Annotated in this window: 61 protein-coding genes and 1 pseudogene (2 of these 62 only partly in view); 39 read left to right on the forward strand and 23 right to left on the reverse strand. The window is 67.5% G+C overall.

Going from position 1 to position 54,823, the window contains the following annotated elements; all coding sequences use genetic code 11:
* Positions 1-1,656 carry the 5' portion of an ABC transporter ATP-binding protein gene (locus R9X44_RS02660; RefSeq protein WP_319812308.1) on the reverse strand. 24 nt of this gene lie to the left of the window's left edge, so only the first 1,656 of its 1,680 coding nucleotides appear in the window; it begins with the start codon at positions 1,654-1,656; the stop codon falls past the left edge of the window.
* A 171-nt stretch (positions 1,657-1,827) separates the two neighbouring features.
* Between R9X44_RS02660 and mshB the strand changes: the two genes are divergently transcribed.
* Genes mshB through R9X44_RS02675 form a run of 3 tightly spaced genes read left to right on the forward strand, consistent with a single transcriptional unit; the run spans position 1,828 to position 3,586 of the window.
* Positions 1,828-2,679 carry an N-acetyl-1-D-myo-inositol-2-amino-2-deoxy-alpha-D-glucopyranoside deacetylase gene (mshB, locus tag R9X44_RS02665; RefSeq protein ID WP_319812309.1) on the forward strand — a complete coding sequence of 284 codons (852 nt, stop codon included), beginning with the start codon at positions 1,828-1,830 and terminating at the stop codon, positions 2,677-2,679.
* 6 nt (positions 2,680-2,685) lie between these two features.
* Complete coding sequence (locus R9X44_RS02670) at positions 2,686-3,111, forward strand: DUF6113 family protein (RefSeq protein WP_319812310.1); 426 nt, start codon at positions 2,686-2,688, stop codon at positions 3,109-3,111.
* Positions 3,086-3,586: a flavin reductase family protein gene (locus tag R9X44_RS02675; RefSeq protein ID WP_319812311.1), complete on the forward strand. Its 501-nt coding sequence runs from the start codon at positions 3,086-3,088 to the stop codon at positions 3,584-3,586. The genes R9X44_RS02670 and R9X44_RS02675 overlap by 26 nt, the downstream gene beginning before the upstream one ends.
* 1 nt (position 3,587) lies before the next feature.
* Here the strand turns inward: R9X44_RS02675 and R9X44_RS02680 are convergent, their stop codons facing one another.
* On the reverse strand, positions 3,588-4,025 hold the full coding sequence (locus R9X44_RS02680) for an Lrp/AsnC family transcriptional regulator (RefSeq protein WP_319812312.1): 438 nt from the start codon (positions 4,023-4,025) through the stop codon (positions 3,588-3,590).
* A gap of 67 nt (positions 4,026-4,092) precedes the next feature.
* On the opposite strand from R9X44_RS02680, the gene rocD reads away from it, so the two are divergent.
* A complete protein-coding gene (gene rocD, locus R9X44_RS02685; protein WP_319812313.1) occupies positions 4,093-5,283 on the forward strand; it encodes an ornithine--oxo-acid transaminase in 1,191 nt (396 codons plus the stop codon).
* A gap of 52 nt (positions 5,284-5,335) precedes the next feature.
* A complete protein-coding gene (rraA, locus tag R9X44_RS02690; protein WP_319812314.1) occupies positions 5,336-5,821 on the forward strand; it encodes a ribonuclease E activity regulator RraA in 486 nt (161 codons plus the stop codon).
* A 20-nt stretch (positions 5,822-5,841) separates the two neighbouring features.
* Here rraA and R9X44_RS02695 read toward each other — a convergent pair whose 3' ends face one another.
* Positions 5,842-6,069: an EF-hand domain-containing protein gene (locus R9X44_RS02695; protein WP_319812315.1), complete on the reverse strand. Its 228-nt coding sequence runs from the start codon at positions 6,067-6,069 to the stop codon at positions 5,842-5,844.
* Positions 6,070-6,146: 77 nt separating this feature from the next.
* Here R9X44_RS02695 and R9X44_RS02700 point away from each other — a divergent pair, with 77 nt between their 5' ends.
* From R9X44_RS02700 to R9X44_RS02715, 4 genes are all read left to right on the forward strand, one after another.
* Positions 6,147-6,848 carry a Uma2 family endonuclease gene (locus tag R9X44_RS02700; RefSeq protein ID WP_319812316.1) on the forward strand — a complete coding sequence of 234 codons (702 nt, stop codon included), beginning with the start codon at positions 6,147-6,149 and terminating at the stop codon, positions 6,846-6,848.
* Between the two features lie 37 nt (positions 6,849-6,885).
* Positions 6,886-7,203: a hypothetical protein gene (locus R9X44_RS02705; protein ID WP_319812317.1), complete on the forward strand. Its 318-nt coding sequence runs from the start codon at positions 6,886-6,888 to the stop codon at positions 7,201-7,203.
* 83 nt (positions 7,204-7,286) lie between these two features.
* Entirely contained in the window at positions 7,287-7,502 is a 216-nt protein-coding gene (locus R9X44_RS02710) for a helix-turn-helix domain-containing protein (RefSeq protein WP_319812318.1), read from the forward strand.
* Positions 7,503-7,554: 52 nt separating this feature from the next.
* A complete protein-coding gene (locus tag R9X44_RS02715; RefSeq protein WP_319812319.1) occupies positions 7,555-8,598 on the forward strand; it encodes an AI-2E family transporter in 1,044 nt (347 codons plus the stop codon).
* On the opposite strand, the gene R9X44_RS02720 is transcribed toward R9X44_RS02715, so the two are convergent.
* The 3 genes from R9X44_RS02720 to R9X44_RS02730 all read right to left on the reverse strand — a co-directional run bounded on the left by R9X44_RS02720 (position 8,595) and on the right by R9X44_RS02730 (position 10,670).
* Positions 8,595-9,158 (reverse strand): hypothetical protein, encoded by a 564-nt coding sequence (locus R9X44_RS02720; protein ID WP_319812320.1) that lies wholly within the window; start codon positions 9,156-9,158, stop codon positions 8,595-8,597. The genes R9X44_RS02715 and R9X44_RS02720 overlap by 4 nt on opposite strands.
* Positions 9,159-9,333: 175 nt before the next feature.
* A complete protein-coding gene (locus tag R9X44_RS02725; protein WP_319812321.1) occupies positions 9,334-10,065 on the reverse strand; it encodes a hypothetical protein in 732 nt (243 codons plus the stop codon).
* Positions 10,066-10,100: 35 nt separating this feature from the next.
* Complete coding sequence (locus R9X44_RS02730) at positions 10,101-10,670, reverse strand: hypothetical protein (RefSeq protein WP_319812322.1); 570 nt, start codon at positions 10,668-10,670, stop codon at positions 10,101-10,103.
* A gap of 187 nt (positions 10,671-10,857) precedes the next feature.
* Here R9X44_RS02730 and R9X44_RS02735 point away from each other — a divergent pair, with 187 nt between their 5' ends.
* The 3 genes from R9X44_RS02735 to R9X44_RS02745 are packed head-to-tail and all read left to right on the forward strand — an operon-like array spanning position 10,858 to position 12,192.
* Positions 10,858-11,478, forward strand: a complete 621-nt coding sequence (locus tag R9X44_RS02735; RefSeq protein ID WP_319812323.1) for a hypothetical protein — start codon at positions 10,858-10,860, stop codon at positions 11,476-11,478.
* A complete protein-coding gene (locus tag R9X44_RS02740) occupies positions 11,475-11,804 on the forward strand; it encodes an STAS domain-containing protein (RefSeq protein WP_319812324.1) in 330 nt (109 codons plus the stop codon). The genes R9X44_RS02735 and R9X44_RS02740 overlap by 4 nt, the downstream gene beginning before the upstream one ends.
* Before the next feature lie 58 nt (positions 11,805-11,862).
* Complete coding sequence (locus tag R9X44_RS02745; RefSeq protein WP_319812325.1) at positions 11,863-12,192, forward strand: hypothetical protein; 330 nt, start codon at positions 11,863-11,865, stop codon at positions 12,190-12,192.
* A gap of 65 nt (positions 12,193-12,257) precedes the next feature.
* Here R9X44_RS02745 and R9X44_RS02750 read toward each other — a convergent pair whose 3' ends face one another.
* On the reverse strand, positions 12,258-13,214 hold the full coding sequence (locus tag R9X44_RS02750; protein WP_319812326.1) for a D-isomer specific 2-hydroxyacid dehydrogenase family protein: 957 nt from the start codon (positions 13,212-13,214) through the stop codon (positions 12,258-12,260).
* Positions 13,215-13,334: 120 nt separating this feature from the next.
* Between R9X44_RS02750 and R9X44_RS02755 the strand changes: the two genes are divergently transcribed.
* The gene (locus R9X44_RS02755; RefSeq protein WP_319812327.1) at positions 13,335-13,565 is read left to right on the forward strand and encodes a helix-turn-helix domain-containing protein; all 231 of its coding nucleotides are present in this window, start codon (positions 13,335-13,337) and stop codon (positions 13,563-13,565) included.
* A 122-nt stretch (positions 13,566-13,687) separates the two neighbouring features.
* Here the strand turns inward: R9X44_RS02755 and R9X44_RS02760 are convergent, their stop codons facing one another.
* The 4 genes from R9X44_RS02760 to R9X44_RS02775 all read right to left on the reverse strand — a co-directional run bounded on the left by R9X44_RS02760 (position 13,688) and on the right by R9X44_RS02775 (position 16,402).
* Entirely contained in the window at positions 13,688-14,038 is a 351-nt protein-coding gene (locus R9X44_RS02760) for an STAS domain-containing protein (RefSeq protein ID WP_319812328.1), read from the reverse strand.
* A 102-nt stretch (positions 14,039-14,140) separates the two neighbouring features.
* Positions 14,141-14,803 (reverse strand): hypothetical protein, encoded by a 663-nt coding sequence (locus tag R9X44_RS02765; protein ID WP_319812329.1) that lies wholly within the window; start codon positions 14,801-14,803, stop codon positions 14,141-14,143.
* Positions 14,797-15,285 carry a hypothetical protein gene (locus R9X44_RS02770; RefSeq protein ID WP_319812330.1) on the reverse strand — a complete coding sequence of 163 codons (489 nt, stop codon included), beginning with the start codon at positions 15,283-15,285 and terminating at the stop codon, positions 14,797-14,799. Before R9X44_RS02770 ends, R9X44_RS02765 begins: the two co-directional genes overlap by 7 nt.
* A 97-nt stretch (positions 15,286-15,382) precedes the next feature.
* The gene (locus R9X44_RS02775; protein WP_319812331.1) at positions 15,383-16,402 is read right to left on the reverse strand and encodes a hypothetical protein; all 1,020 of its coding nucleotides are present in this window, start codon (positions 16,400-16,402) and stop codon (positions 15,383-15,385) included.
* 181 nt (positions 16,403-16,583) lie between these two features.
* On the opposite strand from R9X44_RS02775, the gene R9X44_RS02780 reads away from it, so the two are divergent.
* Positions 16,584-17,222 (forward strand): hypothetical protein, encoded by a 639-nt coding sequence (locus tag R9X44_RS02780; RefSeq protein WP_319812798.1) that lies wholly within the window; start codon positions 16,584-16,586, stop codon positions 17,220-17,222.
* Between the two features lie 7 nt (positions 17,223-17,229).
* On the opposite strand, the gene R9X44_RS02785 is transcribed toward R9X44_RS02780, so the two are convergent.
* The gene (locus tag R9X44_RS02785) at positions 17,230-18,033 is read right to left on the reverse strand and encodes a class I SAM-dependent methyltransferase (protein ID WP_319812332.1); all 804 of its coding nucleotides are present in this window, start codon (positions 18,031-18,033) and stop codon (positions 17,230-17,232) included.
* Positions 18,034-18,138: 105 nt separating this feature from the next.
* Between R9X44_RS02785 and R9X44_RS02790 the strand changes: the two genes are divergently transcribed.
* Positions 18,139-19,020, forward strand: coding sequence for a crotonase/enoyl-CoA hydratase family protein (locus tag R9X44_RS02790; protein ID WP_319812333.1), 882 nt, complete (start codon positions 18,139-18,141; stop codon positions 19,018-19,020).
* Here the strand turns inward: R9X44_RS02790 and R9X44_RS02795 are convergent.
* Positions 19,017-19,259, reverse strand: a complete 243-nt coding sequence (locus tag R9X44_RS02795) for a hypothetical protein (RefSeq protein ID WP_319812334.1) — start codon at positions 19,257-19,259, stop codon at positions 19,017-19,019. The two genes, R9X44_RS02790 and R9X44_RS02795, sit on opposite strands and share 4 nt — an antisense overlap.
* 113 nt (positions 19,260-19,372) lie before the next feature.
* On the opposite strand from R9X44_RS02795, the gene fdxA reads away from it, so the two are divergent.
* From fdxA to R9X44_RS02850, 11 genes are all read left to right on the forward strand, one after another.
* Positions 19,373-19,693 (forward strand): ferredoxin, encoded by a 321-nt coding sequence (fdxA, locus tag R9X44_RS02800; protein ID WP_319812335.1) that lies wholly within the window; start codon positions 19,373-19,375, stop codon positions 19,691-19,693.
* A 76-nt stretch (positions 19,694-19,769) separates the two neighbouring features.
* Entirely contained in the window at positions 19,770-20,849 is a 1,080-nt protein-coding gene (dapC, locus tag R9X44_RS02805) for a succinyldiaminopimelate transaminase (RefSeq protein WP_319812336.1), read from the forward strand.
* 75 nt (positions 20,850-20,924) lie between these two features.
* Positions 20,925-21,446, forward strand: a complete 522-nt coding sequence (locus tag R9X44_RS02810) for a DUF2617 family protein (RefSeq protein ID WP_319812337.1) — start codon at positions 20,925-20,927, stop codon at positions 21,444-21,446.
* Positions 21,443-21,844, forward strand: a complete 402-nt coding sequence (locus R9X44_RS02815; protein WP_319812338.1) for a DUF4247 domain-containing protein — start codon at positions 21,443-21,445, stop codon at positions 21,842-21,844. The genes R9X44_RS02810 and R9X44_RS02815 overlap by 4 nt, the downstream gene beginning before the upstream one ends.
* Positions 21,841-22,572: a hypothetical protein gene (locus tag R9X44_RS02820; RefSeq protein ID WP_319812339.1), complete on the forward strand. Its 732-nt coding sequence runs from the start codon at positions 21,841-21,843 to the stop codon at positions 22,570-22,572. Before R9X44_RS02815 ends, R9X44_RS02820 begins: the two co-directional genes overlap by 4 nt.
* The gene (locus R9X44_RS02825; protein WP_319812340.1) at positions 22,565-22,996 is read left to right on the forward strand and encodes a DUF350 domain-containing protein; all 432 of its coding nucleotides are present in this window, start codon (positions 22,565-22,567) and stop codon (positions 22,994-22,996) included. The genes R9X44_RS02820 and R9X44_RS02825 overlap by 8 nt, the downstream gene beginning before the upstream one ends.
* Before the next feature lie 11 nt (positions 22,997-23,007).
* Positions 23,008-24,552, forward strand: a complete 1,545-nt coding sequence (locus R9X44_RS02830; protein WP_319812341.1) for a polyamine aminopropyltransferase — start codon at positions 23,008-23,010, stop codon at positions 24,550-24,552.
* Positions 24,553-24,576: 24 nt separating this feature from the next.
* Positions 24,577-25,026 carry a T3SS (YopN, CesT) and YbjN peptide-binding chaperone 1 gene (locus R9X44_RS02835; RefSeq protein WP_319812342.1) on the forward strand — a complete coding sequence of 150 codons (450 nt, stop codon included), beginning with the start codon at positions 24,577-24,579 and terminating at the stop codon, positions 25,024-25,026.
* On the forward strand, positions 25,023-25,916 hold the full coding sequence (locus tag R9X44_RS02840; RefSeq protein ID WP_319812343.1) for a S1C family serine protease: 894 nt from the start codon (positions 25,023-25,025) through the stop codon (positions 25,914-25,916). Before R9X44_RS02835 ends, R9X44_RS02840 begins: the two co-directional genes overlap by 4 nt.
* Before the next feature lie 30 nt (positions 25,917-25,946).
* On the forward strand, positions 25,947-26,459 hold the full coding sequence (locus R9X44_RS02845) for a DUF2617 family protein (RefSeq protein WP_319812344.1): 513 nt from the start codon (positions 25,947-25,949) through the stop codon (positions 26,457-26,459).
* A gap of 55 nt (positions 26,460-26,514) precedes the next feature.
* Entirely contained in the window at positions 26,515-27,657 is a 1,143-nt protein-coding gene (locus R9X44_RS02850) for an acyl-CoA dehydrogenase family protein (RefSeq protein ID WP_319812345.1), read from the forward strand.
* 163 nt (positions 27,658-27,820) lie between these two features.
* On the opposite strand, the gene R9X44_RS02855 is transcribed toward R9X44_RS02850, so the two are convergent.
* Positions 27,821-28,204, reverse strand: a complete 384-nt coding sequence (locus R9X44_RS02855) for an ATP-binding protein (RefSeq protein WP_319812346.1) — start codon at positions 28,202-28,204, stop codon at positions 27,821-27,823.
* A 658-nt stretch (positions 28,205-28,862) separates the two neighbouring features.
* Here R9X44_RS02855 and R9X44_RS02860 point away from each other — a divergent pair.
* Positions 28,863-29,912, forward strand: coding sequence for a helix-turn-helix domain-containing protein (locus R9X44_RS02860; RefSeq protein WP_319812347.1), 1,050 nt, complete (start codon positions 28,863-28,865; stop codon positions 29,910-29,912).
* A 159-nt stretch (positions 29,913-30,071) separates the two neighbouring features.
* Positions 30,072-30,599 (forward strand): NUDIX hydrolase, encoded by a 528-nt coding sequence (locus R9X44_RS02865; RefSeq protein ID WP_319812348.1) that lies wholly within the window; start codon positions 30,072-30,074, stop codon positions 30,597-30,599.
* Between the two features lie 676 nt (positions 30,600-31,275).
* On the opposite strand, the gene R9X44_RS02870 is transcribed toward R9X44_RS02865, so the two are convergent.
* The 4 genes from R9X44_RS02870 to R9X44_RS02885 all read right to left on the reverse strand — a co-directional run bounded on the left by R9X44_RS02870 (position 31,276) and on the right by R9X44_RS02885 (position 34,172).
* On the reverse strand, positions 31,276-31,485 hold the full coding sequence (locus R9X44_RS02870; RefSeq protein ID WP_319812349.1) for a helix-turn-helix domain-containing protein: 210 nt from the start codon (positions 31,483-31,485) through the stop codon (positions 31,276-31,278).
* Entirely contained in the window at positions 31,482-32,000 is a 519-nt protein-coding gene (locus R9X44_RS02875; protein ID WP_319812350.1) for a hypothetical protein, read from the reverse strand. Before R9X44_RS02875 ends, R9X44_RS02870 begins: the two co-directional genes overlap by 4 nt.
* A gap of 226 nt (positions 32,001-32,226) precedes the next feature.
* On the reverse strand, positions 32,227-33,717 hold the full coding sequence (locus R9X44_RS02880) for a relaxase/mobilization nuclease domain-containing protein (RefSeq protein ID WP_319812351.1): 1,491 nt from the start codon (positions 33,715-33,717) through the stop codon (positions 32,227-32,229).
* A complete protein-coding gene (locus tag R9X44_RS02885; RefSeq protein WP_413774895.1) occupies positions 33,714-34,172 on the reverse strand; it encodes a plasmid mobilization protein in 459 nt (152 codons plus the stop codon). The genes R9X44_RS02880 and R9X44_RS02885 overlap by 4 nt, the downstream gene beginning before the upstream one ends.
* Before the next feature lie 454 nt (positions 34,173-34,626).
* Here R9X44_RS02885 and R9X44_RS02890 point away from each other — a divergent pair, with 454 nt between their 5' ends.
* The 9 genes and pseudogenes from R9X44_RS02890 to R9X44_RS35670 all read left to right on the forward strand — a co-directional run bounded on the left by R9X44_RS02890 (position 34,627) and on the right by R9X44_RS35670 (position 48,687).
* The gene (locus R9X44_RS02890) at positions 34,627-37,029 is read left to right on the forward strand and encodes an ATP-binding protein (protein WP_319812353.1); all 2,403 of its coding nucleotides are present in this window, start codon (positions 34,627-34,629) and stop codon (positions 37,027-37,029) included.
* Entirely contained in the window at positions 37,026-37,748 is a 723-nt protein-coding gene (locus R9X44_RS02895) for a hypothetical protein (RefSeq protein WP_319812354.1), read from the forward strand. Before R9X44_RS02890 ends, R9X44_RS02895 begins: the two co-directional genes overlap by 4 nt.
* Before the next feature lie 432 nt (positions 37,749-38,180).
* Positions 38,181-38,645 (forward strand): annotated as a pseudogene (locus R9X44_RS02900) (aminoglycoside phosphotransferase family protein); the annotation flags it as partial.
* A 173-nt stretch (positions 38,646-38,818) separates the two neighbouring features.
* A complete protein-coding gene (locus tag R9X44_RS02905; RefSeq protein WP_319812355.1) occupies positions 38,819-42,367 on the forward strand; it encodes a DEAD/DEAH box helicase family protein in 3,549 nt (1,182 codons plus the stop codon).
* The gene (locus tag R9X44_RS02910; RefSeq protein WP_319812356.1) at positions 42,364-43,821 is read left to right on the forward strand and encodes a restriction endonuclease subunit S; all 1,458 of its coding nucleotides are present in this window, start codon (positions 42,364-42,366) and stop codon (positions 43,819-43,821) included. The genes R9X44_RS02905 and R9X44_RS02910 overlap by 4 nt, the downstream gene beginning before the upstream one ends.
* Before the next feature lie 8 nt (positions 43,822-43,829).
* Positions 43,830-45,308: a class I SAM-dependent DNA methyltransferase gene (locus R9X44_RS02915; RefSeq protein ID WP_319812357.1), complete on the forward strand. Its 1,479-nt coding sequence runs from the start codon at positions 43,830-43,832 to the stop codon at positions 45,306-45,308.
* 54 nt (positions 45,309-45,362) lie between these two features.
* Positions 45,363-46,829, forward strand: coding sequence for an N-6 DNA methylase (locus tag R9X44_RS02920; RefSeq protein WP_319812358.1), 1,467 nt, complete (start codon positions 45,363-45,365; stop codon positions 46,827-46,829).
* On the forward strand, positions 46,826-47,479 hold the full coding sequence (locus R9X44_RS02925; RefSeq protein WP_319812359.1) for a hypothetical protein: 654 nt from the start codon (positions 46,826-46,828) through the stop codon (positions 47,477-47,479). Before R9X44_RS02920 ends, R9X44_RS02925 begins: the two co-directional genes overlap by 4 nt.
* A 692-nt stretch (positions 47,480-48,171) precedes the next feature.
* Positions 48,172-48,687: an HNH endonuclease gene (locus tag R9X44_RS35670; RefSeq protein WP_413774905.1), complete on the forward strand. Its 516-nt coding sequence runs from the start codon at positions 48,172-48,174 to the stop codon at positions 48,685-48,687.
* Between the two features lie 462 nt (positions 48,688-49,149).
* On the opposite strand, the gene R9X44_RS35675 is transcribed toward R9X44_RS35670, so the two are convergent.
* The 4 genes from R9X44_RS35675 to R9X44_RS02945 form a co-directional block, all read right to left on the reverse strand.
* A complete protein-coding gene (locus tag R9X44_RS35675; RefSeq protein ID WP_413774896.1) occupies positions 49,150-49,506 on the reverse strand; it encodes a tyrosine-type recombinase/integrase in 357 nt (118 codons plus the stop codon).
* A 286-nt stretch (positions 49,507-49,792) separates the two neighbouring features.
* A complete protein-coding gene (locus tag R9X44_RS02935) occupies positions 49,793-50,485 on the reverse strand; it encodes a hypothetical protein (protein WP_319812361.1) in 693 nt (230 codons plus the stop codon).
* A 410-nt stretch (positions 50,486-50,895) separates the two neighbouring features.
* Positions 50,896-51,555, reverse strand: a complete 660-nt coding sequence (locus tag R9X44_RS02940) for a response regulator transcription factor (RefSeq protein WP_319812362.1) — start codon at positions 51,553-51,555, stop codon at positions 50,896-50,898.
* A 10-nt stretch (positions 51,556-51,565) separates the two neighbouring features.
* Positions 51,566-52,981: a sensor histidine kinase gene (locus R9X44_RS02945; protein WP_319812363.1), complete on the reverse strand. Its 1,416-nt coding sequence runs from the start codon at positions 52,979-52,981 to the stop codon at positions 51,566-51,568.
* Positions 52,982-53,091: 110 nt separating this feature from the next.
* On the opposite strand from R9X44_RS02945, the gene R9X44_RS02950 reads away from it, so the two are divergent.
* Both R9X44_RS02950 and R9X44_RS02955 read left to right on the forward strand, forming a co-directional pair.
* Complete coding sequence (locus tag R9X44_RS02950; protein WP_319812364.1) at positions 53,092-53,997, forward strand: ABC transporter ATP-binding protein; 906 nt, start codon at positions 53,092-53,094, stop codon at positions 53,995-53,997.
* A complete protein-coding gene (locus R9X44_RS02955) occupies positions 53,994-54,725 on the forward strand; it encodes an ABC transporter permease (RefSeq protein WP_319812365.1) in 732 nt (243 codons plus the stop codon). The genes R9X44_RS02950 and R9X44_RS02955 overlap by 4 nt, the downstream gene beginning before the upstream one ends.
* Positions 54,726-54,745: 20 nt before the next feature.
* Here the strand turns inward: R9X44_RS02955 and R9X44_RS02960 are convergent, their stop codons facing one another.
* A protein-coding gene (locus R9X44_RS02960; RefSeq protein WP_319812366.1) for a D-alanyl-D-alanine carboxypeptidase family protein crosses the window boundary here: on the reverse strand, positions 54,746-54,823 show its 3' end. It continues 831 nt past the right edge of the window; the window shows 78 of its 909 coding nt (coding positions 832-909); the start codon falls outside the window, past its right edge; its stop codon occupies positions 54,746-54,748.

The raw sequence follows: 54,823 nt of genomic DNA on the forward strand, positions 1-54,823 counted from the left end.
GGCGCGGTAGCCGGGGGCCCCGGCCATCAGCTCGGCGTGCCGCCCCTCGGCGACGACCTTGCCCCGCTGGACGTGCACCACATGGTCGGCCGCCGCGAGCACCAGCGGGCTCTCGGTGAACACCACAGTCGTGCGGCCCGCCCGGTGCGCCCCGAGCCGCGCGGCGATCGCCGCCTCGGTGTGCGCGTCCACCGCGCTGGTCGGCTCGACCAGGACGAGCACCTCGGGGTCGGCCGCCAGCGCGCGGGCGAGCCGCAGCCTTTGCCGCTGCCCACCGGAGAACTCGCGTCCGGCTTCGGCCACCCTGCCCCCTTGCAACCCGCCCGCCTCGGCCACCACGTCCTCGGCGCACGCCGCAAGGACGGCCCGGGCGCGTACGTCGTCCGAGCCCTCGGGGAGCAGTTCCGCGCCGAGCGGACCGGTGAACAGCACGTCCTCGTTCGCCGCGTACAGGACGCGTCGGCGCAGCCCCTTCACCTCGGCCAACGGCACACCGCCGTACGTGACGCCGGAATCGTCGGTGTAGCCGGTCAGCCTTTCCGCGAGCGCGCCCGCGTCGCGGCCCGCCACCACGGCGGTGAGCGAGCCGGGCCTGACCCGCAGCCCTGAGACGTCGTCGCGCAGCTCGCCCCCGGACGGCTCGCGCACGCCGTCGCCCGGGTGCTCGGGCGTCATCCGCAGAATCCGCACCACCCGCGCGGCGGCCACATGGCCCTTGGCGAGCTGCCCCGCGGCCTCCCCGAGCACCCACAGCGGCGTCACGAGGAACGCCGCGTACCCGTAGCAGGCCACCAGCTGCCCGACGGTGATCTCGCCCGCCGCCGCGTACCGCGCGCCGAGCCAGGTGACCAGGGTGAGCAGCAGCCCGGGGAACAGCACGGCCGCCGCGTTCAGCCATGACTCGGCCCGGCCCGCGCGTGCGCCGGCCGCGCGCACCCGCTGCGACTCGGCCCTGAACCGCCGCTCGAACAGCGCCTCGCCGCCGATCCCGCGCAGCACCCGCAGTCCCGCGACGATGTCCGACGCCGTCGCCGTCATCGTGCCGGTCAGCTCGCGCCGCTCGCCCTGGCGGCGGTGGATCGGCCCGAGCAGCGGACCGCTCAGCGCCAGCACCGCGGGCACCCCGAGCAGCAGCACGAGCCCGAGCCTGACGTCGATGCCGAGCAGCACGACGGTCACCACGACGATCGACAGCGCCGCCCCGACCGCGCGTCCGCAGACCTCGACGACGGTGCCGAGCTTCGCCACGTCGCCGGTGCCGACCGCGATCACCTCGCCCGAGCTGATCCGGCGCGCGAGGGTGTCGCCGAGCCTTCCGGCCTGCCGGGAGACAAGCTGGACAGTCCGGTAGGCGGCCGACAGCCACACCAGGACCGACGCCTTGTGCTCGCGGGTGCGGGTGAACGCCAGCAGCAGGCCGAGACCGCACAGCACCGCGGCCCAGACGCCGAGCGCGCCCGCGTCGCGGCCGGTGATCCCCTCATCGATCGCCCTGCCGAGCACCGCGGGCATCAGCGCCTGCGCCGTCATCCCGCCGAGGCTCCACCCGGCCACCGCGGCGAGCACCGACGCGTCGGTACCGGCGAGCCAACCGAGGAACCGCCACGGCCCGGAGACGGACGGCGCGCCGGGGTCACCGGCCGGAAGGTCGCGCATCCCCCGACGTTAAGTAACCGGACGGCGACGGCGCCAATGGTTTTCCGCGGAACGGTTTTTCGCGTGTTGCGGCCTCCTCACGGCGGCCCCACGAGATCGTCACCGGGATGTGAGGGTCGGCACGGGCCCTGGTGGGGCTTGGAGGGCACGGGGATGGTTACCCTGCTTGGCATGAGCGACCGTCGCATCCTGTTCGTGCACGCCCATCCCGATGACGAGTCGATCGGTACGGGCGCGACCATGGCCCGGTATGCGGCGGAAGGAGCCAAGGTCACCCTCGTCACGTGCACGCTCGGTGAGGAGGGCGAGATCATCCCGCCCGAGCTCGCGGAGCTCGCCGCCGACCAGCGCGACGAACTCGGCGTCTACCGGATCGGGGAACTCGGCGCGGCCCTCGAGGCCCTGGGCGTCACCGACCACCGCTATCTGGGCGGCGCGGGCCGCTGGCGCGACTCGGGCATGGCGGGGGTTCCGTCGAACGAGCGGACCGAGGCGTTCTGGCAGGCCGACCTTGACGAGGCAGCCGGCCAGCTCGAAGAGGTGATCAAGGACGTGCGGCCGCAGGTCATGGTCACCTATGACGACAACGGCTACTACGGCCACCCCGACCACATCCAGGCACACCGGGTCGCCTGGCGCGCGTTCGAGCGCGCCAAGGGCACCGACTGGGAGGTCGCCAAGTTCTACGCGACGGCCATGCCCCGCTCGGTCATCGCCCGTTCCGTCGCCGTACTCCAGGCCGGAGGGCCCTTCCGCGGCCCGGCCTCGGTAGAGGAGGTCGCCTACGGCGTCCCCGACGACCAGGTGACCACCGCCATAGACGCCCGCGCGTACCTCCCGCGCAAGCTCGACGCGCTCGCCGCGCACCGCACCCAGATCACCGTCGCGGGCTCGCACTTCGCTCTCTCCGACAACGTCGGCCAGCAGGCGTTCGGCACCGAGTACTACACGCTGATCGCCGGTCCCAAGGGGCCGGTGGGGCCGGACGGGCGCGAGCACGACCTCTTCGGCGGGATAGCCTGAGCGTCCGTGGGAGGTCAGCGGGTGAACGCGCGCGGCGGTGACGCCGTCGCCCAGGGAGCGCTCTACGGGCTGCTCGCCCTCGGCGGCGCGCTCGTCGGGCTGATCGGCGCGTTCCAGTACGGCGCGAACCGGGCGTGGCCGATCGTGTCGTGCCTGCTCGTCCTCGCCGGCACGTTCGTCGCGGTCCGCGCGGCGGGCTGGGCCGCGGGCGCGCGCACCGGCGCGCTGGTCCCCGCGATCACCTGGATTCTCACCACCGGCGCGCTGTCGACCGCGCGCCCGGAAGGCGACGTGGTCGTCACGGGCGGTGCGGCGGGCCTGCTGTTCCTCTTCGGCGGCGCGGCCTCGGTGCTGCTCGCCGTGCTGCTCACCCCCGCGAACCGCTCGTTCCTCACAGGACTGCCCCATGACGCCCCCTCCCGATCCCGCTGAGTTCCGCCGGGTCATCGGCGCTTTCCCCACCGGCATCACCGTGGTGACGACCGTCGCCGCCGACGGCGTCGCGCACGCGATGACGATGAGCGCGTTCTCGTCGGTCTCTCTTGAGCCGCTGCTCGTGCTGTTCTGCGCGGAGAAGAAGGCGCGCTTCCACGACACGGTGCTCGCGCGCGAGACCTGGGCGGTGTCGATCCTCGGCGAGCACTCCGAGGCCGCCTCGTCGTGGTTCGCGACACGTGGGCGTCCGCTGGAAGGGCAGCTCGACGGGTGGGCGACCCATCCCGGGGCCGTCACCGGTAACCCGATCCTCGACGAGGCCATCGGCGCGTTGGAGTGCCGCACGTACGCCGTCCATGACGGGGGAGACCACAGCATCGTCGTCGGCGAGGTGCTCTCGGCGAGCACCCCTTCGGACGGCGGGCCGCTGCTGTACCACCGGGGTGCTTACCGCGCGCTCAAGCCCGAGTGACTCACAGCGCGTCGATCAGCCGCGAAAGCACGATCGACGTCTTGGTCTGCACGATCATCCGGTCGGTCCGCAGCCGTTCCAGGGTCTCCTCGAGATGGGCGATGTCCCTGGCCCGCAGGTGGACGAGCGCGTCGGGCTCCCCGCTGACGGTGTAACAGGCCACCGCCTCGGGATGGCGGCCCACGCTCGCCTTGATCTGCGCGGCCGAGGTGCCGCCCGCGCAGAAGATCTCCACGAACGCCTCGGTCGTCCAGCCGAGCGCGTCCGGGCTGACCAGCGCGCGGTACCCGGTGATCGCGCCGACCGCGCGCAGCCGGTCCACCCTGCGCTTGACGGCTGGGGCCGACAGGCCGACCTCGCCGCCGATCCGGGAATATGAGGTGCGGGCGTCGGCGATGAGCGACGCAAGGATGCGCCGGTCGATATCGTCAATTTGCAATGAATTGCCGTTCTAGCTGCTCTTTCCGCATTGGAGTGCTCTCCTCCGCGAGCCTAACCTGAGACGCATGACCGTTTCCTCAGAGCTGCGGACACTGTCCGACGAGCACGCCGCGCACACCTACCACCCGCTGCCCGTCGTGATCGCGACCGCCGAGGGCGTCTGGGTCACCGACGCCGACGGCCACCGCTACCTCGACATGCTCGCGGCCTACTCGGCGGTCAACTTCGGGCACCGCAACCCCCGCCTCACCGCCAAGGCCAAGGAGCAGCTCGACCGCGTCACCCTGGTCAGCCGGGCGTTCGAGCACGACAAGTTCGGCCCGTTCGTCACCGACCTCGCCGCCCTGTGCGGCAAGGACATGGTGCTGCCGATGAACTCGGGCGCTGAGGGCGTGGAGACGGCGATCAAGACCGCGCGCAAGTGGGGGTACGAGGTCAAGGGCGTGCCCGCCGACCAGGCGAACATCATCGTCTTCTCCGGCAACTTCCACGGCAGGACCACGACGATCATCTCCTTCTCCGACGACCCCGAGGCGCACGAGCACTACGGGCCCTACACGCCGGGCTTCCGGACCGTGCCCTACGGGGACATCGACGCCGTCCGTGCCGCGATCGACGGCTCGACCGTCGGCGTCCTCGTGGAGCCGATCCAGGGGGAGGCGGGCGTCAACGTGCCCCCGGACGGCTTCCTGCGGGCCCTGCGCGCGCTGTGCACCGAGGCGAACGTGCTGATGATCGACGACGAGATCCAGGCGGGGCTCGGCCGCGCGGGGGACACCTTCGCGGCGCAGCACGAGGACGTCGTCCCGGACATCTACATCCTCGGCAAGGCGCTCGGCGGAGGGATCATGCCAGTCTCCGCCGTCGTGGCGGACCGTGACGTCCTGGGCGTCTTCCAGCCTGGGCAGCACGGGTCGACGTTCGGCGGGAACCCGCTGGCGTGCGCGATCGGGCGCGAGGTCGTCGCGATCCTCAAGGAGGGCACGTACCAGCGGCACTCCAAGGAGCTCGGCGCGTACATGCACGAGCGGCTCGCGACGTTCACCGGCGTCGCGTCGGTCTCCGGGCGCGGCCTTTGGGCGGGGCTGCACCTCGACCGCAAGGCGCGGCCGGTGTCCGAGCGGCTCATGGAACTCGGCGTGCTGGCCAAGGAGACCCACGAGACGACGATCCGGCTCGCGCCGCCGCTCAGCATCACCCGCGAGGAGCTCGACTGGGCGCTCGACCAGGTCGAGACCGCGCTCGCCGACCACTGACGCGGGGTACCCGCCGGTAACCCCCGGCTGCGCCATTGCCTACGATGCCGCCATGACCTTCGCGACCGCCGACCTCATCGACGACTTCGACGCCGAGCTCGCCAGCTGCGAGACCCAGTTCCGCCAGTACGGCGGCAGAACCGAGTTCTCCGGACAGATCACCACGATCCGCTGCTTCCGCGACAACGGGCTCGTCAAGCGGACCCTGAACACACCGGGCGAGGGGCGCGTCCTCGTGGTGGACGGGGGCGCGTCCCTCGCGTCCGCGCTGTGCGGCGACCTCATCGCCAAGGCCGCCGTGGACAACGGCTGGTCCGGCGTCGTCATCAACGGCGCGGTCCGCGACGCCGTCACCCTCGCGACCCTGCCGATCGGGCTCAAGGCGCTCGGGTCCAACCCGCGCAAGAGCGCCAAGGACGCCGCAGGCGAGGTCGACGTGCCCGTCGAGTTCGGCGGCGTCGAGTTCAGGCCCGGCGCGTGGCTGTACAGCGACGCCGACGGCATCGTCGTCGCCGACCGGGACGTGCTTGCGGGCTAGCCGGTTCTGGAGGTCCGGTTCTAGAGGTTCGCCTTCTGCAGGAAGGCGGCGAACTCGCCGAGCGTCATCTTCCCGTCCTGGCTGAGGTCGGCCGCCACCATCACCTCCACGACCCTTGACGTGCTCGCCTCCTTGCCGAGCGCCCGCATGAGGTTGCCGAGTTCGCCGACGTCGATGAAGCCGTCGCCGTCGGCGTCGATGAGGTCGAAGGTTGCCTTGTACTCGTGTGCGTTGATCTCGTTCGTCACCCGCCGCACGGTATCGAATCCCCCATGGGACCGAGAAGAGCACCTTTTGTCATCGCGTCGCGACGTAAGGTGACCGCATGGTGTTGCACTCGCTACTGCGGCGCGAACCCCGGGGCCTGCTGCGCCGCCCGCCCTCCGCCGCGACCGCCGAGGCGGTCCGCCGCGAGCTTCGCCTGCCCAAGGGCCGCACCGTCCGGAGCGCGGGAGGCAGGGTCAGGATCGACGGCGGCTGGAACGCCCGCTGGCTCGCCGCGCGGCTCATCGCCGAACTCCCCTCGACCCTGCGCGTCGAGCAGTACGGCGAGGAGATCGTCATCGCGGGGGCGCCGTCGCGCGCGCACGACAGGATGGTCGAGGCCGTCGCCGATCGGATCACGCCGGCGGCCAAAGAGCGTGAGTGGGCAGTCCGGTGCGACGCGACGGTCCTCATGCCCGCCGGCGGCGCGTACGTCAGGCCCGACCTCGTGTGCGTGCGACCGGGATCGGCCTGGCAGGGGGACGTCGTGCTGGGGTCGGACCTCGCGTTGGTCGTCGAGGTGGCCGCCGCGCCGGACGCGGCCGACGACCGTGAGCTCAAGCGGCGCTTCTACGCGACGGCCGGAGTGTCCTGTTACGTCCTGCTCGACCTGGAGCGCGGGGACGCCGTCCTGTACGACATCCCCTGCGAGGGCGACTACCACCACCAGAGCGACGCGCCCCTCGGCGCGGCCCTGACGCTGCCGTTCGACGCGGTGCTCGACACCTCGGTGCCCGACGGGCCATACCGGCACGGCATGTGAGCTGCGGGACCTACCGTGCTGATCGCACCATGTGAGCATGATGCGACATCTGGTGACAGGGGTGCTGGCGGTCGCCGCGCTCACCGCGTGCGGCGGCGCGCGGGACGTCCCGCCGCCCAGCGCGCCGACGGGGCCATCCGGGCCGTCGGGGCCGTCGGGGGTTGTTGTGCCGGGGACCGCGCCGGTTGAGGCTGTGCCGTCGGGGGAGACGAAGACGCCGAAGCCACGGCGTTCTGACGCGCCCGCGACGCCCGTCGTCAACCCGACGGGGAGCGCCGTTCCGGCCACCCCGCCGCCGCTTCCGCCCGTCCCGGCGTGGACCGCGCCCGTCCTGCAGCCCGGTGACGTCCCGTGAGCGCTGTAATGCGTCGATCTTGTGGCCTGGACGTGATCAACCGCTGGTTATCGTGCCGTCACCGGAGAGAGGAAACACAGACGATGACCGAGCAGGGAACGTCAAAGGGCCGCCGGATCTCCGGCGACCAGAGAGAGGAACTCGCCCGCATCGCCGTCGAGCAGTACGCGGCGGGGCGCAGTATCCGGGCATTGGCCGCAGAGCTGGGGCGCTCTTACGGCTTCATCCACAAGCTGCTCGTCGAGTCCGGCGTGGCGCTTCGTGGACGAGGGGGCAATAACCGGGCCAAGAAGGACTGAAGCCCGGCAAGCACAATTGACACGGTCCTGCGGGAGGGAAAACCTCGCCCGTATGGACCGTGTCCGCCCGCTCGCGCCGGGGCTGCTGGTACTCCTCGGGCTGGCAGCCTCGGCCATCGTCCTCACCTTCCTCCAGACGGCCTCCGGCTGGGTCGGCCCCGCCGTCCTCGCCCTCCTGCTCACCATCGCCGTCCAACCCCTGCGCGGATGGCTCGGCCGCCTCGGCGCACCCGACTGGGTCCGCTTCCTCGTCCCCCTCCTCACCGTCCTCGTCTTCCTCGTCTGCATGGGCGTCGCCATCGCCCTGGCCATCACCCAGCTCATCTCGCTGCTCCCGGCCCACTCCGACAAGTTCACCCAGATGGCCGACAAGACCATCGCCTGGCTCTCCAGCCTCGGCATCGACACCTCGGACCTCTGGTCCCGCGCCAGCCGCCTGGACCCCGCAAACCTCGTCCCCTACCTACAAACCGCCCTGAACGGCCTACTCAACGTAGGCTCCGCCGGCGTCCTCCTAGTAACCCTCCTGGTAGCCATGTCCCTAGACGCAGGCTCCCTCTCAACCGAACTAACCCGCCTAGAACCCGCCAAACCCGAACTCGTCCGCGCCCTACGCGGCGTCGTCCGAGACACCTACAGCTACCTCAAAGTCTCCACAATCTTCGGCGCCCTAATGGCCGTCCTGGACATAATCGTCCTCTACCTCCTCTCCGTCCCCCTCCCCTGGCTCTGGGGCCTCCTGGCCTTCATAGCCAACTACATCCCCACCCTAGGCTTCCTCCTAGCCCTAATCCCCCCGGCACTACTCACCCTGGTAATAGCAGGCCCCGCAAAAGCCGCCCTAGTAGTAATCGCCTACATAGCCATAAATTTCATCACCCAGTCCCTACTACTCCCCAAATTCCTCTCCGGCGCAGTGGGCCTCTCCGTAACCCTAACAATGCTCTCCCTAATAGTCTGGACCTCAACCCTAGGCCCCCTAGGCGCCCTCCTAGCCGTCCCCCTAACCCTCATGGTCCGCGCCCTCCTCCTAGACATAGACCCCGCCAAGCGCTGGGCCGGCCGCCTCCTAACCGGCTCCACCCCCCGCCCCTAACCAAACCTCCCCAACTGCCCCTCCAACAACTCCACAGCCTTCTCCTCCAGTTCCTTCGAAGACTTATTTGGCCTAAGCCTCTGCACGTACATAGAACTAAAGACGACGTTTCCGCGCTGCGCGAAGTCAATTATAAGATGTCGGACATTGACGATGCTTACCCAGGTTGGATATGTGACAGTCTCGACAGCTCTAATATGATTCCAGCCATCGAGTGTTTCCTCGGATGATGACCACTTGTCAAGGTGTGAAACTGTGACCTTGCCATTCGGTAGTTTTTTGGAAGGAAACTCCTTCTCCTCAGGGCATCCGGCGACCTTCTTTCTGATGGTGGTCATGGCGCTTAGAGCATCCGTTGATGTGTCGTAGACTGCGACCAGTCGTGCGTAGTTCGCTCCGGTTGTCTGAAACTTTGGTTCGCCAAATTTATCAGCGATGACGGGCGGCTCTTTTGGAATCTTGATCTTGGCACCGGAGCATGAGCGTAGTTCCCCCTCGCTGAAAGCTTCAGGAAGTGGTCCTTTGCTCCACTTTTTACCCAAGTCGTGCTGTGTGATCACTGAATTTCGGACATGTTCGACAGAATAAAAAGGTTCTAGAATTGTTTGTGACGCTTTAGGTGCTTCGGGGGATTTGTCTTTTTCTTTGCTGCATGACGAAGTAGCAGCAATCGCAATAGCTATGGCGGCAGCGTAAATCCGGCTGAGTCGACTGGTCGAATATGAAGAAATAATTTCAGTCATCGTTGGCTTCGGCCTGTATTTCGTCGACCACAAAATCAATTTCGGCAGGTGCAGACTCGTATGCCAAGTCGATGTCGCCACCGGGCGTGGGGCAGTTCTCTATGCACTGCCAGGTGACCTTCCATACCGGTGTCGCCGTGATCGCAAATGCTTCCACACCGTGGTATGCCGATGATGTCTTGAAATAGTAGTCGCATACTGCCCCGGGTCCGACACCGTTGGGACGTCCAAGGCCATCGCATATCAACTCGTCTTCGACCAGGTTCCATACGACCTGGACAAGCTCAGCCTGTGCTGCGACAGCTTGCGGTTGTACTCCTTCGGCTGCTCCGACGGCAGCTTCGACGTTGATGATCTCAGGTGTTCCAGGGTCAAGCCAGAATGATGTCTTGATCCTGACGTAAGACTCGGGGTCGGGTGCTGTTCCGATGACGGGAATGGGAAACTCTATCTCGTTGAATGCCATTGCTATGGCGTCTTCGATATCTGGCTGTGGTGCAGGCTGCTCGGGATCAACATCTGGCAGCTCGAAGTCTTCATCGTCTTCGAGACCCTCGCCAGGACCGTTTCCGCCACCACCGCCACCGCCACCGCCACCGCCACCTCCCCCTCCGGGGTTCCCTCCTTCTGCTCCGCAACCAAGAGTTCCGTTCAGTTCACACGGGCCACCGAACGCGGCTGGAGCTACAAGAAACGAGGTGAAAGAAAACACGATCGCTGTCATAGCAAGGCGGTATATGCTGGAGATCTTTCGGGGGATTAGCATGGCTTTCCCTTTTTGGCCTCGGAGGCATTCCAGGTGGTGCCGTCATACACGAATATGACGGAATAGCCGAATGTGGTGCTCTTCTTGGTGCCGCCGGTTCTTTTGCCGGTCTTGGCAGAGAACCTGAAGGCTCCCAGGGTGCGAATGCAGTCGATCACTGCGATTTTTGTCAGATTGCTGGAACGCTTTTGGATCTTGGGGTTTAGGAGGTTTCGGAAGCGCCAGATGTGGCCGGCGTTGTGGGTTTTGGTTACGTCTTTGGTGATTATGGTGAGGAGGGGGTCGGTGGCTACGTCGGCCAGGGGGGTGGGGTCGCCGGTGGCGTAGGCCTGTTCGTAGGTTTTTTGGTAGAGGCGGTAGCGGTCGAGGACGATCTTGTCGGCTTCGGCCTTGGTGACGGTGGGGGCGGTGGGGAGGGGGGCGGCGGGGGCCGCCTGGGGGGCCTTCGTGCCGGACGGGTTGAAGGCGCCGGAGTCCGAGGGGGGTGCGGCGGAGCAGGACACGCCGGACGGGATGAGCACGCTGATGAGTGCGATCGGCGGAAGGAATCGGGCTTTCATCATGGAGTTCGCTCATTCCGACGTGCTGGGATAACGCACGACCGGAGCCTACAGATCCGTCAGATCGCTGTTAACCCCTACGACTCAAGCGTTATCGACGGTTCATCGGGGGGCGTGGCATGGTGGGGGTGGGGGGATCGGTGGGGATTCTTCTGGGGGGATTGGGACTATTGGGGTAGGAGGGACTTGAGTGGATAACGCGGCGCGGCATGTGCTGGGTGGGGTTGTGGGGCTTGTGGTGTGGGCTCCGCTGGTGCTCGGCGGGGGGTGGGCGGTGAACGAGGTGATGAGCGCGATGATGCGGTATGCGCTCGGGGCCGAGGACACGGTGCCCGGGGTCCTCGGGCTCGCGGTGTGCGGGGCGGTGGTGGGGGTGCTGTGCGGGTCGCGGATCTCGCCGCTTGCCTCGCTGGTGCCCGGGGTGTTGACGAGCGTCGTCGCGCTGGGCTGGATCGCCGCGCCGAGGCAGGGGACCGAGCTGCTCGACCTCGTGCTGCCGTTGACGATGATGCGGGCGACGCAGACGTTCATCTACTCGGGGACGATGCTGTTCCTCGGGTTCCTGCTGATCGCGGCGTCGCTGCCGCCGTCGCGGTGGCGGGCGCGGGTGGTGCTGCCGCCGCCGTTGCCGCCGGGGGCGCCGGTGCCGTTGCCGTTCGGCGGCCCGGCGGGTCCTGCCGCGCCGCGCCCGAACGTGGCGGGCCCGTCGGGGACTGTGCCGCCGCCGCATCCGCCGCATGTGCCTCCGGCCGGTCCGGGGCCCGAGGGGTCGCCGTGGGCGGGTCCGGAGCAGGGCAGGGAGGAGCGGTGACGGAGGTGCGCTCCGAAGGCGGCGTCGCGGTGGTGCGGCCCAAGGGCGACGTCGACGTGTCCACCGCGCCCGCCCTGCGCGCCGAGCTCGAGCGGATGATCGCCGACGGGACCCGCGCGTTCGTCATCGACCTCGCGGACGTGACGTTCCTGGACAGCACGGGCATGGCGGTGTTCGTCGGCGTCTGGCAGAGGTTGCGCAACGAGGGCGGTTCGTTCGCGCTCGCCGCCGCGACGCGCAGGGTGGCCGAGCCGCTCCGGCTGACCCGTCTCGACAGGTCGCTGAATCTGAGTGAAACGGTCGAGGAGGCGCTGCGCGGTAGATGATCGAACTGGCGTTCGGCCGCTAAATCGGATAAACCGGACGTATGTTCGAAGGCAAGCGATGCCGGTCCCGCCGGTAGTGCGGTACCGGCTCACCGGGGGAGCGGCCTACCTGCTGGCCTGGGGACGCCGTCCCGACAGTTCCTGGTGGGCGCTGCTGGTGTGGCTGGAGACCGCCGGCGACGGGTGCCGCGGCTCACGCGCCTGGGTGGTCGCCGCCGACGTCGCAAGGCTGCCGGGCGAGGACTACGCCAAGGTGCCGCGCCGGGAGCTGCCCCCCGAGAAGAACCGCGACCGCACCGACGCCCGCGATCCCGGACGCCTCAGCCGCGCCGCCGACCGGGCGCGCCGTGCGGCACGGCTGCCCGCGCGTCCCGAGCCCGATTTCTGACCCTCCCGTGCCCCCCGGAGCGGCACGCCGCCCGGACGGGTGGGCCCTCCTCAGTACCCGGCTCCTCAGTACCCGGCTTCGGCGTCGACGAGCCCGTCGAGCTCCTCACCGGCCCCGAACCGTCTGACGTTCTCCGCGACGCGTTCGCACAGCATCCGCGCGACGTACTCCGAGGAGTCGGCGCAGTGCGAGGTGATGAGGACCCGGTCGTGCGCCCACAGCGGATGTCCGGCGGGCAGGGGTTCGGGGTCGGTGACGTCGAGCCCTGCGGCCGCGAGGTTCCCCGCGTCGAGGGCCGTGAGCAGCGCGTCGGTGTCGACGTGCGGTCCGCGCGCGACGTTCACCAGGACGGCTCCGGGCGGCAGCAGCGCGAGTTCGGGCGCGCCGACGATGTGCCGGGTCTGCGGGGTGAGCGCGAGCGCGACGACGAGGACGTCCGTCGTGGGCAGGACCGCGTGCAGTTCGCTGACGGGCAGGGTCTCGTCGGCCCCGGGCAGTGGTGAGGCCGAGCGCCGCAGCACCCGGATCCGGCAGCCGAACGGCTGGAGCAGCGCGACGAGTTCGGTGGCGATCCCGCCCCCGCCGAGGATCGTGACGGACAGGCCGCCGAGCGAGCGCGGGTCGATGGGCCGCCACTCGGGGGTGCGCGCGTGCCTGACGAGGTCGCGCAGGCAGGCGAGGGCGAGCATCAGCGCGTGCTCGCTTACCTGTTTGGCAAAACTTCCCTTGGCGCAGGTAAAGGTCTGCGGCCTTGTGAAGGCGTCCTTGAAGTGCTCGACCCCGGCCCAGGGGAGCTGGACCCACCGGATCGAGGGGTGTGCGTCGAGGGCGTCCAGGAGGGGCTCTGGGCCGCCTGGGAGGAGCCAGACCAGCCCCTCGGCCTCCTGTACCGGGACCACCCTCCCACCGCCTCTGACGACGGCCTGGGCCACCTGGTCGCGTAGCGGCCCCACCGCCACGTCGGTGGGCCGGCCGACTCCTTCGATCGCCTTTTCCGGCGCTATGCCGATCTTCACTTCCATATCGTGCAGTCTCTCAGCTCCCACCCGTGACGGATGACGCACAGATTGGCGTGGAATGTCCGATCTTCGCGAGTTACTGTGATCTAGAGGAGCCGAATCGTCACCCAGGAGGAGGACACCATGTCCGAAGCCGTGAAGAAGGGCGAGCGCCTGTCCGGGGAGCGTCGCGAGAAGCTGGCCAAGGAGATCGCCGAGGGGTACCAGGCCGGCCGCAGCATCCGCCAGCTCGCCGCGGAGACCGGCCGCTCCTACGGGGCGGTCCACCGCCTCCTCGTCGACACCGGAGTCCCGCTCCGCGGCCGCGGCGGCGCCCGAAGGCCCAAGTCGACCCCGCCCGGCTCGAAGAGCTGAGTCGAATCGCCGCGCCTCCGCGCGGCGGTGATCGGGCGCCCGGAAGCCGCCGTCTTCCCTGACGACGGCGCGCCCGATCACGCTGTGATGTTCCGCTCGGGACCCGTGGCGTCGGCTGCCCCTCAGGGGCAGCCGATCAGGGCCTGGACGGCTTCGGGGACCGTGTCGTAGAGGGGGATCACCCGGTCGAGGCGGGTGATCTCGAAGGTCTTGCGGACGCGCGGGATCGCGCCCGCGACCGCGACGCCGGGGCCGAGCCCCCGGGTCATGCGCTGGGTCGCGACGATCGAGTTCAGCCCCGCCGCCGCGCAGAACCGCACCTTGCGCATGTCGACGACGACGGCGCGGTCGCCGAAGCCGATGGATTCCAGCAGTGCCCCGCGGAACCACGGCTCGGACGCCACGTCGAGTTCTCCGTGCACGTTCACCAGAACGTACGGCCCGCAGTCGGCCACTTCCGCCCCATAGTCCATGGAACGCCCCTTCCCCGTGACAATTCAGAGTCGCTTGGGTACGCCGAGTTGCCAAGGGGTGGAGCTCGGAAAATTACCGATCTTTGGGACGGCTCCCCGAGGTCATGGCCTCGCCGTCGTCTGGATCTCGTGCACCACAAGCGTCGTCGTCCCCGAGGCGGGCAGCTCGAGTTCGCCGGACGCCTCGTCGCATCCGCCCGTGCACCGCCACGCCACCCGATACTCCACCGTCGCGGTGAGCCTGACGGGTTCTCCGGCCGAGCGCGTCCAGGTGTGGACACACCGCGCGCGCCCGGCGCAGACCTCGCGCCCCTCCGCGCCGAGGTCCCACACGATCCGCACGGGCCGTCCGACGAGTTCGACGCGCCGCCCGGCCGCCGAGGCCGCCGCCCGGTGCTCCCGCCACAGCCCGCGCTGGACCTTCAGCAGCGTGGGCACCCCGACGAACGTCTTCGGGGCGGGCTCGGTATACGGCCGGGGCAAGGGAAGCCGCAGTAGCGCGCGGGCCATCCCGACGACGTCGGCGGTGGTGACGCGCGGCGCGTCCACAAGCGCCTTGTCCACGAGTGCGGTCGCACAGTAATCCGCCAGATCCGGACATGCCGCGACATCCCGCGACGGCTTCCGCACGACGGGCCGCCCCGGCCGGGACGGCCCCGACCCGCCCCCGGAAACCGTGTCAAGACAGGTGATGACGGACCCGGTGTCACAGGCCGGCTCCCCGGGCGGCGCGCCGATCAGCGCGAGCACCAGCGCGCTCAGCACTGACCACCCGCCCGGACCGAGGAGACCTTCCAGGTCCCGTCGAGGACGAGCCTGGTGTGCAGGACTGCCTGCTCGGGCCGTGGCCCCGGCCCGCGCCGCCGTCCCGACCTCGCGTCGAACGTGGTGAACCCCGGCGAGGCGACGCAGTCGACCACATGCGCGGCCCCCGCCTTGATCCAGGCGATCCGCGGGTTCACCGCGGTGTGGGTGCGCCGCACGACCGAGCGCCTGGTCTGGTCCCGGACGACCTCGGTCAGCCGCGACGTGAGCGGCTCGGTCGTGACGGCGTCGAGGCCGGCGGTGTCGTTGCCGCCGAGCGCGGTCTGGAACGCCCGGTGGAAGTCGAGGTAGGCGGCGAGGACCGCCGAGCGCCGGTCGGGTGCCGGGGCGGGGGGCTCGGCGGTCCCGGACGGCTGGAAGATCCCGGCGGCGGCGTTGGAGCAGGCCGTCGCCAGCAGGAGGCAGGCGAGTACGGGACGCATGCCGGGGAGCCTAGGCACCCCGGCCGCGCCGTGTGGTCACTCCGTGAAATCGTGCCGTTACGTACCGAGCGCAATCTCTGACATCTGGTGACTGCGGTCAGGACAGCAGGTCCAGCAGCAGCGCGGAGGGCTCGCCGCCGCCTTCGACGGGGTCGATCAGCGCCGAGGTGTCGATCCTGTCGAATCCGGGACCGACCATGACGTGCTGGGCGAGCGGGTGTTCCGGCCGGTATCCGCGCCGGCGGAGCGCGTCGCCGAGCAGCGGCCCGAGGACCCGGCTGACGGGGAACAGATCGGGCGATTCCGCACCGGCTTTGCGCAGCAGTTCCGCCGCGCGTCCCTGCCTGACCAGCGCGACGACGTCGGCCCCGAGGACCACGGGATGCCCGAGGAGGTCGGCGACCGCGCCCCTGATCCCGACGACGCACCGGTAGGCGGCGTCCTCCCAGACGGCGTCGTCGACCCCGTCGAAGGTGACGCCGCGCAGCCCCGCGGGTTCCGGCTCGCGCGGCACGCCCCCGAGCCGCACCGAGGTCGGGCACCCCGACGGCGACGGGCACGGCGGCGGCGCGGGCACCGCCGCGGTCGCGAGCCCTTCGGCGAGCGCCTTGGCGAACCCCGCCTCGACCTCGACGGGCAGGGGCCGCAGCGGCACCGGACGCGCCGCGTCGGGCCGCCGCTCGCGGAACCTGCTGTGCCGCCACGCGTCCCACAGGTCGACCGGGTACCACCCGGCGGCGGCAAGCGGCCCGACGTACTGCAGCACAAACCGCTCGAACGTGAACGAGAGGTACGAGGAGTGGACGAGTGCGGCCGCGACCGACTCCGGCGAGGTCACCAGCGCCTCGGTGACGGACGCGCCGCCCCCCGCCCGGAACGCGAGCCGCTGCGACGCCGCCGCCTGCGGCCTGGCGAGTTCATGCGCGACGACCGCCGCGAGCTCATGCGCCGGCAGGTCGAGCACATGCGGCAATCCGAGCAGCAACCGCCCGGGCACCGCCGCGACCTCCGCCCGCGCGTGCAGGCAGATCTCCTCGGGCGCGGACACCCCGAGCCGGGCCGCCGTGTCTTGCACCAACAGCCACAGGTCGGGCTGCCCCTCGAAGGTCACCGGCATGAAGGCCATCGGCGCCGCGGCAACCGGTACGGCATGTTCCGTACCGCCCTGCCCGAGTCGCGAGGCATGCACTGTGTTCCTCATGAAAACCGGAGGCTACCAACCCCCTAAGACAGCACTTTCGGGTGGCCGGGAGGTGGCCGGGGGGTGATGGGGGCGGGCGGGTCTCTACGCTGGGGGGATGCTGCGCCTCTTCGAGACCCGGACCGAACAGGTCGTCGGAGTCCGGCCCGGGCCCCTGAGACTCTATGTCCAGGCGGCCGATGACCTGCGCGTCTGCGTGACCGCCGATCTTGTGCGGCGGGTCGCGTCGCGGCTGCGCAGGCGCTCGCTGACCACCGCAGCTCAGGCGGCGGATCACACCGCCTACAACGTGCCCCCGCTGGACGCGGGAGACCCGCTTCCGGGGGCGCTGGGTGTGGGAAACGTCACTTCCGGCGGCGATGTGGTGTCCGCGCCGTGGCTTGTCCCGGCCGCGCCCGACGACCCGCTGACGCTGCGGCTCGCGCTCCTGGCCCGGCACTACCGGGCCGAGGCGGCGCTGACCCCGGCCGACCTCGCCGAGGCCGAGGCGCGGCTTGAGCGGTGGCGGCGGCTGCTCGCGGCCTGGGCGACGGAGCCGTCGCGCGCGCCCGACCCGGCCTACGCCAAGGAGTCCCTGGAAGCCCTGTGCGACGACCTCGACGTCCCCGAGGCGCTGCGCGTGCTCGACCGGCTCGCCGACGACCCCGGCGTCGCCCCCGGCGCGAAGCTGGAGACCGCGCTCCAGCTCGACCAGATCCTCGCCCTCGACCTGCCGAGGGCCATCGGGACGGTCTGACGTGGCCTCACAGGGGGCCGAGCGCGGGCACCGGGCCGCCGTGCGGGGGCGCGCCGCCCGCCTTGCGGACCGCGGCGAAGCGCAGCCGCACATAGTCGGCCACCCAGCCGGATTCACGCCGCAGCGCGGGCGCGGCCAGGTCGTTGACCCGCGCGAGCAGCGCAGGGGCGATCTCGGCGGGGACCTCGCGCAGCGGCTCGGCGGCGAACACCCGCACCCAGTCGGCCGCGCCGCCCGGCCCCTCGGTCATCCGGGTGGGCCGGTCGAAGTACTCGAGGATGCGGACGGTGAATCCGGCCTCCTCGAGCCGCGCGGCGTAACCGGCGGGGGTGGGGAAGTACCAGGGCAGTTCCGGCTCGGTGAGCCCGAACTCGCGCCAGGCGGTCTGCATCGCGGCGATCAGCTCGGCGCAGTTGCCCGCGCCGCCCATCTCCGCGACGAACCTGCCGCCGGGCCGCAGCGCCGAGTACACCTGCGCGATGACGGCGTCGGGATCACGGGCCATCCAGTGCAGCGCGGACATCGAGATCACCGCGTCATAGGGGTCGGAGACGGTGAAGTCGTGCGCGTCGCCGAGCGCGAAGGACAGCTCGGGGAAGTTGACGGTGGCCTGCGCGATGAGCAGCGGGTTGCCGTCGATGCCCAGGGGGTCGGCGCCGCGCGCGTGCAGTTCGGCGGTGAGCAGGCCCGCGCCGCAGCCCAGGTCGATGACGCGCTCGCCGGGCTGCGGGTCGAGCAGGTCGATGAGCGGGGCGCCGTGGGCGGAGACATATCCGAAGGCGGAGTCATATGTCGCCACGGACCAGTTCATGCGCCGAAGATATCCGACCTGTGCCCTCCGGCGGGGGTCGTCCGGGCACCCCGAGGGCCCCGTCCTAGAATCAGATTCGAGAATCGGTGTCGGAAAGGCGGACCCATGACGTACCAGGAGATCGGCTACGAGGTCGCGGACGGCGTCGCCGTCCTCACCCTCAACCGGCCCGAGAGGATGAACGCCTACACCAACACCATGCGCCTCGAGACCCTCGACGCGTTCGACCGGATCGACGCCGACGACGCCGTCCGCGCGGTCGTGGTGACGGGCGCGGGCCGCGCCTTCTGCGCGGGAGCCGACCTCGAGGGCGGCGGCGACACGTTCAACTACGAGCAGGCCAAGGACATGTTCGCCGAGGACGACACCCTGTCCGACGGCAAGACCCCGCGTGACGGCGGCGGCACGGTGGTCCTGCGCATAGCGCGCTGCCTCAAGCCGGTGATCGCCGCGGTGAACGGCGCGGCGGTGGGCGTCGGCGCGACGATGACGCTGCCGATGGACGTCAGGATCGCCTCGGAGAACGCCAAGTTCGGCTTCGTCTTCGCGCGGCGCGGGATCGTCACCGAGGCGGCTTCGTCCTGGTACCTCCCGCGTGTCGTGGGGATCTCCCAGGCGATGGAGTGGGCGATGACCGGCCGGGTCTTCCCCGCGTCCGAGGCGCTCGCCGGCCGTCTCGTCTCCCGTGTGGTGCCGCCGGAGGAGCTGCTGCCCGCCGCGATCGCGCTGGGCCGCGAGGTCGCCGACAACACCTCGGCCGTCGCCGTCGCGGCGATCCGCCGCCTGATGTACGCGGGCCTTTCGGCCGAGACGCCCTGGCAGGCCCACGCCAACGACTCGCGCCTCATGACGGAGCTCGGCTCGGCCCCCGACGCCGCCGAGGGCATCACGTCGTTCCTGGAGAAGCGCGCGGCGGTCTTCCCGATGAAGGTCTCCGGCGACCTGCCCGAGGCCCTGCCGGAGTTCCCCAAGCGCCGCGAGGACTAGCGCGCCCGGCGCTCGGGCGCGGGAGGGACCTTCTTTCCCGCGACCAGCGCCGAGGCGGGAACCTCGACCAGCTCACCGGTCCGCCGCCGCACGCGCAGCACCCCGTCCGCCCACGACTCAAGGACGCCCACCACATCGGAGTACCCTCCGGTCTGGAGGGTGCGGCGCAGCGAGACCCGCGCGCCGACGTCCGCTGGCGAGACCGCGACGACGAGGCGCGCGGCGAACTGGGATGACAAGTGGGTACCCCCACGTCGAAATGACTGCCCTGCGCCAGCAATACTATTGCCCACAAGCTTACGGTGAGCCGTGGCTGACGGCGGGGCCGGGGAAGTACCGAGAGGAGTAAGGCGTGACCTACGTCATCGCGCAGCCTTGCGTGGACGTTCTCGACAAGGCATGTATTGAGGAGTGCCCGGTCGACTGCATCTACGAGGGGCAGCGCCAGCTCTACATCCACCCGGACGAGTGCGTCGACTGTGGCGCCTGCGAGCCCGTGTGCCCCGTGGAGGCGATCTACTACGAGGACGACCTTCCCGACCAGTGGAAGGACTTCTACAAGGTCAACACCGAGTTCTTCGACGACATGGGCGCCCCCGGAGGCGCGTCGAAGGTCGGCAAGATCGAACGCGACCACCCGATCACCGCGGCTCTGCCCCCCCAGGGCGAGTAAAGATCTTCAGCTCTCGGCCGCGGTCCGCGCAGGGCCGCGGCCGAGAGCCGTTTTCATTCCCTAAGGAGCGTCACCGATGGATCTGCCCGATTTCCCGTGGGACCGACTGGAGCCGTTCAAGACCACGGCCTCGGCACACCCCGGCGGGATCGTGGACCTTTCCGTCGGCACCCCGGTCGATCCGACGCCCGAGGTCGCGCGGCGCGCGCTGATCGCGGCGGCGGACTCGCCCGGCTACCCGCAGACGTGGGGCACGCCCGCGCTGCGTGAGGCGGCCGCGGGCTGGCTCGCGCGCGCGCTGGGCGTCACCGTCCCGGCCGACGCCGTGCTGCCGGTGATCGGCACCAAGGAGCTCGTGGCGTGGCTGCCGAAGCTGCTCGACGTGCGGCCCGGCGACACCGTCGTCTTCCCCGAGCTCGCCTACCCCACCTATGACGTGGGCGCGCGCATCGCCGGCGCGACCGGGGTCCCGTCCGACGGCCTCGTCACGCTCGGCCCCGTCGTGCCGAAGATGATCTGGGTGAACTCGCCGTCGAACCCGACCGGCCGGGTCCTGCCGCCCGAGCATCTGCGCAAGGTCGTGGCGTGGGCGCGCGAGCGCGGCGTGCCCGTCGTCAGCGACGAGTGCTACATCGAGCTGGTGTGGGAGGGGCCGAAGCCGCTGTCGATCCTGCACCCCGACATCTCGGGCGGATCGCACGAGGGCCTGCTGGCGATCCACTCGCTGTCCAAGCGCTCGAACCTCGCGGGCTACCGTGCCGGGTTCGTCACCGGCGACCCGGCGATGGTGAAGGCGCTGCTGGAGATCCGCAAGCACGCGGGGATGATCGTGCCCGCGCCCGTCCAGGCCGCGATGGCCGCCGCCTACGGTGACGACGCGCACTTCGCCGAGCAGTACGCGCGCTATGCGGCGCGGCGTGGCGCGCTCAAGGCGGCGCTCGAGGGCCACGGCTTCCGGATCGAGCACTCCGAGGCCGCCCTGTACCTGTGGGCCACCCGCGACGAGCCATGCTGGGACACCGTCGCGTACCTCGCCGAGCTGGGCATTCTCGTCGCGCCCGGCGAGTTCTACGGGTCGGCGGGCGGACGGCACGTGCGCGTCGCGATCACCGCGACGGACGAAAGGGTCGAACAGGCCGTGGCGCGGCTGAAGTAACGGCCACTATGATCCCCACGATTCCTCCGGGACACGGGCGTCCGGAGGCTCCCCCCGGATCGTGTGGACGGTGCAGTGCTCGGACTCCTCGAAGTGCCCTATCGCGACACGAGCGCGCGGGCGCTCGCGTTCGCGCTCGACGAGCCGCGCCATGACGCGCTGGCCGTCGCCGCGGTCGCCGTCGCGGGCCTGACCGTCGAACTCCGCCTGCTCGGCGCGTCCCACCAGGTCGCCGCGGGGCCGGTGCTGGAGACCGTCGCGTGCCTTCCCGGACGCGACGGCGGCCTGCCGCCGCGCGCCGAAGCCGGGCTCGACGGGTGGCGTTACGCGTTCACCTCGCGCACCCGCGACGCCGTCGACTTCCCCGCCGCCCTCGCCGAGATCACCGCGCTGCTCGACCGGCCGGACGCCCTCAGCGGCGTCTTCCCCGGCGACCCCGGCGCGCTGACCGGAATCGTCGTGGACCCGTGCGCGGGCGGGGTCGTCTGGCGGACGTGGCACACCTACCCGGGCCCGGGACAGATCCGGACGGGACAGATCCAGACGGGACAGATCGTCGAGACCTCGTCGCGGCTCGTGCGTGCGGGGTCGGCGTGAAGGGCGCGGCCTGGGGAGGCGGCATCCTCGTCTTCATCGGCGCGCTCATCGCCGCGCTGGTCCTGCTGAACGGCTCGCGCTCGCCGGACGGGTGGATCGCCGACCACTACGCGCGCAGCGGCGACGCCTGGACCACCCAGAAGGACCCCCTGGCCGCCGCCGACGAGCTCAGCGACGAGTTCCGTCCGGTCGACCGGGTGGTGGACCCGTCGGGCGTGTTCCTGCGCTACCCCGAGGTGATCGTCGCGGTGCTCGCCGCGGGCGCGGGCAGCAAGGTGTACGTCGACCGCGCGGACGTCGGGTACCAGCGGTGGCACAAGCACGTCGGCGGACGGTGGGGCGGCCCCGCCGGGCACGCGACCCTGTTCCGCGGCGGCGGTCCTGGAGACGGCAAATGAGCGGCCAGACGGGCGGCCAGACCAAGGCGTGGCAGGTGTGGCTGTGGATTCTCGTCCCGCTCGTCCTGTTCGTCGGCCTGCCGATCGGCTGGGGCATGTACGACGACGGCGTGTTCGACGAGGACCTCACCTACGACGTCACCGCGACGGCGCTCGGCGCGGGCGACACCGCGCGCGTCCAGGAGATCTACACCGAGGCCGCCATCGCGCACGGCGTCTGCTACGGCTGGCGGATCGACGCCGGAACGGGCGCGCCGATCGAGGAGGGCTCCAACCTCGGGCTCGGCGTCGACGTCGCCGACCAGACGGAGCGGTGCCCGAGATGGCTGCGCATGTCCGTCACGTACTCCTACATGTGGAAGGAGTGGAGCTCGGTCAACGTCTCGGTGACCGACAACGTCGCCGAGGTCGACATCGACCCGAACGTGCTGGAGAGCCACGGCATCGTGCAGACGCTCGAGCCCGAGGGGGTCTCGCAGCTCGCCGACATCCTCGGCTCGCTGCCGATGCTGGCGGCGGCGTCCGACGGTCCGGGCGGGCTCGCGCCGGTGCCCGCGCGCGAGCAGACGCCCGACCCCACCGCCTCCACCAACGACGAGCTCGCGCCGGTCCACGGCGTCGGCTGGTACCTCACGCTGGGCGTCAGCGGCCTCCTTGTCGCGCTCGGCATCTACTGGATCATCTCCGGCGCGGTGAAGGCGCGGAAGGCGAGGCACTTCAATGCTTGACGACCTGCTCGGCGAGTCGCTCGCCACCCTCGCCTACGGCGGCCTCGGCATCGCGCTGCTCGCGCTCGGCTTCCTCGTGGTCGACCTGCTGACGCCCGGCCACCTCGGGCGGATCATCTGGACCGAGGGCGGGCGCGGCGGGGCCGTCGTGCTCGCGGCCAAGCTGCTGGGCCTCGGCGCGATCATCACCACGGCGATCGTGGTCAGCGAGGAGGGCCTGCTCGAAGGGCTGCTCAGCACCGTCGTGTACGCGCTGCTCGGCATCGTGCTGTCGGTCGTCGCGTTCTTCATCCTCGACGCGATCACCCCTGGCAAGCTCGGCGAGACGCTGCTTTCTGGCGGGAGCTCGCCGCACGCGTCGGCGTGGGTGGTGGCCGCGACCGACCTCGCGACGGCGGCGATCGTCTGCGCGTCCATCAGTTGACGCTCGCGCAGTTGACGTTCCTTCGATCGGCGCGGGTGCGGCGCTCGCTCGTCCTCGCCGCGGTCTTCGTCTGCGCGGCGTGCGGGCTCGTGTACGAGCTCGCGCTCGTCGCGCTCGGCAGCTATCTGGTCGGCAACTCCATCACCCAGGCTTCGATCGTGCTGTCGGTGATGGTCTGCGCGATGGGCGTCGGCTCGCTCGCGGCCAAGCCGCTCCAGTCGCGCGCGCTCGTCGCGTTCGCGCTGATCGAGGCGGCGCTGGCGCTGCTCGGCGGACTGTCGGTACTGCTGCTCTACGCGGCGTTCGCGTGGCTCGACCTCTATGTCCCGATGCTCGTGCTGGCCGCGTCGGTGCTCGGGGCGCTCATCGGCGCGGAGATCCCGCTGCTGATGACGCTGCTGCAGAAGATCCGCAGGCAGGAGGCGGGGTCGGCGGTCGCTGACCTCTTCGCCGCCGACTATGTGGGCGCGCTCGTCGGCGGGCTCGCGTTCCCGTTCCTGCTGCTTCCGCTGTTCGGGCAGATCCGTGGCGCGCTCGTCGTCGGGGCGGTCAACGCCGTCGCGGGCATGGCCGTGGTGCTGTGGATCTTCCGGGCGGATGTCGCCCGGGGCGTCAAGGCCGCGCTGTGGGGGGTGATGGGCGGGGTGCTCGTGCTGCTCGGCGGCGTGTACGTCAAGGCCGACGCGTTCGAGGTGACGGCCCGCCAGGCGCTCTACAACGACCCCGTGGCCTTCGCTACGCGCAGCCGGTACCAGGAGATCGTCCTCACCGAGAAGGTGAGTCTTTCGGGACGCTCGGACACCCGGTTGTTTCTCAACGGGGACCTCCAGTTCTCCTCGGTGGACGAGTACCGGTACCACGAGGCGCTGGTCCACCCCGCGCTCGCCGGGAGCCGCGGCCGCGTCCTGATCCTCGGCGGAGGCGACGGCCTCGCGCTGCGCGAGGTCCTGCGGTACCCGGACGTCCGGGAGGTGACGCTTGTGGAGCTCGACCCGGAGATCGTGGCGTTGGCGCGGACGCACGCGCGGCTGAAGGAGCTGAACGGGGGAGCGTTCGAGGACGGGCGCGTCACCGTCGTCAACGAGGACGCGTTCACGTGGGCGCGTGACGGGCGCGAGCCTTACGACGCCGTCATCGTCGACTTCCCCGACCCGGACGAGGTCGCCACGGCCAAGCTGTACTCGGCGGAGTTCTACGGGCTCGCACGGCACCTCATAGCCGACGGCGGAAGGATGGTCGTCCAGGCGGGGTCGCCCTACTTCGCGCCCAGGTCGTTCTGGTGCATCGACAAGACGATCCGGGAAGCGGGCCTGCGTACGCTGCCGTACCACGTGGACGTGCCGAGCTTCGGGGACTGGGGGTTCGTTATGGCGTCGTCCGGCGAGCCCTCCTTGGGGATCTCCGGGGACGCGCCCCCTACGCGGTTCCTTGACTCCGACGTACTGAGCGCGGCCCGTGTGTTCGCGCGCGACCTGCGGCGTGACGACGTCGAGGCCAACACCCTCGTCCGGCCGGTGATCGTCGGTTATGAGGATGCCGAATGGCAGGATTTCTAGGGATCTTTCCGGAAGAATTCCCCCATGGCACCGATCGCAATGATCCAGGCATATGTGGAGAAGCTCGTCGCGGAGATGCTCGAGCTCGACGGTCCCCTCGCCGTCGACAAGGACGGGTCCATCCCCGTCCGGCGCGGCAGCGCGCTGTACTACATCGACGTGATCGACCGCGGCGACAGCCCCCACCTGGTCCGCGTCTGGTCGATCGTCCTGCGCAACGTCGCCGGGGGCCGCCAGCTCCTCAAGGCGCTCAACTCGATCAACGGGCGCATCCTGCAGGCCAAGGTCTTCCTCACCGACGAGGGCAAGGTGATCATGAGCACCGAGCTGCTCGCCGACACCGTCACCGTCGCCAACCTGTCTTACGCCTGCGACGCCATCGGCGACCTCGCCGACAGGTTCGACGACGAGCTCCAGGCCGACTTCAGCGGCGAGAAGTCCTTCGAGGACGACGAGGACGCGGTAAGCGTATGAGCGCCGCACTCGCCGCCTTCAGCGACGAGCTGGCCGGACTCGCCGAGCGGGTGCTCCCGTCCGTCGCCGCGCTCACCCTCAAGTCCACGCGCGGCGTCGCGTTCGGCTCCGGCTTCGTGCTCGACGGGACCGGCCACGTCGTCACCAACCACCACGTCATCGAGGACGGCGGCGAGATCGTCGCCGACCTTCCCGGGCGGCCGTCGCAGGCGATCGAGGTCGTCGGCGCGGACCGGCTCACCGACCTCGCCGTCCTGCGGCTCGCCGAGGCGCCGGCGTCCCACCTCGACCTGCGCGACGAGCCGGCGCGGCTCGGCGAGCTGTGCCTCGCGCTCGGATCGCCGCTCGGGCTGTTCCCCGAGTCGGTGTCGCTCGGCATCGTCAGCGGCCTCGCCCGCTCGCTGCCGACCCGCGACGGCGTCCGGTCGCTGGAACGCGTGCTGCAGACCGACTGCGCGATCAACCCCGGCAACTCCGGCGGACCCCTCGTGGACTCGCGCGGGCGGGTCCTCGGCGTCAACACCGCGATCCGGCGTGACGGGGCGGGCATCGGCTTCGCCGTCCCTGCCTCGACCGTGGCCGCCGTTACGGCCGAGCTGATAGCGCGCGGACGCGTCGCGAGGGCGTCGCTGGGGGTGTCGATCGCCGAGCGGCACGTGGAGATCGACGGGCGCAGGACCAAGTGCCAGGTCATCACCCGCGTCGGCGGCGGCTCGGACCTCCGCGTCGGCGACGCGCTGCTCGCGGTGAACGGCATCGCCATCGACGGCAGGGCGGCCCTGTACGACCAGCTGGGCGGCGACCGGATCGGCGTCGCCCTGACCCTCGCAGTCCACCGCGAGGGCGCCCTGTGCCACGTTGAGGTCGTCCCCGCCGCGCTGGACGGCTGACCCCCCGACCCCGTCGTACAATCCCGGCAAATGCCGACCCCTGGAAGGTTCCGCATGCTGGAACTGTCGCCGCCCACCGTCGAGATCAAGGCCGACGCCCTCTCGTTCACCCTCGACGAGCCGGCGCTCGGCCCGACCGCCGTGCGCGGCTGGCGGATCGCGGGCGTCGACGTCCAGGCGCGGCTGCTGCCGACCGGGTTCCAGGTCGTCGCGGGGCCGTGCGTGGAGACCGTCGCGCAGCTCGAAGGCCGTCAGGGACCCCTGCCGTACCACCTCGGCCGTGACGTCGGCGGGTGGTCGCATGTCTTCACCGCCGACGTGTACCGCCGCGACTACGCCGACTTCACCCGGGCCGTCGCCTTCCTGCGCAGGTACCTCACCGACCGGGACGACGCCCTCGCCGCGTCGTTCCCCGGCCGTCAGGACGTCCTGTGCGGGGTCCTGGTGCGGCAGCTGCGCCGGGGGATCGAGTGGCGCGGCTGGTACACCTTCCCCGACACGCGCCAGGTGGTGAGCACGCGGAGTCGGCTTCTGATCGGATGAGCTGACTTGGTACGCTCGGGTAAGTCAGTACGTACTTACCCAGGAGTGTGGCCCGATGGCGCGTGAGATCTTCACCGAGGAGCACGAGGCTTTCCGCGACATGGTGCGCGCCTTCATCGCGAAGGAATGCGCCCCGTATCACGAGCAGTGGGAGAAGGACGGCATCGTCTCCCGTGAGGTCTGGCTCGCCGCCGGACGCGCTGGCCTGCTCGGCATCGACATCCCCGAGGAGTACGGGGGCGGCGGCAACGACGACTACCGCTACTACGTGATCTTCGGCGAGGAGCTCGCCAAGGCCGGCATCCACGGCCCCGGCTGGGCCGTCCACAACGACATCAACGGCGGCTACCTCAAGCAGCTCGCCAACGACGAGCAGAAGGCCCGCTGGTTCCCCGGCTACTGCTCCGGCGAGCTGATCACCGCCATCGCGATGACCGAGCCGGGCGCGGGCTCCGACCTCCAGGGCATCAAGACCACCGCCATCAAGGACGGCGACCACTACGTCCTCAACGGCTCCAAGACCTTCATCTCCAACGGCATCCTCGCCGACCTCGTCATCGTCGTCGCCAAGACCGACCCCTCCGCCGGCCACAAGGGCGTCTCCCTCCTCATGGTCGAACGCGGCATGCCCGGCTTCGAACGCGGCCGCAACCTCGAAAAAATCGGCATGCACGCCCAGGACACCGCCGAACTCTCCTTCGACAACGTCCGCGTCCCGGCCGCCAACCTCCTAGGCGAAGAGGGCATGGGCTTCATCTACCTGATGACCAACCTCGCCCGCGAACGCCTCTCCATCGGCGCCACCGCCCTCGCCGCCGCAGAAGACGCCTTCGAAAAAACCCTCGACTACTGCAAGACCCGCACCGCCTTCGGCAAGCCCATCGGCTCCTTCCAGAACTCCCGCTTCGTCCTTGCCGAGATCAAAACCGAAATCACCATCGCCCGCTCCTTCACCGACAAGTGCATCCTCGCCGACACCACCCACACCCTCACCCCCGACGAAGCCGCCATGCTCAAATGGTGGAACACCGAACTCCTCAAGCGCACCGTGGACCGCTGCCTCCAACTCCACGGCGGCTACGGCTACATGACCGAATACCCCATAGCCAAGGCATACCAAGACGTCCGCATCCAAACCATCTTCGGCGGCACCACCGAAATCATGAAAGAAATCATCGGCCGCAGCCTAGGCGTCTAGCCTGACCTGCCTCTTCATGGCTTGTGTTGTCCCAAGATTCTAACGCCTCGTTAGATCATTTGTTAGACGGTCGGCTCCGCGGTGCCTCGGTTGAGGCCCGGCCGCAATGCGGCCGGGCCTCAACAGTCCTTGCTCGGTCACACCCAGGCGGCGAGAGGCTCGCTCACCCGCGGCCCTCCGGCTCAGGGGCCTGGAGAACCGCCCAGACCGTATGCCCGCGGTCGGCGCTTCCGTGCATTCCGTGCGAAGCCGCGATCTGGCCCACGATGAACAATCCGCGGCCGCACTCCGCGAGCGGCCCAGAGTTCTCCCACTCCAGCTCGCTCTCGGCTCCCTGGTCCGCTACCGCGATCCGCACCCCGGATCGCCCGGCCGAGACCTCGACGCCGAACACTCCGCCCTCCGCGCCGGATCTGGTATGCAGAAGCGCGTTGTCCGCGAGCTCGGTCACGACCAGCGCGGCATCGTCCTCATACCCCGTGCCTGCGAGCAGAGTCCTCGCGAGGTTCCTCGCCTTCCGAACCTCTTCGGGCCTCCCCGAGAACACGGCGAGAACACGGCGTGCCAGAGGCGATCGCCCTGGGCATGCACCCACTTCTCTTCGTCGACCCCCGGAACCTCCGCGGTGAGCCTCATCTCGGTCCTCCCCGAGGTCCGTGCGTCGCGGACACAGGCGACACGAGCTGTACTCGAGGAAGCGGCTGTCCAGCGCGCCGAACCGGGCGCAGCGCGCTCAGCCGGTCCCGCAGCTGCCACGGGTGCCCGCTCGTCACCTGCTCCCGCGAGCGCAGCGCGACCCACAGGCCGGCCCGCCCTCCCGACGGCGGCAGGAACAGAATGCCCCACCCGCCGTTCCTCGGCTTGTTGAACACCTCGCGCAACCACGAGAGCTCATGCGCCCTCTCGCCACCGACCAACGCCCTGAACCGCTCATCGACCACGGAGCGCTTCTCGGGCGGCACAGGAGCAGTCCCGCTCGTGTGCGCCAGTTCCGCCTCACTCACCATGCGACGACCGTCCCCCTCTCTCAGGCTCGTTCCTGTCCGGACGGAACCGCGCACCGTCGAGCCGTAGGTGAATCCACGATCGGAATGTGCCGAAGGTGAGCGTTCCGACTGTCACCGAACCGCTACGCAGTGCACTATGGGAGTGGCCCCTTCCCGGCCACCTCCTGGCCCCCCTCGCCCACATCCGAGGAACCGCAGGTGAACGACAGAACCAGCGTTACTCCGGCTCGTCTGAAACACCTGCGCGAACAGGCCGGAATGTCGCAAAGCGAGCTCGCCGCGGCGCTCTACGCCATCACCGGCACCGCGACGGTCACCCGCCACGAGGTCTCCCGCTGGGAGAACGGCAAGCGCAGACCGACCGCCTGGCTCGACGCCCTCGCACTTGCCCTGAACGTCGACCTCGCCGAACTTCTAGGTCCCGGCACCGGATTCGCTCGAGATGACGCGGCAGCCGAAGAGCCCGGATCCGACCTCGCCATGCTCGGGTCGTTCCGCTCGGCGGACCTCCAGATGGGCGGAGGGCATCTCTACTCGACGGTCATGGGTTACCTGCGAACCAGCGTCGGCCCGCGCATCTTCGGCGACACGAGCCAGAGCGACTCCAGCAAGGTCTTCGCAGCAGCAGCCGGCTTCACCGAGATGGCGGGCTGGATGGCCCACGACGCGGGCCACGACCCGCTCGCCCTCCAGCATTTCCGCCGAGCCCGCGAGTTCGCCCAGATGAGCCCCGACCACGAACTCGGCGCCCACATCCACGCTAGCCTGAGCCACCTGCACATCCAGCAGGACACCCCGGCCGAAGCCATCAACCAGGCCCGCCAAGGCCTCACCCTGATCGAGTCCAGCGCTCCCGCCCCACACCTCTCCGCACGCCTGAGCGCCATGGAAGCCCGAGGCCACGCCGCCCGCGGCCGATCCGAAGCCTGCGGCAAGGCTCTCGCCAGGGCCGAACGCATGATCGCTCACAGCACCACATCTCCTGCCTCACCCTGGGCCAGCGACTTCGACGCCGCCTCCCTCGCCAGCGAAGCAGCACACTGCGAACTCCGCCTCGGCCACCTAAACGCCGCAGAGAAGCACGCGAGACGCATCGTCGAGCTCCGCTCCGGCCCCCGCGTCCGCAGCCGAGCCTTCGGCCAGCTCCTCCTAGCCTCAGTGCTCCTCCGCCAACACCGCCTGGACGAGGCCTGCGCCGTCGCCTTGGACGTCATAGCCACGACCACAGCCCTGAGCCCGACCTCGTAGCCCAACGACTGGCCGCCCTCCGCCCCCTGGCCCTCCCACACCGCACCTCCACCGACGCCCGAAACCTCCTCACCGCCCTGGACGAGACCCTGCCGACACGCCTGGGTCTATACCGTTGGATCGCAGGCAGCCCGCCCAGCGCCAGCCCGTGAGGAACCCATGCCGCCAGAAGACCCTCTATACGAACGCGACCCCCAAGCCTGGAACCAGCTCCTGGCCGAAGGCAACGCCTCCCAACCCCGCAAACGCGTAGGCGCCGACGCCCTCATCCGAGACCCCGAAGGCCGCATCCTCCTGGTCGACCCCACCTACAAACCAGGCTGGGACCTCCCCGGCGGCATGAGCGAAGCCAACGAAAGCCCCACCGACACCATCACCCGCGAACTCTCCGAAGAACTAGGCCTGACCCTCACCCCCGGCCCCCTCCTCTGCCTCGACTGGGTCCCACCCCACGGACCCTGGGACGACTCCCTCATGTTCCTCTTCGACGCCGGCACCCTCACCAACACCGAAGCCGCAGCCATCACCTGCACAAGCCTCGAAATCGCCCGCTTCGCCTTTTACTCCAAGTGTCAGGCTTTGAACCTGCTTCCCGGACGCCAACGCGTCCGCCTGGAGGCCGCACTTGCCTCCCTCGACGAGGGACACCCTGTCTACCTCCAGGACGGATGCTTCTGGCAGTCATAGCTCCACTCACAGCATGAGCTCAGAAGCTTCTGCGGTGTCGGCGCTGAACGCTTTGACACGGGCCAGCTGTGCTCAACGCAGAGAGGCCGCGGTGGGAACCGGACTCTTCGCCCCTCCCACGCGCGGCCAGTGTGCCCTCGGACTCTAGGTCAGACTATGACTGCTGGATGACAACGATGATGTCGCCGCCCCCACTCTCGTAACGGATCACCGCGTTACCTCCGCTGGGCATCGCAATGAAGATCGAAGTTGTCGGGTAGCGATGCCGTCCGTTGTACATAACGTCTCCTTTTAGGCATAGCGAAAGACCGGATCCGTGATAGCGGATACGGTCGACTTAAACTAAGTTGAAAAACGAAAAACCCTGCACGGCAGGGTTTTTATTTGGAGATTTTTATTAAATTAAATCTCCGGCAGTAGGCATGAAGAGCCTTGTGTGAGCATTGTAGGGCCCTGTCGCGCTTGCCACAAGACCCTCGGCGTGGCAGAAACCCCTCCGATTTGTCTCGTGGGCACGTTGCGCAACAACGCCATCAGCTAGGCAATGAGCATTGCGTACTATCCGGAGCCTTTCGCGCAGCTGTCCGACTGGCAAGCGGGCGGACAGCTGCCCAAGGCACGTTCAGGCCGTCAGGTCAGGGTCGTGGTCACCGATCGAGAGCGCCACCTGCTGGCCTCATGCGTCTTCGGGTGGGCTCATGAGCTTGAGCAGGTCCTTGAGGCTGACCTTGTAGCTGGCGCCGATCAGGACAACGTGGCAGGGGAATCGGCCTCTTCGTGCGAGGTCGTAGGCCTTCGTGCGGCCGATCCCGAGGATGCCGGCGGCGGTCATCAGGTCGATGAAGGGCGGGAGCGAGCGGAGGTCGTCGAGAGTGATGGGCTTCATGCCTCGCCCCTTCCGTGAGCCCGCCCGGGTCGTGCTTGAGGTGGATGGTTTGGACGGGTACCCGCCGAGCTGGTCTTGACGATGGCTTCGCTGGGAGGCATGGGGAAGGCCTGGCTTGCCACGCGTGCGGGTGTGAGCTGGGGTTTCGCGTTGACCGCGCTGATGGCGCTCTGGGCGCGTCCGAGAGTGTTTGCGACCTTCCTCGCGGTGGTGCTGGCTGAGCGAAGTTCGTCCTGCGCCTCGTGGATCTCGGTGACAGGGCTGTGGCCGAGGTCATGCCCGAGTCGTCCCGCGTTCAGTTCATCGGTGAGGAAGCGGTCGAGCTGTTCGAGGGTCTGCCCCAGTCCGTAGACGGCCTCGGAGAGGTTGCCGAGGACCGAGTAAGCGGTTCCGGGATACGTCAGTCCTGGGGGTCGGGCGGTCGCGTGGTTGAGCTGCCGCACGTTGTCGTAGACGTTGCGCGCGAGCTGCTCGATCCGGTCGTCTGCTGCTTGCTGGGTTCTGCTCTTCGTCATTGCCGCAGGCCTTCCGCGTTCGGTCAGGGTCGGCGCAGCGTGACGCGGTTGGCTAGCGTGCGAGCCCGGGTGATACTCGCATGTCGGTCCTCTGTTCCGCCGACTCAGCCATGGGCGCTCCTTTCTCTTAGGGACTCCGCGCACTGCTGCACGTCCGTGCTCGTTGGTCGAGCACTGCCAGCCCTGTTACCCAGAGTCGCGGGTGTTTACTCCTGGCGTCTTCGATCTATCTTCCGGCTGCTCGCGAACGAGCGGGGGAGGTCGGTGAAGTGTCGGGTGACGGTCGCTTTCTTGATGTCGCGCTCGCTCGCGGGGGAGCAGGGAACGACACGGCGAGCAGACCAGGAAGGACTGGATGAGCCTGCCTCGATGCCTGCTGGGTCGGGTCCGCCATCTGCTTGAGTGCATCCGCGGCCGCCTGAGCAGCCTGAGCCTGCGCGATCCGCCCCTGGGCGGCGCGGTGCGCGGCGATCCTCTCGACGAGGTGCGCCAGGCACGAGAACAATTGGATCCACGCGACAGCCCTTCGGTATGCGTCTCCGGTCTGGCGGCTCAGCGCATGGGCGAAAACCCGGCTTACCGTCCTCAGCCCGCGCGAGTAGGAGCCGAGAGGAGACACGCGCCCGTGAGGTTCTCTGCCGGCCCTGGCGTAGACGTCGGCGATGTGACTCATCCGGGGATTCCCGGTCGCGTGGGCCACTGTGTGAAGGACACCGGTGGTGGCCGCTGCAATGTCCGAGCGCACCTCGGGACTGCTGCTCCACTGGAACCGATGGGCGGCCTGCATGATGGCCTGGGAGGCTGCCCGGCACACGGCCTCACGCTGTTCCGGGCTGCGGATCGCTCGCGGACGGATCAGCGGATAGCTCCGGATTGGATTGGCCCATCTCTGGCAAAGCTTCGGAATGCTGAGTTCCGGCGCGAGCCGGCCCCCGGAGAACCAGATCTGCTGTCCGTCCTTCGTGATGTCACCGGGGAGGCCGACCTTGTATCCGGTGACCTCGGATTGAATCCGCGTGCTGCGGCGGGTGCGGACCAGGACTCCTGCGTCGGCGAGCATTGCGAAGAACTCGTCGGGTCCCGCAGCTCCACTGGCTGCGGTCGTCACAGCTCGGCGGAGCGTCTGGCGCGGTACCTCTTTACGGCCCCGACGTGCGGCTTTCTCGTCTTCAGCCCGGGTGGCACGTCGATTCGCGGTCCTGTCGGCCGGTGCCGTCCGCCGCAATCCGTGGCTTTCCTCGGCGGCGAGGCATGCCTCCCGGACTTTGAGTCTGTCGTTCCACAGCCGCGGCGTCCGGCCGTCCTCGTGGGCGAGCGTGGCGACGATGTGGACATGGTTATCCGCGTGGCGGATCGCGATCCACCGGCATCCGGAACGATCCGCGTCGCGGATGATGCCGACGCGGCGGAGCGTCTCCGCGGCGATCGCGCCCCACTGCTCGTCACTCAGCCACGGATCCTCCGGAGCCGCGCGTAGCGAGCACTGCCATACCGGCTGGTCGAGACTTTTGACGGATAGAGCGGCCAACGGCTGTCGCAGCAGGCTGATGAGCGGTCTGAGGTCCGGCGCACCATTCTCGTTGTGAGGCTCCAGTTCAAGGGGAGTCCGGAAGCCGGCCACCACGTGCGGGTTGTCGTGGACGCTGGTGCGACCGGGACCGTAGAGATAGACGATCAGGTTCCCCACGTTCGACCCGCGAGTGATCTTTCCGATCATCGGCGGTGGATCAGTTCGTCCAGGCCCATGGCCAGCTCATCAAGCCTCTGAAGGCTCCCCGCGACCAGTTCCAGGCACCAGCCCAGCTCCGGAGGGCACTGCCCGGAGGCGTTCAGGCGAAGCGCGATCTGGTTGAGGTTCCCGCCGACCCGCCGGATCTGGTGGTTCCCCTCCATGACTTCCCGCAGCAGCGCCCGGTCAGCCGCCCTCACCACCGGCACGTCCTCACGGGCCACCAACAGCACTGCCTCGGCGGTGAAGAACGTCCGAGTCACGCCTTGGCGTCCTGCCGCCGCCGTGATGACCTCGTACTCGTCTTCACTGAGCCGCAAGCACAGGCATTTCCGCCTGGGCCCCTCTCCACGTCGTCGATACGTCTTCTGAACTGGCACTTCGTCGCAGCCATCGGGCACTACCCGCACCTCCGGATTCTCCGTGGACCGCGCCCGGTCCATCCCTCGGTGCGAAGTGGACGAGCGCGCAGCGTCGCCCACTTCGTAGCCACGAATGCCTCATCTTGCACCCCGCGGAGCCATCCCGATAAATGGCGCCGGAAGCCGCAATCGGCTGCAACCGACTGCCGGGTCCCGGAGTGGGTCGAAGATGATCAGCCGCTGCCAATGAGGCCATGTGTACGGAGCTCGACTCGTGAGCCTGATTGTGGTGGCCAAGCGGGAGGCCAGAGCGTCGCCAACCCGGTGCCCCTCGTCCACTATGTCGAAGCCCATTGCTGGGACTCTCTTACGCCCCGTGAGTCCAGCACCCCTTGCGTCGAGGAATCAAAATCCTTCGGCAGGGCCGATTCGGGGCTTGATCAGATAATCTCTGGCTGAAACACGGTGAGCTGGGCTTGACGTGGCCCGGCTGCGTGTCCTGTGGGCGGTAGTCGACGTGTGGAGGTGCCCGTCCTTGTCGCGCCAGACAACGCCTACCCGGTTGGTCGACCGGCGAGACGAGCTCGCACTCCTCATGGGGCGGGTCGACGCTTCGATACGAAACCGGAGAACCAGCGTCCTGGTCCTGCGCGGGGAAGCCGGCGTCGGAAAGTCGAGCCTCCTGAGCGCGTTCGCGGACGCTTCGGTCGAACGGCACCGACAGGCCGGTCTGCTGCACGGCTACGGCCAGGCGATGCTCAACTCGCTGGCATCCGATTCCTTCCAAGCAGTGCGCGAGTGCCTCAGGTCGCTTGCTAACGCGGCTGAACGTTCCGGTTCGCGGGACATGGTGGGCCGGGTCGTCGACTCCTTCCGGCTGCACGCTCCAGACTGGGTCGAATCGGTGCCGATGGTCGGCGGCCTGCTCGCGGCAGGGATGAAGACCGGACGATCGGTCCGCGAAGCGGGACGCGAGACCGTCGACATGGACAGCAGGCTCGACCAGCTGATCGGGTTCGTCGACGAGCTGCTGAAGCGCGGACCGCTGCTGCTCGTCCTAGACGACCTTCACTGGGCCGACACCGCGACCGTCGACCTGCTCGTGACGCTGGCCCTGCGCGTCGAGGGACCGTTGACGCTCGTCTTGGCCTACCGCCCGGACAACCTCCAAAGCCGCGACGAGGCCCACCCCTTGAAGCGGGCGTTGTTCCGGCTCCGTCGCTACCGGGACGACTGCGTGGAGATCGATCTTCCACGCTTGACCGGTGAGGACACCGAGGTTCTCGTGCGCCAGGCAGCCAGCTCCCGTGTCCCGTCAGGGCTGGTCGCGCAGATCGTGCAGATGAGCGAGGGGAACCCGTTGTTCGCAGAGTCGCTGGTCCGGCTCGGCAGCGAGGCCCATGCGGGGATGCCGCGAAGAATAACCGCGGTTTTGGAAGAACGTCTTTCTTTCCTGGACGTCGCGGATCAGAGGATTTTGGAGGCCGCCGCGCTGATCGGTTACAGCTTCGAGGTCGACTACCTGGCCCAGCTTGCACGCATGGACGTCGACGACGTCTACGAGCGCCTGGACGTCCTTTTCAGTGAGCATGCCCTGGTCCGGCCAGCCGATCCGCGAGACGAACTCGACCGGTACACGATCCACCACCCTCTCCTCGCTGAAGTCCTGCGTGAGCGAGGGGTGGTGAACGGTCCGCGGTGGCGTCGTCAGCACCGCAAGCTCCTTGAACTGCTGGAGGCGGAGCGGCCCTGGGATGACGAGATGCAGGTTCGGGCGGTCGCGGTCGCTTCGGAGGCCGGGGTGAAGGAGAAGACCTGCGCCTACGCCATCGACGCTTCCCGCAGGCAGTTCGCCATCGGTTCGGTGTCGAAGGCCCGTGACCTTGCTGCGGTCGCTGTGGATCAGGGGACGAACACGGTTGAGGCATTCGTGCAACTCGCCGAGTGCCTTTCCGCAGAAGGCAACTATGTCGCCGCGGCTCAGGCCTGCTCGTCCGCGGTGACGCAACTCGGCGCTGCCACCGACGAGGCTGCCTTGGCCGTCCGGCTTCTGTGGGCTCGCAACCTTCGTATGACCAACAGCTGGGAGGAGTGCCGTGGCCTCCTCGACCAGCTCGTCGCCGCGAACGTTGGTCCTGGCGAGATCCTCGCTGAAGCGCTGATGCTCCATGCGGAGATCGCGCTGTGCGGCCCGGTCCAGGACACGGCTCGCTGCATTCAGCTCTGCGGTGTGGTCGCGGAGATGTCGGCCAATCCCGAACTCCAGTCACGCGCCCACGGGCACCGCGGCCTGGCCCATCTCGCCGCCTACGACCACGCCGAAGCCGATCGCTGGCTGCTGCACGCGATCCAGGTCGCTCGGGAAAAGGAACATCCCTACGCCGAGTACGAGGCGATCCACTGGCTGAGCAAGAAGGCCATGGCCTGCCTCGAACTGGACCGCGCCTGGCGCCTGCTCCGAGCCCTCGCGCACAACTCTGATGCGTCCGGCGTCGCGAGTGACAGCCCCTGGCACCTGCGCGACTCCAGCCGCGTCCTCGGCCTGCAAAGCCGCATCCCCCAGGCCGCGACCGTCCTCGCTCAGTACCTCGACAGCGCCTACCCCAGCTCCCCGGGACGAGCCATCACCACCCTCGCCTGCCAGATCGGCGAACTCGAGTCCCTCTTCGGCAGGCCAGCCGGGGACGATCTCCTCGCAGAACTACTCGCCGGCCTGACCGGCACGACCACCGAGAACCGGCACGCTCACCTGAGCGACCAGCTCCGTCTTCTGTCCGACCGTCCTCACCGCTGGGAGCCCATCCCGTTCACGGTCAACGTGCTCGGGGGTCGCGCACGACGAAGCCGCCGCGGCCGACGCGATCTTCCGATTCGACGTCCTAGACCTTGCTCGTCTCCGTTCCCTGACCCCGAACGCTGGGTAGGCATGCGGCCGTGAGGAGCGAAGCGCGAGAGGAATTCTTCCTGGCTCCCGGCCTGACCCTCCTCAACCACGCCTCCTACGGCCTCACCTCCCGTCGAGTCGCCGCCCACGCCGACAGGATCCGGCAGGAGATCGAATCCGACCCCACCGTGTACCTCGGTCAGCACCTGACCGAACGCCTCCGGGAACTCACCGCCGAGGTAGCGACCGCACTGACGCTCCCGGCGACCGGAACCACACTGTGCGCCAACGCCACATCAGCAGCGGCCGCGATCATTTCCTCGCTCCCGCTGGGACCGGGTTCGACGGTCGCCGCAGAAGTCTCGCTCACCTGGGACTCCGCCGACCTGGTCGAGCGCTTCTCCTGGCCAGGAACCTTCGACCCCGTCCCACGCCTGTCCCTCGACGAAGCCCTCACCCAACACCACGGATGGCTGACAGCAGGCGCATTCACCCGATGCGAAGACCTCGCCGCAGCCTCAGTCCCGCTCCTGACAGGGCTCGGCGCAATCCCGACCACCACCGACGCATACACCCCACCAAGGATGCGCGCCTTCACCCTGGACGGAGTCACCGCTCCCGAGGTCAAAGCCAGCATGAGCCGAGCCGGAATCCGCGTCTGGTGCGGCCCCGGCGCAGACGGATCAACCATCCTCCGCATCGCCACCCACGTCTACACCGACCAGGCCGACCTCGAACTCCTCTGTGCCCAGGTGAAGGAGACCGTTCCCTGATGGACGTCCCCGAGATCCCCGACCGCCTCGAAAAGGCCATCATCTTCCTCCGAGGCGAAGACGACGGAAGGACCTGGCTCGCCGCGCTACCAAGCCGACTAGCCAGCTACGCCGACCGCTGGGACCTCCAACTCCACGAGATAGCCGAAGGCGGCGCCATGTCCTGCTGCGTCTACTGCTCAACCCCAGACGGCACCCCAGCAGTTCTCAAAATCCCCGTAGACGAAGCCGCCGGCAGATCAGAAGCCCTCCTCCTAGACCACTGGGCCACCTCATCGGCTTCCCCCGACGTCCTCCACCGCGACAACGAATCCGGCGTCTTCCTTATGAGCCGGATCACCCCCGGCGCCACAGCCTGGGCCACCGAAGGCCCCGAAGACTCCCGCCGCTTCGGCGACCTCCTCACCCGCCTCAACCCCCCCGACCCCCTCCCTCAAAGACCTGGCCGACATCGCCGCGATGCGCCTGGACTGGGCCCGCGACCGATTTGCCGACCCCCGCTACGCCAACGACATTGCCTCCATCAAAGACGCCGAAGCCGTCCTGGCAACGCTCCTGGCCACCACCACAACCCACCACGTCCTCCACGCCGACCTCCAAGCCAAAAACATACTCACCAGCCCCAACCACTGGTACGCCATCGACCCCATGGGCGCCACCGGAGACATCAACGCCGAAGCCGCCCTCTGGATCGCCATCCAAGACGGCCCCACCACCATCGAACATCGCCTAACGGAACTCTCCCCCCACCCCCTCCTCGACCTTCCCCGCCTCCGCTCCTGGACCTTCGTGTTGGCCACTGCTGAATACAGGCCTTACCTGCCTCCATCCGCCATGCGGATCGAAGGATTCCTCGCCCAGAGTGCACCCGCTGAGCTCATCGAAGGCCTCAGGTAGCTGTTCGCCGTGCTGGAGAAACGCATCCCTCGCAGAGAGCCGCAGACGCAGTCTTCAGAAGCCCTGCTATGCGCGATTCGTGCCGGTGGTCCAGGATGTCGGTGCGGTGCCTGATACTGGTTCCGGGTAGGAAACGGGTCGGTTCCTGGGACGCTGTGGGGTGGTTACGCAAGATGGACGCTCGGATCAGGGCTCTGGCCGACCGGTCACCCAACTTCGGCTTCCTGCTGCAGTATGAGCCTCTGCTGGTCCTCTACGGGGCTGGTGCCGAATCGGCGATCTTCACTGATCCGAACGTGGCCCTCCTTAAAACCCGTCAGTTCGGCGAGGTCCTCGCTACCGACCTGGTGCGACGAGGCCGAGTCCGTGTGGATGGTGATCGGCAGGTAGACCGACTCCATGCGCTTAACCGCGAAGGCTTCCTGCATGGTGACGTGGGGGCGGCTTTCCACAAGATCCGCGATCTCGGTAACCATGCGGTCCACGACAATCTGGGTGTCGCGAACGCTCCAGCCGACCAGCGGAATGCCTTCGAGGCCGTTAAGACCTGCTTCAGGCTGGGTGTGTGGTTCCACCGGCTCTTGGACGGCACACGAGAGGTCCGGCCGTTCGTGCCGCCTCAGCCGCCTACGGTGGAGGGGGCCCGCGCAACGTCGGACGCCGCCGAGCTCGCCGAGTTGAGGGCGGTGGTCGAGCAGGCGCAGGAGGAGCTGGCCCAGTCTCGGCTGACCTTCGAGCACAAGGCTTCTCTGCTGGAGGCTGAACGTGACGCCCGCCGGGTAGCCGAAGAAGAAGCCGCCCACGCCCAGGCCGGTCAGGCCGGGCTGGCCGCGATCATCGAGCAGATACAGAGCCAGATCGCCGATTTGCAGCGCCGGTTCGAGTCGGCACAGTCCACCGCGACACTTCAGCAGCGTGAAGACCTGCTGGCCAATGCCGAGAGCGCTTCCCGGGAGCCGAAGAACGAGGTTCAGGTCCGCCAGAGCCTCGACAGATTGCTGCACGAAGCCGGTTGGTCAGTGCAGGACGTTGGCGTCGGCCTGGATTTGTGGGCCAGCCAGGGTGTTGCGGCCCGCGAGTTCACGGTGCAATCCGGTCGTGCCGACTATTTGCTGTATGTGAACCGCAAACTTGTCGGCGTTATCGAGGCCAAACGCGAGGGAGCCGATCTGTCGGCCGCCGAGCAGCAGGCCGACCGGTACGCCGATCACTTGAAGTCTGAGCAGCGGAGGGCCGCATGGCGTTCTACGCTGACCTTCCGGTATGCCTCAGACGGCGGAGTCACGACGTTCCGCAATACCCTGGATCCTGACTCTCGGACCCGTCAGGTCTCCTACTTCCACCGGCCGGACACCATCGCCAGGTGGATGCACGACGCCGACCACGATCCCCAGGCCCCCACCTATCGGGCCAAACTCCGGCATCGCCTTCCCGAGTTGGTCACCGACGGACTGCGCCCTGCGCAGATCGACGCGATCCGTGGGGTGGAGCGTTCGCTGGCGGCGGGACGCGAGCGAGCGCTGATCCAGATGGCGACCGGTGCCGGTAAGACCTTCACCGCTTGCACGTTCTCCTACAGGCTGATCAAGTATGCCAAGGCGGCACGGGTCCTGTTCCTGGTAGACCGCAACAACCTCGGCACTCAGGCCCGAACCGAGTTCGAGAACTTCACTACCCCCGACGACGGGAGGAAGTTCACAGAGCTGTACAACGTGCAGCAGCTCACTGGCAGTGACATGCTCGCATCGTCCAGCGTTGTAGTCTCCACCATTCAGCGGCTCTACCTGGGATTGTCCGGCAAAGCCATCCCGCAGGCCGACGACCCCGAGCTCGACGAATACGAGGTAGAGGGTGAACTCGACCTCGCCTACAACCCGGAGTTCCCGCCGGAGACCTTCGATCTGATCGTCGTGGACGAGTGCCACCGGTCGATCTACGGCAAATGGCGTTCTGTCCTGGACTACTTCGACGCTCCCCTCGTCGGCCTGACCGCGACCCCGGTAGCGCAGACTTTCGGGTTCTTCCAGCAGAACCTCGTCAGCGAATACACCTACGAACAGGCCGTCGCCGACAACGTCAACGTCGACTTCAACGTATACAGGATCAAGACCGAGATCTCCGAGTCCGGGGCGCTGATCGAGGCCGGCACCACGGTTCCTGTGCGGGATCGACGCACCCGACGCCAGCGGTACGAGGACCTCGACGACGACTTCCAGTACGCGGGCAAAGACGTCGGAAATCGTGTACTGAGCCTCGGCCAAATGCGGACCGTCATCCAGGCATTCAAGGATCGCCTCTACACCGAGATCTTCCCCGAACGCTCCAACGTGCCCGAGAACAAGAGGATGGTCCCCAAGACCCTCATCTTCGCCCGCAACGACGAACACGCCGAAGAGATCGTGTCAGTCGTCCGGGACATATTCGGACGCGGCAACGACTTCTGCGCAAAGATCACCCACAAGGCGAAACGCCCGCACGAACTGCTTGCCCAGTTCCGAAACTCCGCCACGCTCCGCGTCGCGGTGACAGTCGACATGATCGCCACCGGCACCGACGTGAAGCCGCTCGAGTGCCTGATCTTCATGCGGGACGTACGGAGTTGGTCTTACTTCGAGCAGATGAAGGGCCGCGGCGCCCGGACCATCGCGCAGGCCGAGCTCCAAGCCGTTACCCCGGATCTTCAAGAGAAGACCCGGTTCGTCATAGTGGACGCTATCGGCGCCACCGAAAACCCCAAGGTCGACGCCGCACCGCTGGACCGCGATCCCGCCAAGCGCGAAAACCTGGAGAAGCTTCTAGCGAAGGTCGCGGCCGGGACCATCGGTGAGCAGGAGGTGTCCACCCTCGCATCCCGGCTGGCCCGGCTGGACAAGGAGCTGAACAACCAGTCCGCGCAGAAGGCCGACATCGAACAGATCGCGGGCCGCCCGCTCCACGACATCGTTCGAGGCATGGTCGACGCTGTCTCCGTGGACGCGCAGGAAGTCGCACGCCGCAGAGGTGGCGAGCAGGCCATGCAGGAACTACTGGATCACGCGTTGGAGCCACTCGCCTCCAACGCCGAGCTCCGCAAGCGCCTAGTAGAGACCCGTCGGGCCCTCGACATCATTACCGATGAGGTGAATCAGGACAGGGTTGTGTTCGCTGGTGCCATCCTGGACGCCGACGAAAGCAAATCGATGATCGAGAGCTGGCGCGAGTTCCTCGAGGAGAACCGAGACGAGATCACTGCGTGGCACACCGCGTACAGCCAGCGCAGCAAGCCGCCGCACGAAGTCTTCGCCGAGCTCCGACGCCTCTCACAGAGGATCTCCCTCCCCCCACGCCGTTGGACCCCGGACCGCCTGTGGAAAGCTTACGAGCAGGCCGGGATAACTGCCGAACGCGGAAGCACGCGGCACGGCGTCGCAGATCTCGTGACCGTCATTAGGTACGAATTGGGCATTGACGAGCAGCCCCGTCCATATGAGGACATTATCAATGAGAGGTTCACGAACTGGCTCGCACGCCAAGAACAGGCCGGGGCACGATTCACCCACGACCAGATCTGGTGGCTCGAAAACATCGCCCAGACCACCGCCCTGTCGGTACAGTTCGACACTGCGGCCTTGGATGACGTCCCATTCAGCACCCGAGGCGGCACCGATGGCTTCCTTGCCTCCTTCGGCGACGACCGCGCCATTAACATCCTCCAAGAACTAGACCAGGACCTTACTGCATGACAGAGCTACCCCAAGGCTGGACCAAGAAAACTCTCAAAGAGCTCGGCGTAGTTGCGCAGCCCGGATTTGCTAGCGGGAAGCATAACCGTGATGGCGGCCTCGTCCACTTGCGGCCAATGAACATTTCTCGCGATGGAAAAATCGTCCTTTCGGACGTCAGATTTATCGAAGACTCGTCCGAACGTCGTGTGAGATTCGGAGATGTTCTATTTAACAACACGAATAGCCCGGCTCTCGTCGGTAAAACCGCCTTCGTTACCAGCGAGAAGCCTCTAGCCTATTCAAATCATATGACGAGGCTTCGGCCGCTAGATAACCTCGACTCGAAGTTTCTCGCCACACAGCTTCATTGGCTATGGATGCAGGGCTATTTCAAGACGGTTCTCAACAATCATGTGAACCAGGCGAGTGTAGCCTCAAAGACTCTTTTGCAGACAGAGATAGTGGTCCCACCACTGCCTGAGCAGAAATTCATCGTCGCCACCCTAGAGAAAATTCTCACGCGCCTAGCCACGGGCACCGAGGCAACAAATTTTGCTTTGCAGAAGGCAGCGCAGCTAAACAAGCTTATTGAAGACCACGCTGTCCTAGGGCTTGCGGAGTTGCCGATCGAGCACGAGGGGTCGGGGCAGGATTCGCTCTCACTGGTGACCTCGTCTCGACAGCAAATGGTTACTAAAAGTAAGAAGCAAGCACACCAGCCCGAGTCGTCTCGTTACGTTTTCCCAGAGCACTGGACCATTGCGTCAGTCGACCAACTCTGCTGGAAAATTGAATACGGGACTTCGGCGAAGTGTCATTCCACTTCCTCGGGATCGGATATTCCTGTAATTAGGATGGGAAACATTCAGGCCGGTTCTATCGACATGGCAAATCTCAAATACCTTCCGACCGCCCACCCCGACGTTGCAAAGCTGTTCCTGAACAACGGTGATCTTCTGTTCAATAGAACGAACAGCGCAGAGCTCGTCGGGAAATCTGCAGTGTATAAAGACATTTACGGCCCTGCAACGTTCGCATCATATCTAATTCGTTGCCGATTTTTGGATGGCGTGATCCCGGAGTGGGTCAACCTTGTAATTAACAGCTCCCTTGGCCGATCCTATATCAAATCCGTGGCAAGTCAGCAGGTCGGCCAGGCAAACGTAAATGGAACCAAGCTTGCCCGGATGCCTATCCCATTCCCCCCACTGCGCGAACAGCAAAGAATCCTGAACAACGTCCGCACTCAAAAGGGCGCGCTGTCAGCGATGGTCAACTCAACTTCCAGTCTAAATGGGAATTTTGAAACACTGAAAGCGTCGATTCTGGACTCGGCGTTCTCTGGAAGCCTAGGTAGCGTGGGGGTTGAACAGGTGGTCAGCCAGGGTGTTGAGCATCAATCAAAACCCGCCAATGATAAGATTTGTGGCACCCAGCTGCTAATTGATGATGATTCGCTCGGAGGCCTGTAATAATGGCTATGGAACAAAGGTCAGATTCCGGCGATCTGGTTCAGAAGCTATGGAGCTATTGCGAGCTCCTTCGCCACAGCGGGGTCTCCACGCTCGACTATGTCGAACAGCTGACCTATCTACTTTTCCTCAAGATTGCGGATGAGCGGGCGAACCGGCCGCTGAATCCCGAGCGGATCATTCCAGAAGGAATGGACTGGGCGAGTCTAGTGAATAAGTCGGGTGACGACTTGCTCGACCAGTACGAACACATCCTTCCGCTGTTGGGCCGACAACATGGAATGCTAGGTTCGATCTTCGATGGCGCAAAGAACAAGATTCAATCGCCTGCGGTGCTCCAGAGACTCGTCAAGGACTTGATCGGGCAGTACCACTGGGGCAGCGAAAGCACGGATGTCAAGGGCGACGCGTATGAGGGGCTGCTTCAGCGTGGAGCCGAGGACCGTAAGACTGGCGCTGGGCAGTACTTCACGCCCCGTCCTGTGATCGACGCGATGGTGGAGTGCGTTGACCCGGGGCCTACCGACACGGTGTTTGACCCAGCCTGTGGCACCGGCGGATTTTTGATCGCCGCGCACAGCCATATTGTCCGCCATCACGGCTCAGAGCTGGACAGCGACCGGCGACGTGCGCTGAACAGCGGGGCCATCCAGGGCGTGGAGCTTGTGCGTGAGACGGCACGCCTAGCATCGATGAACATGCTCATCCACGGGATCGGGCAGCCGAATGGCGAAGAGCTGATCGACGTCCGCGATTCGCTGGCGGCACCTCCCGCAAAGCGATTCGATGTGATCTTGGCAAACCCACCGTTCGGGGTTGGGACGGTTACCGGTGAAAATTACGCCAAGGCTCGCCAGGACCTATGGACAGAGACCACAAACAAGCAGCTCAACTTCGTCCAGCACATTTACACGTTGCTGAACATGGACGGTCGGGCCGCTGTCGTCCTCCCAGACAACGTGCTGTTTGAGTCAGGTGCCGGCGAGACCATCCGGCGAGAGCTGCTCACCCGATGCGACGTACACACCCTGCTGCGGCTCCCCACTGGCATCTTCTATGCCGGTGGGGTAAAGGCGAACGTGCTCTTCTTCGACAAGAAGAGACCCCGTCCCGACGGCTCGCCTCGTACCAAGCGGTTGTGGGTCTACGACCTTCGGACCGGCCAGAACTTCACCATGAAGCGATCCCCACTCACACGCGCTCACCTGGACGACTTCGTCAAGTGCTATCGGCCGGGTGACCAGGGTGCCCGCTTCGAGGTCGACAGGTTCAAGGCGTACGAGTACGGCGACCTCATCGCCCGCGACAAGGTCAACCTGGACCTCACCTTCCTCCAGGACTCGGCCACCGAGGTGCTACAGGATCCCGATGTCATTGCGCAAGAGATCGTTGAGGAGCTGGAAGCCGCCCTCGCTGAATTTTCAGTGATCGCTGAGTCCTTGCGGGCGCTAAAGTCCTCTCGTGAGGATTCCGACATTCAGGACTGACCTGCCACGTCGCGTCACGAGTATTCGGTCTTCCCGTGAGGGAGGTGACAGAACGTGACGTCCGCTCGCTCGCTCTTCGACTCGCTCTGGTCCTTCTACGACCGGGAACTAAGCGTCGAAGGTGTGTCCCCCCTTGAGTACGTGGAGCAGCTCACGTACTTGCTTTTCCTGAAGATCGATGATGAGCGGGGAAGGCGTTCGATCCGCCGTGTGCAGGTCGTGCCGAACGGCTTGGGCTGGTCCAGTCTCAGGAGCCAGTCGGGAGGCGAGCTGGAGAGGCAGTACGCCCACGTGCTCGAGCAGGGCGGCAAAACGGATGGCATCAGCGAGGATGAGCGGACCAAAGCCGTCATCTTCCGAAAGGCCAAAGCTTCGATTCGTAACCCCGCGAAGCTGCAGGCGCTGATTTCCGATGAGATCGGCCAGCTCCAATGGAGTGGTTTCCTTCCAGCGACTTTGGGAGATTTCTACCGTCTGCTTCTGCACGAGGCGAGCGCTAACTTCAACATCAACTCCGGACAGACGCTTACGCCCGAGGCGCTCGTCTCCGCTGTTATCGACTGTGTGCGCCCTGTGACTACGGACAGGGTGTTCGACCCTGCGGGTGGGACCGGCTCACTTCTCGTGGCAGCCGGCCTAGCCATGAGAAGGGACGCGGAAGCCCGGCGAGTAGTCGGGGAAGACGCGCAACTGGCTCCCAACGCCGTATTTGGATACGATCTCGATGAGCGGCTGTGCCGGTTCGCCACTATGAATATAGTGCTCAGCCTCGGCCTCCAGCTCAATTCGCCGCCGCCGATCGAAGAGAGGAACACCCTTGCCGCTCGATCGGCTGTAGAACCCACTCTGATCGTCTGTAACCCGCCATTCAAGACGACTGCGCCGCGGCCCCAGGGACGTACGGATCTGATTGTTGACACGAACAGCAATCAGCTGAATTTCCTGCAGCACATCGCGACTGCCCTGCCTAATGGGGGGAGAGCTGCCGTTTTCGTCCCGGACAATGTGCTCTTTGCTGGTTATGCGGACGCCGAGTTCCGCAGGACGTGGTTGCTCCAGCACTGCGACGTGCACACCCTCCTGCGTCTCCCGACCGGAATTTTCGACCGCCCTGGTGTCAAGTCCAACATCCTTTTCTTCGACCGTAAACCGCCACGACCCGACGGTACTCCGGCCACCAAGCGACTGGACGTTTACGACTTCCGGACCGGTCGACACTTCCAGTCGTCCCACAGTCCGCTCAAGCGATCCGATCTTGATGATTTCGTCGCCTGGTACCACTCTGACCGCGTGTCGGTACCGGGCCGTCCGGCCGTCTCGGTCACTTTCGACCAGATCAGAACCACCTACAACTGGCGACTTGACATCGCCGTCAATGACGGCTCGGCAGCAACGGAAACGATTGATCCACGCACTCTCGCACAGGAGATTGCCGACCAGTTGAAGGCCGCGGCGAAGGCGTTCGAAATCCTTGCCGCCACCCTCCCGGCGACACCCGACGTCATGGAGCCCGAGACGTGAGCATGGGCAAAACTCCTTTCCAGAGGTTCACCGACAACCTCCAGTACGCCCAGCGCATGATCCATGGGGGTGTCACTTTGGAGAAGCTTGGGCGGGCCCGAGTCGATCTGGGAGCGCTCACCAGCGACAACGCTCCCCACCCTGACGACCTCTACCGTGCCTCCTGGACGCAGTGCGTGAGCGCACTCGATCATTGGCTTCATGAGGCGATCATCGCCTACATCGTTGACCACACCGGTGACATCAATTGGAAGAGACCCGCGCGCTTGGAAGCGCTTAAGCTCTCCATGGGAGAAGCCGAGAGGCTTTATCGGGGAAGTACGCCGGCCCGCGTGGTTATACGACAGTTCCTTGAGCGTGAGCTGAAACGCAGTACGTACCAGAAGAGCAGCGCCATTACCGATGGACTTCGGCTCGCCTTGCACCTCGATGGCGGCCAGATCTGGAAGCACATCGGTGACCCGCTCCAACTACCTGCCCATCAGGCAATCGCCAAGCAGGACGGGATCGGCGAGCGCCGCGACAAGATCGCCCATCGTGCGGATCTGGATGAGCAGGGTCAGCGTACGCCGATGAGCGCGACCGATGCCCAGCTCACTCTCGACTGGATCGCTCACGTGGGGACGACAATTGCGGGGCTCTTGCGCTGATCTCATGAACGGTTCCGTCTGTCAGGCCCGGCGCGGCGCGGTGCACCTTGGGAGGCTGGAGCCGTATTGGACGTGCTCCGGCCTTCTTGAGGGCACTGCTACGCCGATCAGCGAGCCGGTTTCGTGCGGTAGATGCCGACCAGCTTGAGAATCTCTCAGCGCCTGCGTGTCGTCCTGTGGTGGACTTGTAGGCAAGCCGCTCGTTACGAGGTGCGAACCGGGGCGTGGTGGCTCCAGGGCGCTCGCTCCGGTCAGTGCTTTCGGTTTGTGGACCAGGACCTTCAGATGGGGTCGAGGTCAGGGCGGGAGCGGCCTGGTGACGAGTCGTTCGTGCCGGCGACGAACTCCTGCCCGTCGTGGACGAGTACTCGGAGGCGTGTAGGAGGACGTGGAACTTGTGGCGGATCGGCTTTACCGGCACCGACTATTGGTTGGTCCTCCTGGTGGCCAGGGAGCATCGATCGACCCGGCGATGACAACCCGGTCGCCAACGGTTCGGTCGGGGCCGGGGCCGGGGCCGGGGCTCGGCATCGGCTGGTGGTAGGAGGTCTTGCGCGGTGGTGAGATGTTCGGTGAGCGCGGCCGACAGGATGTTCCACCCCTCATCACCGGTTCGTCCAGTCGGCACGATTATGAGTGGCGGCGGAGATGCCAATAGGGGCCGACACAATGGACTTGTGGCTCGCATCAACATGATTGAGGTCACCGGTGGAGGTCCAGGCCGGTGGGAGTATGAGATATTCGACCAGACAACGTGGCTGCGACTTGATGACGAAGCACGCCGACTGCAGATCTGGAGAGCCATCAAGCGTCGCCAGGGCCGGCGTCGTCGAGCACTCATTAAGGCCGCTGGCCCTGCGGACCGCTACACCGTCCAGGAGATTGGCGACCGCGACGGTTGGGAGTGTCTGATTTGCGAATCACCTGTCAGTCGCGAGTTCAGGGCACCGCATCCGTGTACGCCGAGCGTTCATCACATCTTTGCGATTTGGCAGGGGGGTGCGGACACTCTCGACAATGTTGTACTGACTCACCTGTTCTGCAACCAGAACAACGAGACGAGTCCACGCCATAGTCCTGCGGGCGCGCGTGCAGCCCTTGCCGACCGCGTCTTGTACGGGCGTTATGGCCCGGGGCGCCGTGAGCAGACGCCCACCTCGGAGGACAGGGCGCTCGCTGAGCTGATCCTTGGCGGAGGCTCTTCTTAATACCGGCCCTGGGCTTCTCCTGGCGGTAGTCGTCTAGTGGAATCCGAGGCCGGAGAAACCTGGCCCAGCGAGGCGGGTTTTGGCGAATTGGTTGCGGTGTGGGTCTTTTGCGCTGCCCTGGCAGGGTGCGGAGATAGTCGAAGCTGAACGAGCGTCAACTGAAGCTTTTGGAGCGCATCGGCGCGGGCGAGGAATCGGTCAGTTCTCGGAAGTCCGCTTTGGCGACGACAGTCGCCCGCGCTGCGGGCGCAGGGCCTGGTCCGCACGCCGCGGGCGGGAGGCGTGTGGCGTGCGGAGATCACTGATGCTGGCCGTTTCTATCTGGAGCATGTCCACCACCCAGACCGGCCGGAACCCGGATCCCCGGAGCCAGTGTTCCGGCTCACACCTTTTGTTAGGAGTTCTTGCAGGGTGCTCAAGACGTGTTCAGCACCCTGCTCGAAATTCATGCCGATGTGTGGTTTAGGGTTTGAAGGAGTCGAAGATTTCTTCTAGGGCGTCGGCGAGGGTGGTGTCTTCTTCGTTGAGGATGGCGGCGTAGCGGGAGGTTACCTCTAGGCTGCCGTGGCCGGCTCGTTGGCGGACTTTTTGGAGGTCGATGCCCTTGGCGATGGCCCAGCTGATGCCGGTGTGGCGGGCGTTGTAGGGGGTGAAGGTGGGCGGGAGGGAGGCTTGGGTTCGGGCGTGGTTCCAGAAGCGGTCCAGACGGCGGGGGTGAGGAACTCGGTGCCGTCGGTGCGGACGGGGTTGGCTCGGGTGGAGGTGGTGAACTGGCGGTGGCGCCATCCGCGTTGGTAGGCGGCGGCGAAGGAGCGGCATTCGGGGCAGGCGCAGTTCATGCCGTAGCGGGCGCCCGTGGTGACGTGGTGGTGGATCTTGCCGGTCTTGGTGACGATGGGAAGGAGGTCGGGCTCGGCGGCTTGGTCGGGGGTGATGAGGCTCTTGTAGGCGAACATCCACTGGGGGAAGAGGAGGGCGTCGTCGGCGATGTGGTCCTGGAGGGCTGTGCACATCTGCTTGGAGATGGTGAAGCGGCGCCAGTCGCCGTTCTTGGGGTGGGGGTTGGTGATCCAGCCGGCGCGGCCGGTGGGGTGGAAGCGGGCGCCTACGCGGACGCTGGAGCGGGTGATGGTGAGGAGCTGTTTGCCGAAGTCGAAGTCGCAGGGGCGGAGGCTGATGAGCTCGCAGCGTCGGGCCCAAGTGGTGACGTTGAGGCGGGCGTGGAGCGGGCCGGAGGGTAGGTGAGGGCTTCCTCCAGGAGGTGCCATTGGTCGTGGCTGGCGACCAGGACCGGCTTGGTGGGGGCGGAGGGGAGGCGGATGCTGCGGACGGGGTTGTTGGAGCGGTAGCCCTCGTTCCAGGCCATCTCGCACATGGCCGAGAGGACCTTGCGGGTGGCGAGGATGGCGCTGTGGGGGACTTCGGCCTGGGGGAGGGTCTTGATGAGGAGGTTGTAGTAGGTCTCGCGGTTGACCTCGCTGACGCGGAGTCGGCCTAGGTAGGGGTAGATGTAGAGCTGGGCGACGGAGAAGTAGCCCTGCATGGTCGCGGCGCTGGCTCTGTGGCGGGGGAACAAACGGGTCTCGCCGAACTCCAGGAAGGTCGTGCGCGCTTTGTCAGCGGGGCTGGTCTCCTGGAGGAGGCTGTGGATGTGCTGCTCTTCTTGCTCGGCGACCTCGTACGCTCGGCGGTGGTCGTCGTAGGTTCCGGCGGAGCGGTACGGTCCGTCCTTCGTCCGGTACATGCCCGTGTAGCGGGGTTTGCCGTCCTTGTCGGCTCGCTGGATGACGTAGGGCATCGGGCACCTCCTTCACGAAGAAGAGGGCTCCGGCGACCGCTTCACGGCGGGCGTCGTGTTAGATCGTTTGTTAGACGGACGCATGATCACCGGTTAACATCCGGTGGTACGCGGCCCCATAAAATGGGCTCTGACCTGCGGTTTCATGACTTTAGTCCTACCCCAAGATCGCTGCGGGGCACTTTCGGCGGCACCACCGAAATCATGAAAGAAGTAATCGGCCGCAGCCTCGGCATCTAACCCCCACCCACCACCCCATAGTTCGCATAGTAGCCAGAAGCTAACAGAATGTTAAAACCCGTGTTAGACCACCTAGCCTCCACCCTTTTGCCCCCGGCCCGCCCGGCCCTGCCCGGCCGGCCCGGGGGATAAAGGGCCAAGGGGTGAAGGGCACAGGGGGTGGTGGGGGGTTAGGTTGGGGGGTGGCGGGTTTGGAGGTAGGTGAGGACGGCTTGGACTCGGCGGTTGGTGTCGTCGGAGGGGGCCAGGTCGAGTTTGGTGAAGATGGCGGCGGTGTGTTTGGCGATGGTGCTTTCGCTGAGGTGGAGAGTTGTTGAGATGGCGGCGTTTGATAGGCCCTGGGCCATGTGGGCCAGGACGTCGTGTTCGCGTGGGGTCAGGGTGGACAGGGGGTCGGATGGGGCGGGTGCGAGGAGGGCGGCGATGACCTCGGGGTCCATGGCGGTGCCGCCGGACGCGACACGGTTGACCGCGTCGACGAACTGGGCGGCGTTGAAGACCCGGTCCTTCAGCAGGTAGCCGATCGCGCCGGACCCGTCGGCGAGGAGTTCGCGCGCGTACAGCTGCTGCACGTGCTGGGACAGGACGAGGATCGGCAGCCCCGGGATCGCCTTGCGGGCCGCGAGCGCCGCCTGGAGGCCCTCGTCGGTGTGCGTCGGCGGCAGCCTGACGTCGACGACGGACACGTCGGGACGCAGTTCGAGCAGCCCCTTCAGCAGCTCGGGCCCGGTCTTCACAGCCGCGACGACGTCGAAGCCGTGCGCCTCAAGGAGCCGGACGAGGCCGTCGCGCAGGAGGTAGAGGTCTTCGGCGACGAGTACGCGGTGCATCAGGAGGACATTACGCCGCCTTGCCGAAGGGCGGAACGGGGGGTTCGCGGCGGTGGGTGGCGGGGATGGCGGCGGCGAGCGCGGCCATCGCGGTGCCGAGGACGATCATGAACGCGATGCACGGCCACTGCCAGGGCTCGGGCAGATAGCGCGCCAGGAACCAGGACCGCTCGTCGACGCCGAACGCCTTCAGGGAGCCCGCGACGATGCCCTGCGGGAACAGCGGGCACCAGAACGTCGTCCACAGGCCGATGACCAGGGCGGTCTTCCAGCGCGGCAGTTCAGCGGGCAGGCCGGACCAGTGCTGCGGGAGCACCTTCGGCAGTTCGAGCACGACGGTGGTGGGCCCTCCCGGGGGGCTCTCGAACGCGACGGTCCCGTCGAACGCGGCGAGCCGACGCTCGATGCCGCGCAGCCCCGTCCCCCGTGACGGGTCCGCCCCGCCCTTCCCGTCGTCTGAGACGGTGACGAGCAGGTTCGGCCCGTGCCCGCTGATCGTGACGTGCACCGAGGCCGCCCCGGAGTGCCTGGCGGCGTTGGACAGCAGCTCACTGATCGCGAAGTAGGCGGCGGCTTCTACGGGTGCTTCGGGTCGGTGCGTAAGGTCGACCTCCACCGAGGTCTGCAACGCGCTGTCCAAGGCGAGGACGCGTACGGCGTCGCCAAGGCCGCGTTCGGCGAGGACCGGAGGGTGGATGCCGTGGATGACGCGGCGCAGCTCGGTCAGGGTGTCCGCCGACGCCTCGCGGGCCTTGGCCATGAGGGCTTTCGCCGCGTCGGGGTCTTTGTCCATGAGCTGTTCGGCGGCCCCGAGGGTCATGCCGAGCGCGACGAGCCTGGCCTGGGCGCCGTCGTGCAGGTCGCGTTCGATCCTGCGCATCTCGGCGGCCTGGGTGTCGACCGCGAGGTGCCGCGCATGGGTGACGCTCTCCAGACGACGGGCGAGCCTGCTGGACGCGGTCGGCGCGAGCAGCAGCGTGCTCCACTGCGCGTGTACCCGCAGCCCGCGCGCGGGCGACAGCAGCAGCAGCGGCAGGAGCGCGGTCTTGATGAGCGGGTCGAGCAGCAGCCACAGGGTGTCGCGCCAGGTCGCGGGGTCGCTGACGAGCCACTTCCAGCGGTCGTTCCAAGCGGGCACCCTCGGCGACTTGTACAGCGTGCGGTCCGAGCGGTACATGCCGTCGGCCTGGGGACGCGGAGGCGGCGGCTTCGGCAGGTAGGGCGGGTCGATCCGGACGCCGGCGGACGCCTCGGCGAGCCGCCGTGCCGCGCCCGTCACGCGCCGGGTCAGCGTCGTCTGGGGCGGGAACACGAAGACCATGCCGAGCCCGAACGTGAGCAGCACGCACAGCACCGCGGTCGCGAGCGCGACGAGTTCGGCGGCGACGAGTGCGAGCAGCACGAGGACATGGCCGTAGTTCCGCATGGCATGAGTCTCGCGGATGCCGACGAGTGCTCCTATGGCACCTAGGTACACCTTTGTCCGGCAATCAGCGCCGATGTGGCGACATGGGCGTCGCTTCTAGCTTCTTAGCCATGAACGTCATCGAGGTAGCGAACCTCAGCAAACGATACAAAGACCATGTCGCGGTGGACGACGTGTCGTTCACCGTCGGACCCGGCGAGATCTTCGGCATCCTCGGCCCGAACGGCGCGGGCAAGACCACGACCGTCGAGTGCGTCGCCGGCCTGCGCGAGCGCGACGGCGGGACGGTGCGCGTCGCGGGGATCGACCCCGCCGACGACAAGGCAGCGCTCCACCGCGTCCTGGGCGTCCAGCTCCAGAGCGCGGCGCTGCCGGAGAAGATCAGGGTGTGGGAGGCGCTCGACCTCTACGCGTCTTTCTACGACGACCCCGCCGACTGGCGCGAGCTGATGGAACGCGTCGGCCTCGCCGACAAGCGCGACGCGTTCTTCTCGGCCCTGTCGGGCGGCCAGCGGCAGCGGCTGTCGGTCGCGCTCGCCCTGGTCGGCAGGCCGCGCGTCGCCGTCCTTGACGAGCTCACGACCGGCCTCGACCCGCAGGCGCGCCGTGACACGTGGGAGCTCGTCGAGCAGATCCGCGACTCGGGCGTGACGATCGTGCTGGTCACCCACTTCATGGAGGAGGCCGAGCGCCTCTGCGACAGGATCGCGCTCATCGACGCGGGCCGCCTCGTGGCGACCGACACCCCCGACGGGCTCGTCGCGCGGATCGGCGGCGGCCAGCGGATGCGGTTCAGGCCCTCCGCCGACTTCGACGTCACGCTGCTCACCGCCCTGCCCGAGGTCGGCGACGTGCTGCGCGACGGCGGCCACGTCGTCGTCACGGGCACGGGCGACCTCGTCCCCGCCGTGACGCTCGCGCTCGCCGCGCACGGGGTCGTGCCCGCCGAGCTGCGCGTCGACCAGGCCACCCTTGACGACGCGTTCGTCGCCCTCACCGGAAGGAAGCTTCGATGAACAAGATCCTGCTCGTGGAGACCAAGCTGTTCCTGCGCGACCCGCTCGCCGGGGCGCTGGCGCTGCTGCTGCCGGTCGGCCTGCTGCTCGGGATCGGCCAGATCCCCGACCTGCGCAAGCCCGATCCCGCGTTCGGCGGCGAACGGTTCGTGGACGCCCAGCTCCCGGCCACGATGATCCTGCTCGCCCTCCTGACGTCCGCGTTCACGATCCTGCCGAACGCGCTCGCCACCTACCGGGAGCACGGCGTGCTGCGCCGGATGTCCACCACGCCGGTCCACCCGGCCCGGCTGCTCGCCGCCCAGCTCGTCCTGAACCTCGTGGTGGCGGCGCTCGGCGCGCTCCTCATCGTGGTGGCGGCGGCGCTGGTGTTCGGGTCACGGCTGCCGGGGAACCTCGCAGGGTTCGTCCTGGTCTTCCTGCTCGGCGCGGCGGCGCTGCTCGCGCTCGGCCTCATCATCGCCTCCGTCGCCAACGCCAAGGCCGCGCCCGCGATCGGGTCGGTCTCGATGTTCCCGCTGCTGTTCCTGGCGGGCATGTGGATCCCGCGCGAGGTGATGCCCGACGCGCTGCGCACCGTCAGCGACTACTCGGTGGTCGGCCCGTTCATCGCGGCGCTGCGCGCCACATGGGCGGGCGACTGGCCCGAGCTGTCCCACCTCGCCGTCCTCGCGGCGGGCCTCGCGGTCTTCTGCGCGCTCGCCGTGCGGCTGTTCCGGTGGCAGTGAGCCGCCCGGGCCGCCCCCGCTCAGGGGGCGGTTCGCGGCGGGGCCGGGGTCAGCGTGACGGCGGTCTTGGTGCCGTAGGTCCAGTTGAGCATCTTGGC

It is taken from the genome of Actinocorallia sp. A-T 12471 (assembly GCF_033875155.1).
Lineage (GTDB): Bacteria > Actinomycetota > Actinomycetes > Streptosporangiales > Streptosporangiaceae > Actinocorallia.

Coding starts and splice junctions, on each gene's coding strand:
- mshB (WP_319812309.1), top strand. CDS start 1,828: ATGAGCGACCGTCGCATCCTGTTCGTGCACGCCCATCCCGATGACGAG.
- R9X44_RS02675 (WP_319812311.1), top strand. CDS start 3,086: ATGACGCCCCCTCCCGATCCCGCTGAGTTCCGCCGGGTCATCGGCGCT.
- rocD (WP_319812313.1), top strand. CDS start 4,093: ATGACCGTTTCCTCAGAGCTGCGGACACTGTCCGACGAGCACGCCGCG.
- rraA (WP_319812314.1), top strand. CDS start 5,336: ATGACCTTCGCGACCGCCGACCTCATCGACGACTTCGACGCCGAGCTC.
- R9X44_RS02700 (WP_319812316.1), top strand. CDS start 6,147: ATGGTGTTGCACTCGCTACTGCGGCGCGAACCCCGGGGCCTGCTGCGC.
- R9X44_RS02705 (WP_319812317.1), top strand. CDS start 6,886: ATGATGCGACATCTGGTGACAGGGGTGCTGGCGGTCGCCGCGCTCACC.
- R9X44_RS02710 (WP_319812318.1), top strand. CDS start 7,287: ATGACCGAGCAGGGAACGTCAAAGGGCCGCCGGATCTCCGGCGACCAG.
- R9X44_RS02715 (WP_319812319.1), top strand. CDS start 7,555: ATGGACCGTGTCCGCCCGCTCGCGCCGGGGCTGCTGGTACTCCTCGGG.
- R9X44_RS02725 (WP_319812321.1), bottom strand. CDS start 10,065: ATGACAGCGATCGTGTTTTCTTTCACCTCGTTTCTTGTAGCTCCAGCC.
- R9X44_RS02730 (WP_319812322.1), bottom strand. CDS start 10,670: ATGATGAAAGCCCGATTCCTTCCGCCGATCGCACTCATCAGCGTGCTC.
- R9X44_RS02745 (WP_319812325.1), top strand. CDS start 11,863: ATGCCGGTCCCGCCGGTAGTGCGGTACCGGCTCACCGGGGGAGCGGCC.
- R9X44_RS02750 (WP_319812326.1), bottom strand. CDS start 13,214: ATGGAAGTGAAGATCGGCATAGCGCCGGAAAAGGCGATCGAAGGAGTC.
- R9X44_RS02755 (WP_319812327.1), top strand. CDS start 13,335: ATGTCCGAAGCCGTGAAGAAGGGCGAGCGCCTGTCCGGGGAGCGTCGC.
- R9X44_RS02760 (WP_319812328.1), bottom strand. CDS start 14,038: ATGGACTATGGGGCGGAAGTGGCCGACTGCGGGCCGTACGTTCTGGTG.
- R9X44_RS02770 (WP_319812330.1), bottom strand. CDS start 15,285: ATGCGTCCCGTACTCGCCTGCCTCCTGCTGGCGACGGCCTGCTCCAAC.
- R9X44_RS02775 (WP_319812331.1), bottom strand. CDS start 16,402: ATGCCGGTGACCTTCGAGGGGCAGCCCGACCTGTGGCTGTTGGTGCAA.
- R9X44_RS02780 (WP_319812798.1), top strand. CDS start 16,584: ATGCTGCGCCTCTTCGAGACCCGGACCGAACAGGTCGTCGGAGTCCGG.
- R9X44_RS02785 (WP_319812332.1), bottom strand. CDS start 18,033: ATGAACTGGTCCGTGGCGACATATGACTCCGCCTTCGGATATGTCTCC.
- R9X44_RS02790 (WP_319812333.1), top strand. CDS start 18,139: ATGACGTACCAGGAGATCGGCTACGAGGTCGCGGACGGCGTCGCCGTC.
- dapC (WP_319812336.1), top strand. CDS start 19,770: ATGGATCTGCCCGATTTCCCGTGGGACCGACTGGAGCCGTTCAAGACC.
- R9X44_RS02820 (WP_319812339.1), top strand. CDS start 21,841: ATGAGCGGCCAGACGGGCGGCCAGACCAAGGCGTGGCAGGTGTGGCTG.
- R9X44_RS02825 (WP_319812340.1), top strand. CDS start 22,565: ATGCTTGACGACCTGCTCGGCGAGTCGCTCGCCACCCTCGCCTACGGC.
- R9X44_RS02835 (WP_319812342.1), top strand. CDS start 24,577: ATGGCACCGATCGCAATGATCCAGGCATATGTGGAGAAGCTCGTCGCG.
- R9X44_RS02840 (WP_319812343.1), top strand. CDS start 25,023: ATGAGCGCCGCACTCGCCGCCTTCAGCGACGAGCTGGCCGGACTCGCC.
- R9X44_RS02845 (WP_319812344.1), top strand. CDS start 25,947: ATGCCGACCCCTGGAAGGTTCCGCATGCTGGAACTGTCGCCGCCCACC.
- R9X44_RS02850 (WP_319812345.1), top strand. CDS start 26,515: ATGGCGCGTGAGATCTTCACCGAGGAGCACGAGGCTTTCCGCGACATG.
- R9X44_RS02865 (WP_319812348.1), top strand. CDS start 30,072: ATGCCGCCAGAAGACCCTCTATACGAACGCGACCCCCAAGCCTGGAAC.
- R9X44_RS02870 (WP_319812349.1), bottom strand. CDS start 31,485: ATGAAGCCCATCACTCTCGACGACCTCCGCTCGCTCCCGCCCTTCATC.
- R9X44_RS02875 (WP_319812350.1), bottom strand. CDS start 32,000: ATGACGAAGAGCAGAACCCAGCAAGCAGCAGACGACCGGATCGAGCAG.
- R9X44_RS02880 (WP_319812351.1), bottom strand. CDS start 33,717: ATGATCGGAAAGATCACTCGCGGGTCGAACGTGGGGAACCTGATCGTC.
- R9X44_RS02885 (WP_413774895.1), bottom strand. CDS start 34,172: ATGGACCGGGCGCGGTCCACGGAGAATCCGGAGGTGCGGGTAGTGCCC.
- R9X44_RS02905 (WP_319812355.1), top strand. CDS start 38,819: ATGGACGCTCGGATCAGGGCTCTGGCCGACCGGTCACCCAACTTCGGC.
- R9X44_RS02910 (WP_319812356.1), top strand. CDS start 42,364: ATGACAGAGCTACCCCAAGGCTGGACCAAGAAAACTCTCAAAGAGCTC.
- R9X44_RS02915 (WP_319812357.1), top strand. CDS start 43,830: ATGGAACAAAGGTCAGATTCCGGCGATCTGGTTCAGAAGCTATGGAGC.
- R9X44_RS35670 (WP_413774905.1), top strand. CDS start 48,172: ATGATTGAGGTCACCGGTGGAGGTCCAGGCCGGTGGGAGTATGAGATA.
- R9X44_RS35675 (WP_413774896.1), bottom strand. CDS start 49,506: ATGCCGCTCCTTCGCCGCCGCCTACCAACGCGGATGGCGCCACCGCCA.
- R9X44_RS02935 (WP_319812361.1), bottom strand. CDS start 50,485: ATGCCCTACGTCATCCAGCGAGCCGACAAGGACGGCAAACCCCGCTAC.
- R9X44_RS02940 (WP_319812362.1), bottom strand. CDS start 51,555: ATGCACCGCGTACTCGTCGCCGAAGACCTCTACCTCCTGCGCGACGGC.
- R9X44_RS02945 (WP_319812363.1), bottom strand. CDS start 52,981: ATGCGGAACTACGGCCATGTCCTCGTGCTGCTCGCACTCGTCGCCGCC.
- R9X44_RS02950 (WP_319812364.1), top strand. CDS start 53,092: ATGAACGTCATCGAGGTAGCGAACCTCAGCAAACGATACAAAGACCAT.
- R9X44_RS02955 (WP_319812365.1), top strand. CDS start 53,994: ATGAACAAGATCCTGCTCGTGGAGACCAAGCTGTTCCTGCGCGACCCG.